The organism is Microbacterium aquilitoris, assembly GCF_031932285.1.
Taxonomy (GTDB): Bacteria; Actinomycetota; Actinomycetes; order Actinomycetales; family Microbacteriaceae; genus Microbacterium; species Microbacterium aquilitoris.
In genome coordinates this window covers 1,014,206-1,070,051 of record NZ_JAUZVT010000002.1, presented here as the reverse complement: position 1 = coordinate 1,070,051, position 55,846 = coordinate 1,014,206, and the positions used below count along the sequence as shown (strand labels likewise).

The following is a 55,846-nucleotide window of genomic DNA, read 5'->3' as shown; positions in this document are numbered from 1 at the left end:
ACACCAGTCGTCGGCCGCAAAGTACAAGCAGGACATCGCCGAGATGGAGATCACGGACGAGCAGCTCCTGTCGATCGCGTTCGTGATGTACCGGTACCGGGAGCAGGTCGCTCAGCACGGGGCGGATGCTCCGGTCGATGCCGGAATGATCGCCGACGCCCTCGACGCGGCGGGTCTTGGCTGGGCTGTCTTCTACAACGAGGACGGCGACGTCGAGGGCATCCACTACGAGCGCGCGTGGCTCGCGATGCTCCCCCCGGTGCAGCGCGCGATCGAACGTCTCGGCGTTATAGAGGAGCGGCTCGCCGCGCTCGAGGGCCTGACGGCCTGACACCCACCTACGGAGCCCCCGGTAACCCCGGGGGCTTCGTCATTCCCGAAGGAGAGCCGCATGGCTAAGTCAGGCACGCCCGCGCAGGTCAAGGCGAAGTTCAAGACGTGGGGTGACTTCAACTGGTACGGCATGTGCGCGGGCCTCACCCACACCGTCTGCCGGCACTTCGGTTTCGTGACGAAGGCGGACACCGCCTACCCGTCCGCGAAAGCCGCGTACCAGGCCGCGAAAGCAGCGGGCACGATCCGGTCGACCGACCCGAAGAAGGCCCCCCGCGGCGCGATCCACTACTGGGCGTACTGGGGCAAGAACTCCCGCGGCGAGATGGGCGATTGGGGCCACGTCGGCGTCGACATGACAGGCGGCGGCCGCGACATCCTCAACGCCACGTCGAAGCCCAACGACCGGTACGGCCGGAACGCGGGCACCTCCACCTTCGCGGAGATCGACGGCCGGGTCGGCACCTACCTGGGGTGGGGGATGACGTACGGGCGCGAGTACACCGCCAACATCCTCGACCCGAACCCGGTCAAGCCCAGCACCCCCAAACCCACCCCCAGCAACTCCAAGCCGGCGACTCCCGCCATCACTCCGGAAGAGGAAGACATGACCGTTTACGTGCAGGCGAAGGGCGACAAGGTCGTCTACGAGGTGAAGGACGGCCGCCGCCGTCGGGTCGACTCGGGGGAGTGGGAGGTCATCAAGAGCGCATTCGCCGCTGCTGGCCGGAAGCTCCCGTACTCGAAGGGAAAGCAGAACCTGAAGCAGGTGCAGAGCATCCCCGAACTGGGGAAGTGATGCGGCGGCGAATTCTGCGGCGCACGATCTGGGATGCTGACGCGATCAGCCCGGACGAGTGGAAGTTCCGCAACCTCATGCGGATCGCCCTCCCGGTGTACGACGCGATCGTCATCGGTGCTGGTGCGTGGGCGATGCTGTGGGGTTCACCGATCCTGCACCGCTTGTTCCCCGATCAGGTGATCGTCGTGCTGGGCGCGTTGCTGTCGGCCGCGGGTATCGCCTGCGCGATCGGGGTGATTTTCCCCGCGCTGTGGCGTCTCGAGGTGATGTCGAAGGTCGCGCTCGTCGCGCTCCTGGGCACGTACGCCGTTGTGGTGTTGCTGTTCCGTTCGAGCCCGGACCCGTCGTCCGCGTTCGTCGTGTTCATCTTGCTTCTCGCGTTGCCCCTCCCGTTGTTCAGGCTGAGCCTGCTCGGGGAGGACATCAAAGAGCGACGCGAGGAGGAAGCCTGAATGGACCCGCAGCACATCGTCACCATCGTCGTCGCGATCATCGGTCTCCTCGGGATCGTGGTCACGTTCATCGGCACCCGAGGTAAGACGAAGACCGACGCGAAGACCGCGCTCGACGCTCGCATCGACGCCCGAGTCGCGGAGCAGCTCGAGGGCGCCTGGACGAAGATCGGCTCCCTCGAGGGGCGGGTCAACGAGCTGGTCGAGAAGGACCGCCTCAAGTCGTCCGCGTTCGCCCGCATCCTCCGCGCCATCGCCCGCCAGTGGCCTTCCGACCACGGCCCCGACCTTGACCCTTCCGACATCGCCCTGATTGAGGACACCATCCCGCCGACGTGGTTGCGCCGGCAGAAGGAGACATAATGAGCTTCGCTTTCACGCTGGACCCGCTCGTGGTCGTCCAGTTCGTTATCTCGTTCGTCCTGCCCGTCCTCGTCGGCCTGGTGACCACTCGTGTCACGTCGGGCCGGTGGAAGGCTGTGCTCCTCGCCGCCCTCACCCTGGTGACGTCGTTGCTCGTCGAGCTCGCCCGCACCATCGGTTCCGGTGAGGTTTACGACCTCGGGGTTGCACTGTTCTCCGCGCTCCCCGCGTTCGTCGTTGCCGTCGCCGGCCACTTCGGCCTGTGGAAGCCCACCGGTGTCGCTGAGACGGCGCAGACGGTCCTGATCACCGCTGAGGAGGGCTGATGGTCGACTACTTTGATCAGCCGATCGCGGTTGACCCGACCGGGAACGACGGCACCGGGACGCTCGTACCGAACGCGGAGTTCGAGGTGTTCGCGGGGACGGACTTGTCCTTCACCACGCCCCTCGCCGTGTATGAGGCGGTGTCGGGTGCGGAGATCAACCCGCTCGTCTCGTCGAGCGTGGGGCAGCTCCCGCAGTTCCGTGTGGAGGGTGACCCCGAGTTCGTGATCCTGAAGTCGGGGCAGTTCGAGGTGCGGTTGCGGTCGGTGTTCGGCGCGGCGAAGCAGGCCGTCGCGGACGCAGGGCTCAGCCCCGAAGTGATCGCTGAGGTGTTCCAGGCGAAAGACGACGTCGAAGAACTGGCTGCGGACGTCACCACTGCTGTGGGGACGGCGACCGATGCGGCAACCGCTGCAGGCGATTTCGCCACCGCAGCAAGCGCAGCCGCCTCCGAAGCGCAGACGTCGAAGGAAGCGGTGCAGGCCGTCGTCGCCACGAACGACGGCATCATGGCGCCCATCCTCGCCGACCCCGAGACGGCATCCGGTGCTGCACTGAAGGCCACCATTGCGGAGGTCGCTCCCGCTCGCATCTTGGGGAGCACGGATGTCGTGGCGCCCCTGCCCTTCGTCAACGTCCGCGACTTCGGTGCCAAGGGTGATCGGGTCACCGATGACACCGCAGCCATTCAGGCGGCGCTCAACGCGGCACCCGGCGGTACCGTCGTGTTCCCCCCCGGAATCTATTCGATCTCCGCACCACTGGCCCCCATGCCACGCACAACCTTGCGAGGCGAAGGGGCAGACGCCCTCTACCCGAACTTCACAACCGACTGGCAGACCCCTGAGCCATCTTGGGGTTTCCGCGCATCAACCATCCAGTACGTCTCTGGTGCCCACGGAGCCATCTTCGGCTCGGGCACCTTCAGCTCAGGTGGTGGGTGCAAGTACGAAGGGATCGTGATCCGGTGCGGCGGAGTGCGCACTGCCGCCGATGTTGTGTTCGGCGTCTCGGTGTCGCACATCCGGTTCGAGCGCAACATCGTCCAGAACATGTCGGCTGTCCGATCCGATAACGGCGCAGCATGGGGTGCCTGGCTCATGCAGGGGAACCAGTTCACCGGGAACACGACCGTGCTCCAGGGTTCGCTTCTCGACTTCCGCATGATCAACAACACGTTCACCAGCACCACCGGGAACGCGATCTCGATGACCAACGGTGCCGGGCTGAACATCATCGCCGGCAACCGGTTCGAGTGGGGTGAAGCAGCGGGTATCAAGATGATTTCGGGATCCCGGTTCAACGTCATCGCGAACAACATCTTCGACTCGCACGCCACCTTCGGGCTCGAACTCGCCGACCTAAACGACCCGAACACGTTCACCGCGAACCTGTTCTGGCGCAACGGCCGATCCATGACCGGCGACTACCTGGACGCCCACGTCGGGCTGAAAGCGACCAGCGGTCAAACGTTCGAGGGCAACATCTTCCGAGCTGGCGGTCCAGACGGCGGAGGGTCCTGGTCCGGTCCGCGGTATTCGCTATCATTCGAGTCGCTCTCAGCGCACAAGAACACGTTCCGAGGCAACAGCTTCCGCCAGGGAAGCAAGTCCTCGAGCGTCGTCATCGATCGGTACTCGACCTCCATCGCCTGCATGGACGTCGACTCGGTCGACATCCCTGCTGGCGAAGCCCCGGGCACCGCGACTGACGATCTCATGACCGCGCTCACCCGTTTGAGCAAGGTCGTTGCTTCGCCGAGTGTCGCCTGGATCCACGAGGACCGCACGATCGTTGGATACGGCAACGCCGCCCGCCTCATCATCTCTGGTGCGCGTGGAGTGGCTCGGGCGCTCACCAACTCCTCGGGAGCGCTGGGAGTCGGTGCGGGACTCGCTGACATCGTCTACGGCGGTCTTGCGTACACGATGATCGGTTCGGACGTTTACGCGTCCGCACAGCCGAGTGCGGCGCGCTCGCATGGAACATGGCCAGTAGGGAAGCGCATCCACAACTCTGCCCCGACTGCGGGTGGGTCGTTGGGATGGATCCTCATCACAGCGGGCTCGCCAGACACGTGGAAAACGTTCGGGTCAATCGCGAGCTAGCGCGCCAGACCCCGCGCCGCTCGACTAACACTGGCGACCATCGAACCCGGAATCTCCCCGCAACCATAGGGGGGAGCGTGGCCGTGGCAGGTTACAAACGATGACCAGCTATCGCACGCATGTCTGGCAAAGGATGACCCGATGACACGCGAAGAAGCTATCGCGCGCGAAGCTGACCGCGAAGCGCTAGTGCTGCCCGATCGGGCTACGCAGGTCGAGGACGTGGACGGATACGCCGTGACTCTTTACCTCTGGCGCGACGGAATCGTCACCTGGACAGACCGGCACCCGTCCGCGTGACTTACCTATCGCACGCATATCGTTCAGCCCCCGGTTGGTATCCTCGCGGATGCTCGCCGGGGGTTGAATGTCGTCGCCGCATGCCTCTGAGGGCCCCTAGTCGGGCGACTTGGCTGTCGAGACCGTGTATGCAGAACGCCCCCGTTCGGTCTCTAGACAAGACGGGGGCGCTGTGCCGGATGGGGCCTACTTTTCCGACTCGTTGATATGAAGTCTTCCGCGCGACCCGTCTCCGAGGAGTGCATCCTTGTCACTTCCCAGGTTGCTCGGCTTCCCGGTGCGGATAGTGTCGCGAATCTTGTCGCGACGATCCTCGTCTTCGTTATTTCCCATGTCACCCCCCAACCTTCATCTGCAGTAGGACATTCACCACGGCGACGAAGGCAGTGAACGCGGTCCCGGCAATGAACCAGCCGAGAGCAACGCCCACTGAGTGGCCGACGTTCCGCAGATTATCCTCGTTGTCTTCTATCTCGAGGGTTAGTTCGACGAGGATCTCCTCGCGGGCTCGGCGAGGGCTGAGTCCCGCCAGCCCATCGACCATCTCTGCGGCACCTTTCTTCACATGCGCCCGGAGTGTCATAGATTTCACCGCGTAGACAGTCGCGAAGAGGTACCCCACGACGCCGACGATGTATCCGCCGTTGGTACCGATCGCTGAGACGAGCGTGACAGCGAGACCGGATGCGCCGAGGACCCCAGCGGCTCGCCCGCGAACGCTCGCTATGCGAGCCGACTGTTCCTCACGCCGGCGCCTGAACTCCGAGAGCGTGACATCGACAGTTCCCGGACGCATTCTCCCCATGCGGTTGAGCGTAGCGAGTCATGACGTAGGGGGCTCGTCAACTGCCCCCACCCACACCCAGCAGCGGTGCTCCCGCCCGTCGACCGTGAAGGTGATGCCGACGGCTGATGATGTCCAGCGTACGGCCATCGCGTCCACTCGGAAGGGTCTCTCACCGAACCGAACCCACGCTTTCACCTTGCGATGTGGCTTCGGGTCGACGGTCAGCGGGACCTCGTCGAGTCGGAGCTCTTCGGGGGTGAGCGACTGCAGGGGAGCGTCTCGAGCAGTGACCTGAAGCGCCCGCTCGTTCATGCGCGCGTCGACCGCGATGGCGCATCGCCTGTTCGTACCCAATGCCGGATGATCCCTTCTCCGGCCGAGAGCATCCCATGGTACGCCGACACCGCAGCGTGGATAGGATCGACGCCATGCCAAGTTCGGGGGGCCGTCGGCGCAGGGCGAAGCGTCAGCGTTCGGCGCGCATGGCCGCCGCGGCGGCTGATGTCCAGCTCTACGAAGCTCCAGCGGATGTGACCGAGCAGAAGTTCGACGTCGCGATGCCGTGCGGATGCCACATCATCCAGCGTCAGCTCCTCGCTCAACACAAGATGGTGTTCTTCGCGATCGTCTGGGCCCAGAAGGTTGCCCTCGGGAATCTGCGCGAGCAGTACTCCGTTGATACCGGACATGGATGGTTCCACGAGCACGTCACCGGGCACCAGAAGTCGAACGACCGTCGAGACCTCAGGGCCTTGTACTCTCAGGTAGACGTGCAAGAATCATTCGATCCTGGCTACGACCGGGTTCAAGATCGTCATGACCAGGGATGCCGAGGGGGCTCATGATGGACAGTCGCAGTCTCGCCACCCGCAGGGTGATGAAGACCGTAGCTCGTCGCGCCCTGCAAGACCCGCTCCCTGTACAGGCGGCAGACGGTTCCTTCCCGATCTACGTCGCCCTGGAGGACGACAACCTCATCGATGTCGGTAGGCACGTGCGCGAGTACCACAACGGTCGGGCCAACGTTTTCGTGACGTTTGCGGACCACATGGTTATGGTTGATTTCCGCGTGGATCCCACGAAGCCCGGTGAGGACGCACAGCCAGCCCACGCTCACACCTCGATGGCGATGTACGTGGCCTACCTGCGGCTTCACCCCGGCACTCCAGCTTCAGTGACAGTCGACCTCGCTGCCAGTGGATCCGCAGTTCGCGAGCTCTCCTACGCCTTTTGAGCGGTTCAGGTTGAGCCCGCTCCCGGTTGACCCGTTCGACGGTGGCAAGCAGCCAAACTGCCGCGCGTGCGGCACGGTCATGCGCGACGCCGATGGCGGCTACCAGTGTGGCGGGTGCGGGTGGTTCCAGGACGTGCCGTGGATCGAACGCCCGGCCGCTAGTGACGACGCGCCGAGCATCCGCGGGGGCTGAGGGTCAGTCGACCCACTCGCCTCCGAGTGCACCCTGCATGTCCTCGGCTTCGGGTGAGTTGATGACCCAGTTCTCGCCCACGAGGATGGTCGGCTCGCTGATCGACCCCTCGCTGAGGAACGACACCAGCTCTTCCTTCTCGTCCATGTCGGCGAACAGCATGAGGACGGTCTGATCCGAGCATTCGCCCGACGCCGTCGCGTCGGTGACAACGTCGGTCTGCTTCCAGTTGCAAACGCCGCCGGCGTCGATGAACGCGTCCTTCAGCTCGTCGATGGTGGAGATCCGTCCGAGTTGTGTCTGCTCGGGTTCGGGCGTTTGAGCGGTGCATCCCGTGGCTGAGCCGATGAGCAGCGCAACCATGACTGCCGTCGTGGCGATCTTCTTCATGCGACGAGCCCCCGGTGTTCGTGACGTGCGTGTGCGTGGTCAGTATGGCAGTCGCCAGCGATGTCGGAAGTCGATGCGATCATCTTCCGGATGTCTATCCCGACCACGCATCAGCTCCTCGACTTCAAGACACGCACACACTTACGCTCAATTCGAGTCCCCAGTTGCTCTTGGTCTACTGTTTGGACTTATGTTTTCGGGGGAACGACGTGAGGGCTCCATGCTGCGAGCCATCCTTGACGGGGGTGATGCAACGTGGGCGTCAGTTGCACGTGCCACTTCGTCGGACCCGTCGATCCCGCTCGTAACGGCTCTCCTCGTACTCGCGATCGTCTTGCTTCGCTCTCGTTCCTTCCGGGAGCCTTGCAACCAAGCTCTCGCGTGCGACGCTAGTGGAATGAAGACGTCTGACGATTTAGACGCCGGCGCGCAGCCTCATTGCCCGACTTGCGCAACCGTCATGCGAGACATAGGCGGCGGCTACGGCTGCGCTGGTTGTGGGGAGATCCCACCAGTAGACCGGCCGGTCAGGGGAGACCACTTGCCGTCGATTCACGGCTAGGAAGAGCGATGAGTGGAAAGAGGGCGAAGGCTGAACGGCGGATGAAGGCGGGTGCTCAGGCTGACTGGTCGTCGCTTGACCGTCGAATGTTCGCTGATGACGTCAACTGGATTTACTCGACTATCGAGAGCGCGAACTCGGCTGGGGATGTGACAGGATCGGCCCTCAGCCTGGCGTGTATGCCGTACATGGCGCGCGTTACTTACGAAGGTTCTGACCTCCTGCGCAGGCAACGGCCGGAAGCTGCACGTTCGCTCGGCAAAAAGTATGCAGAGCAAGTCGCATCGCTCCGTCACTCGATGAAGCTTCTCGACGATACGCACAAGTCATTCGAGTCGATCGTTGCTGAGCTCGACTCGATTCGTGCGGACCATCAACACTATTTCTCGAACTCGCTGCTCAGCGAAATCACCGTCAATGGTCTTCTCGTCACTTCCTCTCGCACGGTCAGTTACCAGACCTCCTGGAGCATGGCCGAGGCCACTTCCGTCACTTCCGACGAGCCGCCGTCGTATCGACTGGCTCTCGAGATGGGGCAAACGGCAGCTGCTATAGCGAACCAATTCGGTTATGTGCCGCGCGCGACGCATCTCGACGGGCTCGCGGACCTGGTGGCCCGGTTCGACAACGCCGAAACAGATGAGTTTCACCGGCGTCACTATGGGGAGCTCAGCACCTCCGAAGGTGAGGTTTTGCTGCTCGCGGAATCGGCTATCAACTCGGCGTGGCTAATCCTGGAGCCTGCCAAAGCTGATCACCGTAATGCTGTGTTCCGGGCGCGGATGATCGCGCTCTGCCACGCGGTGAACGCCATTCAACAGGTGTTGGCGATCAGCCGAAGCCGAGCTCGTCGAGCGGAAGCATTGGCGACGGTGCTCGCATCCGGAGCCGTGAACCGTGTCACCGGCTATCGCACCCTTCGTAACCGGAGCATGCACTACGGCATCCCCGCCTCCCTCGCTGGTCTCTCAGCCCACTCCCTTGGTTACGGTCTAGTCGAAGCCACGACTGGTCGTGGCTTCGAAGAAGTAGAGCGTGACCTCGAGACCGCCCTCTCGGACCTCTCGGAAGCATTCGGGCCAGCTCATTGAGAAGCCTTCAGGTGTGAACGCCGGCGAAGAAGCTGTAGCGGCGTCCGATATGGCGCGGAGGCTTGGTGTGTCCGACGCCGTCGTAATGCGCCTTGCGCGAGAAGGCGGAATACCTGCCTTCCGGGTCGGGAGCCGATGGCGGATGTTCTCCAGCGAAGTGATTGCGCATCTCAGAGACCAGGCGCCTACGGGCCGGGCCGAGGATGTCGCGCCGATCTCGCGACGCACCACGACGCGAGCGCATGGCCCAGACAGTCCGGGCGTGCAGAACATGGACGCCGTCGACGAGTTCCTGCAGAGGATTGACCCTCACGACCGTTTCACGCGCGAGGAGACGATCGAACGGCTAACGGTGCCGGTTTCATGTGACGAAGAAACCCCTCGGCCTGACCAGGTCCGAGGGGCATCTTCGTGCGGTACGGCTCAGTCTTTCGGGTTCACGTCCTTCTTGCAGAGGATCTTCGCGTTGGCCCACACGGCGGTGACTGCGTCGGAGTTTGGCGAGATGACCGAGAGTCGCAAGCGCATGGCGTCGGTGACGTTCAGGCTGATGGCGGTGGGCTTCCCCAGCTTGAGCGGGACGGATCCCTTCGATGGTGTGGTGCTATCGACGGTGATGTAGCTGGTTCCGGAACTGTCGGAAGGCGATGAGTCGTCTGTGCCCGCGAGGGCGGAGAACTGCTTGCACTGGAACGAGAGATTGAACTCCGACCACGATGTGCGGTCATTCTTCGAGCTCCCGGCAATAGCCTCGGGGTAATAGACGCCTGCCATCGCGGCTGCCTGAGCGTACGGCTCGTACCAGCCGTAGCTTGCTTTCGAGTCGACCGTCTTCTGCCCGGCTAGCGGGAACCACTGCCAGACGACTGTGCTGCGGCTGCTTGTCGACCGGCTGAGATCCTTGCCGGCCGTCGTGCCGGGGTAGACGATGCGGTAGGTCGTCGTCCCGAGGCCCACAGCCTTCACCTTCGCGGCGAAGGTCTGCTTCGACGTGACGGTCGGCGTTGCGCTCAGCGTCCGCCAAGTCGCCCCCGCCTTCACCTGAACGATCAGCTTCTTGCCTTTCAGGTTTGAGGACGCTCGTCCCGAAAGGACGATGACCTTCCCCGCGGTGACCGTCCCGCCACTGGCGGCAGCGATCTTGCCGAGCACCACCGTGGTTCGTTCGGCGGCCGAGGCGGAGCTCGGGGCCGCCAGAAGACCGAAGCCGACCGCAGCGGCAATGACCGCGACCCCCACTCGCGATCGCGTGGACGCTGATTTGCGCATTAGTTCTCCCCAGAACATGCGGGGCCCCCATGGCCCCGCGCGTTCGAAGCATAGGGGCGTCACAAGCTGGTGAGCCAGCATCAATTTTCAAGTGCGGACTGCAGAGCTGACCGACGCAGACGCTTCCAGTCAGATAAGTGACCGAGGCGATCGGCTATCGAGTGAAGAAGGTGATCGAGGGGTTCGATCGCGCCGAGCCCAGCGAGTGACCCGCACAATCCGGCAAATGAAGAAACCCTTCGGGCTGATCAGGTCCAAGGGGTTTCGATCGTCGTACGTCTACAACGGAAGCTAGCGGCTCACTATCGCCTGAGCTGGGGTCCAGCCATATGCCTGTTGGCCGGGTCCGGGCGCTACGCGGAGCCACGATGGCGAATCGTAAGCGGAGCCCGAACCTGGAGCCTGACCGATGGGTTGTCGGTGCGTTAGCGTCCACTCATGTCGAACCGAGAGCCGGAGATCATCGATCTCTTGAAGCAGATCCGCGACCTGCTCGCTCAAGGAAGCAAAGGCTCCAGGCCCGCGCGCGTGGGTAGCTCATCCGCGTCCCTGGATCCTGTCTGGCTATCACCCGAAGACGTCGTCTCCCGCGTCCCTGGCATGACGCTCGACAAGCTCGAGGATCTCCGAAAGCGCCGAGCGCCGCCGACGTACTACAAGCCCACTTTGCGGACCGTTGTCTACCTTGTAACGGAGGTGGATGCCTGGGTTGCCGCCTCCCGCGTGACTACTATCGGGGACGTGCGCTAAGTACCCCAGCCGGTCACCCAATAGGGTCGCTAATTACCGGCTCACCGGGTATTCCTCCTGAAGTAGCCTGTCGTCTGTGTCAACAGATGAGTCAGAAATCGTCGGGCTCCTTTCCCAGATCCGGGACCTACTCGCGCGCCTCGACGCGCGGGCGAAAGTCGATCGTGTAGGTAGCCCTTCCACAGAAGGTATAGCAGCGTCCGTACGCGCAGAGCTGGCCCGCGGGGGCCACGCAAAGGTTGAGCTGATCGAGGTACTTGGGATAAGTGCCCCGACGCTCTACGGCAAGGTCAATGGCAAGTACGCCTTCAGTCTCGACGAGCTTGCGGCGGCCGCGGCGTTCCTGAATACGACGTCCCTTGAGCTGATGGAGGCTGCAGTTCGCTACGACGCGAAGAGGGGAGCGGCTGAAGGAGTGCTCGATCCCAGAGCGGCGTGGCATATTGATCCGTGGGAACAACCGGCGCGGGCACGCCGCCGGCATTAGGAAGTAGGCGGGCGTCCGCGACGGGTGGAGGGCCGTCCAGCGGACATCCTGGCGCGCATCTCGCGGTCTACCCGCACAACATCAGCCTCACGGACCCGGCCAAGAAGCTCCACCAGATGACCGCCGCTGATCCACGAGCGAATCGTTCTCCGGGACTTGCCAACACGCACGGCCGCATCGCCGACAGTGATCCACCCGCTCATGCTGTTGCCGCCCTTCGCTCGGCCATGACCACAACGTCATCGCGCCAGTACCGTCCGAGCTGGCTCCGCACCATCGATCGTTCTGCCCACCGCATCACCGTCGCCGGGGTCGCTCGCGCCAAGCGAGCCGCCTCGGGTCGTGTCAACCAGCGCGGATCATGAGGGCGCACTTCGACCTCCTCGCCCAGAGTAAACAGGTCGAGCCACAGTCCATCGTCGTCGACCGAATCAGCGGTCCACTCGCAACTCGAGCACCGGTACCGCATGAGATCGGCCTGAGTGCTCTCGAGCACTTCCACCACCTTCAGGTCGCATTTCGGGCACGGCACATCTGCCCACCGTCGATGGACATGCGACGGCCATCGGCGTGCCGCATCAGCGAGCGACCAGTAAGTGTCCGACCGCCCCAGGACAGCGTCGCCGAGCGCGACCGCCTGAGCCTTGTCATTCGCCACCTTGGGCAATGCCAAGAGAAGCGCGTCGCACGCACCCCCGACCTCTGACGTCACCCATGCGACCCCAGCGCCTGCTGGCATTCCAAAGCGAGGGAGCTCGGACGCGGGGTTTTGCACCCGGAAACCCCAACTAAGCAGGGTCGCGACCACATCATTCATCGCGTCCACCAGATCAGCCGAAATCGGAGCAACCGTCAGCTCAGGTGAGGCCATCACGCGAATAGGGCTCAACCTGCGAGCACGCGCCGGGTCAGCGACCAGAAGAAGATGCGCAACCAGATCAGGCGCCTCCTCCAATAGACGCCGGATAGACCGGAAGCAACCCTCACAGATCAAAGCCCCAGCTCGCGCGCGCCGCGGCTTACACCCGACGCACTCCTTCTCTCCTCCGCTCAGCAGGTTGGAGCAAGCCGCATAGTGCACATCTCGCACCGTGCAACCTCGTACACAAGACCGACCATCATCAGAAGCCATGCCCTGGACCTCCATCTCAGCCCCTCCAAAATCCAACGCGTCCGAACTCATGCCGTTCTTCTCGGCTCTCCAGGAATCGCGGTTGGCCAAGAAGTCACGTTGTTCGTAACCGTTGCCATAACTGCCTGTCCCGTCCCGTCCCGTCCCGTCCCGATGTCACGCGTGACATCTGCGTGACTGTCACGCGTGACATCATCTGGGGGGAGGGGGATCGTGGGGCACTTCCCGGGAAGACACAGGCTGTGATCCCCACCCTTGTGTGCCCGCTCCCGGCGTTTCCGTACCTTGGCCTGCTCGGCCGATTTACGCACGTGCGGCGGGGGCACGTGCTCCTCGATGTCCACGAGTCGGTACGCGCTGCCCTCTACGACCAACAGGCCGGCTTGCTCGAGAGCCGAATTCGCGTTCGCGGGTGTCGGATGGTCCGACGCCCGTCGGGCGTCCACATGTCGAATGAGACCGTCATACCGGCTGTTCCGACACGCGAACTGGATGAGGCAGAGATAGTGCCACCTGGTGGCGAAGTCGAGTTCCTCCAGCCTGGGCTGATCCGTCCACGAGTCGTCGAGTCGCGTCCACGTCATGTCTTCCTCCTCTCAAGTGCATAGCCCGCCCAATCGGACGAGAGACGGTCGAACGGGATCATTCCTCGTCATCGGCCTCGGGCTCATCGAAGCTCACAGCTTCGGGGGTGAACGCTGTCTCGATGTAGGTCGTGATGCTGTCGATCAACTCGGCGGCGCTCCCTCCCTCGATCTCCGCGTAGTGGCAGAACTTCAGCACTTCGATGAGGTCGCGGTCGGCGTCCTGCAACTCGCCCCACTGCGCCCGATACGACTTCACGAGTGATGCTGCACGCTCATAGCGGCTCGCCATCATTGGTCTCCCTTGTTTGAATCCTTTTTGCGGCCTTCCTGCTCGCGTCCCTCTGGCCGGATTCGAACCGACGTCATCCACGCTTAGAAGGCGGGCGCTCATCCACTGAGCTACAGAGGGGAAAGGCGTTGCAGACGCAACGCCTCGGCGCTACGTGGTACCACCTCCCTCCCGGAGCGAGGCGAACCAGGCGCGGGCGTGGATGCTGATCTGGTCGACGATCGATTGGAGATCGGCGAGTTCGAATTCGATCTCTGTTCCGAGGTCGCCGCGGGCGATCGCCTGGACAACCCACTCGCCGAGGTCGAAGGCCAGGGTCCATTCATTGCGCTGCCGCTGGAAGTCGACGGTTGCGACGATCTCTCGATTAAGGACCATGTGGTTGGTGGTCATGCTGTGACCTCCTGGAGGAACGCGCGGTACATCGCGTGGATGGTCGCGAACGCTTCCGAGAGGAGCAGCAGGTCTTCGGTCTCGGTCGGGTCGAATGTCCACTCCTCGAAGTCCGGGAGCCACACGAGGCGGGGCTCTCCTTCGTTGAGCGCGAAGCAGACGCTGATTTCTGAGATCTGGACTTCCTTGCGGTGGTACTCGCGGTCGTTGTCGGTTTCGTCCTTTGAGTGGTCGACCTCGCACCAGTGCCACGGGCACTGAACGTTCGGCTCGGTGGCGATGTAGGCGCGGACGTCCTCGCCCTTCCACCGGTAGTCGTCGGTGTGCGGGATCTTCGCGAGGACGTCGGAGATCGTGAGGTGCGGGTACCGCTCGCTGATGCTGTTGATGTCGAGCATTTCGGGGGTGGAGTGTATGGTTCTCATAGTTCGTTGCCTTTCAGGTGACTTCAGGGCCGTCCCGTTGCCGCGGGGCGGCCCTTTTTTGTGAGCCAGACGAGGATCGCTTCGGTGTCGCGGTCCTCGTCTCGCTTGGTGATGCTGGTCTGCAGGTAGCGAATAATCGCGATGCTGTCCGTGTCTTGCCGGTGTCGCAGCGCTGCCGGTCGGTGTGAACCGAGCTGTACGCTCGGCCGCTGCATCTCGAGCCTCGACACGCGTTTGCGGAGGTCGTGGAGCATGTCAAGAGGGCTGGCCATCAGGACGCCTCCGCGAACGCGTCATCGATGAACTTTTCGACGTCAGATTCGCGGAACACGATCCGGCCGGCGATCTTCGCGTGCTTCGGGGCGGTGCCCTGCTGGAGCATCCAACGGATCTGATTTGGGGAGCGGCGCAGGCGATGTGCGACCTCCGAGATGAAAAGCAGCTTTTCAGACATGAGACTCCTTGTGTCGCTATGGCGCAAAATGCCGGTAGCTTGCGCCTCTTTGGATCACTCTTGCATATGTCTATGTGTGGCGCAAGAAGTCAGATAGTGTGTCTTTATGGCGCAAGACGTTGAATCAATCGGGAGGCGGCTTTCGCTCTACAGGAAAGAAGAGGGCTGGAGCGCCCAGAGGCTGGCAGACGAGAGCGGGCTGACGAGATCCGTCATCACCAACATCGAAAACGGTCGCCGAAGCGACATGACGGTCGACGAGCTACTCGCGGTCAGTGCGGCGCTCCGGATTCCGCCTGCGGCGCTCCTCTTCCCGATCGAACATCCGCTCTCGGCGCACGAGATTCACGAACCCGAGGGCCAGCCCGGAGCGCACCCCCGTGTGATCGAGTCCGTTGACTGGCTGAGCGGGTCTGACGCTGACTACGGGGACGACGACGAACTTGCTGAGTTCATGCGAGAGCTGGAGGCGCTCGACGCGGTCGTGCTTTACCCGATCGGAGCAACAGTCTTCGCCACTTACGGGAAGGCGGGACGAAAGGCCCGGGCACTCATCCGTGGTGGACGGCTGCTCGCGCGACTCCAGGACAGAGCCGATCGTCTCGCGCGGGACATCAGGATATTCGGCAAGCTCAGCCCAGACGCCGATACCGAGGAGTTCAACGAACTCCTCAATCAGGGTGCCCTGATGGGCTCCCCGCCGGCAGACGCCTTCCTCGATGGGCTTGACGAGGATGATCGACCCATCGCGAGCCGGCTGATGCGCGCACACCAGGCGGCAGAGAGCAACCTGCGAGACGCGCAGGCGTCATTCCGGCTGTTGGGTGGCGATCCAAGACCGTCAGGGGTCTTCATGGGCGCGGTATCACCCCGATGGGTGATGAACGTCGTCCAGGGCGGGCCGCATGAGAGCCTGGCTGAACTCGAGGCGCGAGGTCATATCGCCGAAGGCGTGGTGTCGAGCCCCCTCCGTGTCTACTGGGAAGACCAGGTCGAGCGGATCCGCAGCGAATGGGGGGCGCACGGCAATGGCCTCGATCAAGCAGCGCCCTGACGGCGCCTGGCGCGCTCGCTACCGCGATGACGCGGGCAAGGAGCACGCGCGCCACTTCTCCACAAAGCGGGACGGTCAGCGGTGGGTCGACGAGCAGACGGCCGCGCTGGTCACCGGAACGCACACGGAGCCGGCGCGAGCTCGGATGACCCTGAGGGCGTGGGCTGACATCTGGCTGCAGGGTTACGAGCGGAATCGTGCATCGACGGTCCGGCAGGCAAGGGTGCATCTCCGGGTGATCGTCGCTGATCTCGGACACCGTCCCCTGAAGGCTGTGCGACCCTCTGAAGTGAACACGTGGGTCGCGTCACTCACGGCCCGGGGGTACGCGCCCAGCACCACCTACGCGCTCCACAGGCGCCTGTCGCAGCTCTTCACGGACGCTGTACATGACGGGCTGATTCCGCGATCGCCGTGCTCAAGGCGCACGTCTCCGCCGGCGCCCAAGCAGCGACCCTACGTCGCGACGACGAAGCAGGTGTGGCAGTTGCACGACGCCCTGCCGGCGCACTTCCGGTCTGTCGTGCTCCTCGGCGCGTTCGTTGGCCTACGAGTCGCCGAGATTGCTGCTCTGCGGGTCGAGGACGTCGACTTCATGCGGGGGATCGTCACGCCCGCGATCCAGTACCCCGCCGAGGAGCTGAAGACCGAAGCGTCGAAGAACCCGATCCCGATCCCCGCCGAGCTCGCCGTCATGCTGAATGCGAACCCGGTGCAGTGGGGGAGCGACACCATCGTCGTCGGCGCGTTCGGCCGTTCCGTGTCGCCGTACACGATCGAGCAGGCGTTCTCGGTGGCACGCGAGACCGTGGACGGGTTGCCTGCCGGATTCCGCATCCACGACCTGCGGCACTACTTCGCAAGCCTGCTCATCGCCGCTGGCCTCGACATCAAGACCGTGCAGGCCCGCCTGCGGCACGCGTCGGCGAAGACGACGCTCGACACCTACGGTCACATGTGGCCCGATCGCGACGAGTCCTCGCGGGCCGCTGTCTCAGCTGCGCTGGTCAGAACGGAAGCGCCCGGACGGCTCGACGCACCGCGAGCCGGTCAGTCTCGCTGAGCTCGATCTCATCCTCTATGCCGACGAGCTGCCACGGAGTCGCGGTGCCGTCGTGAGTGACGCCGTGCTTGATTGTGACGGTCAGGGTGCCGAGACCCTCGACGTCCACCGTGCGCCGGTCGAATACCTGGGATGCCATGCCGCCAGAGTACGAGAGAGCCCGTCCCAGCGATGTGCTGAGACGGGCTCTTTCGGAGATCCTGCGGACTCCCTGCGGACTAGGCCCGGGAATCCCGCGCCATCTGGCTACACTCCGAAGTACAGCTCGTACTCGAAGGGGTGCGGGCGTGCCGCGATCGGCTTGATCTCGTTCTCGATCTTGTACTCGATCCACGTCTCGATGAGCTCGGGCGTGAACACATTGCCGCGGGTGAGGAACTCGTGGTCGGCCCGCAGAGCCTCGAGCGAGTCGAGGAGCGAGTTCGGGACCTGCGGGATGTTCTTCGCTTCCTCGGGCGGCAGCTCGTACAGGTCCTTGTCGACCGGCTCGTGCGGCTCGATGCGGTTGATGATGCCGTCCAGGCCGGCCATCATCTGCGCCGCGAAGGCGAGGTACGGGTTACCGGAGGCATCCGGAGCGCGGAACTCGATGCGCTTGGCCTTCGGGTTCGAGCCGGTGATCGGGATGCGGATCGCAGCCGAACGGTTGCCCGCCGAGTAGACCAGGTTGACGGGCGCCTCGTAGCCCTTGACCAGTCGCTTGTACGAGTTGATCGTCGGGTTCGTGAAGGCGAGGACCGCGGGGGCGTGCGCGAGCAGGCCGCCGATGTACCAGCGAGCGGTGTCCGAAAGCCCGCCGTAGCCCTTCTCGTCGTAGAACAGCGGCTTGCCGTCGAGCCACAGCGACTGGTGCGTGTGCATGCCGGAGCCGTTGTCGCCGAAGAGGGGCTTGGGCATGAAGGTCGCGACCTTGCCCCACTCCTCGCAGGTGTTCTTGACGATGTACTTGAACTTCAGGATGTCGTCCGCCGAGTGCACCATGGTGTCGAAGCGGTAGTTGATCTCCTGCTGGCCACCCGTGCCCACCTCGTGGTGCGAGCGCTCGAGCACGAAGCCGGACTCGATCAGCTTGAGGGTGATGTCGTCGCGGAGGTCGGCCGTCTTATCGACCGGGCTGACTGGGAAGTACCCACCCTTGTACGGCGTCTTGTTGGCGAGGTTTCCGCCTTCTTCGACACGACCGGTGTTCCACGCGCCTTCCTCGGAGTCGACGGAGTAGAAGCTCGAGTTCTGCTTCACCTCGTAGCGAACGTCATCGAAGATGTAGAACTCCGCCTCGGGCGCGAAGAACGCGGTGTCGGCGATGCCGGTGGAGGCGAGGTACTTCTCCGCCTTCTTGGCGACCTGGCGCGGGTCCTTGTGGTAGATCTCGCCGGTGCGCGGGTTGTAGATGTCGAAGATCATGACGAGCGTCTTCGCCTCGCGGAACTGGTCCAGGTAGGCCGTCGTGACATCCGGGATCAGCTGCATGTCGGACTCGTGGATGTTCGCGAAGCCGCGGATCGAGGAGCCGTCGAAGAGCTGGCCGACCGTGAAGAACTCCTCGTCAACGGTCGAGGCCGGGATGTTGAAGTGCTGCTGGACACCAGGCAGATCCGTGAAACGGATGTCGAGGAACTTGACGTCCTCGTCCTTGATGAAAGCAAGCACCTCGGAAGAATCTTTGAACATGGAGTCTCCAAGATCGGGTGCGATGTCGACGCCCGTCGGATCAGGCGCTCCTCGAACCTATCGGGAAGCAGTTGCTCGGCAGTGTCCCCGATGTTTCGAGGATGTTACGTGGGCGCGATTAGTCTGAAGCGGTGACCTCGTCCTCGCCCGATCATCCCGGAGAACGGTTGGGCCGTCCCGCCACCGGCCGCGGCAGTATCGGTCGCCCCGGTCGTCGTATCGGCGCGCTCTTCATCGACTACGCGGCAGCGACCATCCTGGCGACTGCGTTCTTCGGATACGACCAGTTCGCTCTGCCCGAGAAGGCCGGGTGGACACTGTTCGCGCCGATGATCGTCTTCGCCGTTCTGCAGGTCGTCTTCATCCCCACGATCGGGGGAAGCCCGGGGCATCGCATCCTGGGGATGCGCGTCGAACTGGCCCGCGGTGGATGGCCGGGACTGTGGCGCCCGATCATCCGCACGGTCTTGCTCGTCGTCGTCCTGCCGGCGGTCATCTGGGACGCCGATCAGCGCGGACTCCATGACAAAGCCGTCGGCACCGTCCTTGTCAGAGGGTGAACCGGGTCAGCGGGGCCGCTGCGCCCGGGCGCGCGCCGGATCGATCCCCTTGGGGATCGGAAGCGAGGTCACCGACTGCGAGACCGATTCGATGCGCTTGACGACGGCGGCGAGTGTCGCACGGTCGACGTTCTTGGGCAGCGACTTGATCGTCTTGGCGAGTTTGGAGATGTGGATGTCGCCCTCGCCGTCGCCGACGTAGAGGACCTCGACGTGGATCCCGGATGCCACCCGCGAGACCTTCTTGCGCTCGTCGTTGATGAGCCGCGTCAGGCGTCCACGGGCTCCCTCGCCGATGATGACCACACCGCCGCGCCCGACGGCGCGGTAGACGGCATCCTGCGTTCGGGGGTTCACGCCCACCGGCATCTCCGAGGTCACCCAGCTGCGGCCGAGGCCCGTCGACAGAACATGTCCCACGGCTCCCGGCATCCCGTCGAGCTTGCGGTACATGACGCGCGTCGACAGGCGGGTCAAGAGGACCATCGCGAGCAGGACACCCATCAGAAGGCCGCTCACGCCCCAGAGGATGACGCTCCAGATCTCCACCGGCGGCACGAGGAAACCGATCCCGATGCCCACTCCGATCCCGATGAGGACCGCGCCGATGAGCGCCCACGGCAGCCAGCGGAACTCGCTCTGCGTGAACGTGTAGAGCGAGCGGATCTGCGAGAAGAATCCGGGGCGTTTCTCAGGTGCGGTACTGCGGGATGCCATGTGCTCAGCCTACCTTCGCGCCCCGCAGACTTCTTCACACTGTCGAGCGGATGCCGGCTGTCCACCGGCCGCCAGGCTGGGCCGTCGGCACCCTGACCGGCTTCCCAGGCTGGAGGGATGGACCCCGTCACTCTCGAGACGCCCGCAGCCCTCCGCGATCTCACACTCGCGGAGTCACCGTTCGCCGGCGTCCTCCGAGCCGGAGAACCTCTCACCGTCTGGGTGGACGCGGTCGACGTCGCGGCCTCACCGGCGTGGGCGGCGCTGAACACGGAGCACATCCTCGCTCCCATCGACGCCGCCGCGACGACGGACGGCCCGCGCGTCCTCCTGGCTCACTGTCCCGTGCAGCTCGACGATGTGGTGCGGGATGCCGCACTGTCACCGGGAGCGCTCGTCACCGTCGCCGTCAGTGCTCTTCGCGGTGCGGCAGAGGCGGACCGGCTGGGTGCGAGTTGCGGCCGGTGGTGGGTGACGACGGAGGGGCGGCCCGTCCTCGCGCTCACGGGGACACTGGACTGGCGGCGCGACACGCTCGCACTTCTCAAAGGTCTGGACCCCGCGAACCCGCCGCTCCGTGCGGCGCTGGATCGCGCGGTGGAGGCGATCGACGATCCACGCCGGCTGCGCCGCGAATCGGAAGAGGTCGAGGACCTGCTGTTCGCGGCGGCCGATCCTGAGCCGCTTCCGACCTCGCTCCGCGACGCCGATACGGCGCCGCCCACGCGGCTGCGGACCACCGGCGAGCACGCCGCCGGGCCCGGGGTGACGAGTGCAGTGCGCGACCTCGTCACCCGACTCGTCGACGGCGGTGTCGCCGATCGCGTCGGTCGCGCCATCGCCCGCACTCGTGCCGTGTTCACGCGGACCTCTGCCGTCCGGGGTCGGAGGAGGACACGCCCGGCGGGCAGGCGGAAAGTGGTTCTCGTCGCGGCGTCAGCGGCGACCGCTGTGATCCTGGCGGGAGCCCTGTGGCCGACCGACGAGAAGGACCGACCGGCGGCCGCTGTGGGGTCCGTTTCGACTGCCCCGCCGAGGTCCGCCTCTGCATCCCCGACAGCGGCGTCTTCGGCTCCGGCTGACCCACCTGCACACGAAGACACGGGGCCTGCGGAGCTCGTCGCGGCCGCGCGCCGGCTGGTCGACGCGGTGAGCGCGTGTTCGGACGCGCCGTGCCGCGAGCGGTGGGGGGAGGAGTCGGTCGACCCCGGGAACATCCCTGCAGCCGCCGGCGGCTACGGAGTGGCCGTCGTGGATGAGTACGGCGGGGCTGCCGCGGTGAAGATCGTCGGAGACGAGCTGACGCAGGTCCTGGTCATGGTGCGGGTGGAAGAGAAATGGCTGGTCCGCGAGGTGTACGACCTCGCGGACCAGCCATGACGGGTTTCGCCCGAACGGCGTCAGACGCCGAGCTGACCCTCGAACTGCGCAGCCTCGAGGCGGGCCTTCATCGCACTGAGGAAGCGAGCCGCGTCCGCACCGTCGACGACGCGGTGGTCGTACGACAGGGCGAGGTAGACGTAGGAACGGACGCTGATCGCGTCCTTTCCGTCGACCGTCACCACTCCTGGGCGCTTGACGACCACACCGGTGCCGAGGATCGCCGACTGCGGCAGGAACACGACGGGCGTGTCGAACAGCGCGCCGCGCGAACCCGTGTTGGTCAGCGTGAACGTGCCGCCCGCGAGCTCGTCCGGCTTCAGCTTGTTGTTGCGCGTGCGGCCAGCGAGATCGGCGATCTCGTGCGCGATCTGAGCGATGTTCTTATCGCCCGCGTCGCGCAGGACCGGCGTGAGCAGGCCGCGCTCGGTGTCGACCGCGATCGAGAGGTTCTCGCTCGCCGGGTAGACGATCTGGTCGCCGTCGACGGTGGAGTTGATGACGGGGTACGTCTTCAGCGCCTCGGCGGCGGCCAGAGCGAAGAACGGCAGGAACGACAGCTTGTCGCCGGTCTTCTCGAGGAACGACGCCTTGACAGAGTCGCGGTAATTCGCGAGCTTCGTGACATCCACCTCGACGACCGTCGTCAGCTGAGCGGTCTGCTGCATCGACTCGACGGCGCGGCTGGCGAGGACCTTGCGCAGACGCGACATGGGCTGCGTCGTGCCGCGCAGCGGCGACACCTCGACGGCGGCGGGGGCCGGTGCTGCGGCAGCCGGAGCTGCGTCAGTCTTCGGGGCCTCGGCAGCCTTCAGGACGTCCTCCTTGCGGATTCGTCCACCAACACCGCTGCCCGTGATCGTCGACAGATCGACACCGTGCTGCTGAGCGAGCTTGCGCACGAGAGGCGTGACGTAGGTCACGCCGTCCTCGGCAGGTGCGGCCTGAGGCGCTTCAGCCTGAGGTGCCTCAGCCTTGGGGGCCTCGGCCTCGGCCGCGGGTGCGTCAGCCTTCGGCGCCTCAGCCGCGGGAGTGTCCTGCGTCGACTCCTGGGCCTGGGGTGCTTCGGGGGCCTTCTCCTCGGCGGGCGCCGCGGGGGCCGGCTCGGCCGGTGCAGCGGCGGCGCCGGAGCCGACGCGGGCGAGCACAGCGCCGACCTCGACCGTCTCGTCCTCCTGGACGAGGATCTCGGTGAGCGTGCCGGCGATCGGGGACGGAATCTCCGTGTCGACCTTGTCGGTGGAGATCTCGAGAAGCGGCTCGTCGACGGCGACGTCATCGCCGACCTGCTTCAGCCAGCGGGTGACGGTGCCCTCGGTGACGCTCTCGCCCAGCTCGGGAAGGACGACGTCCTTCGCGTCGCCGGAGGACGCGGGCGCGGATGCCGGCGCGGACTGAGCCGGTGCCTCTTCCTTCGCGGGCTCCTCGGCGGCGGGTTCCTCGGCGGCGGGTTCCTCGGCAGCGGGCTCTTCGGCAGCGGGCTCCTCGGGAGCCGACTCAGCGGGGGCCGACGAGCCGTCGCCGATCTTCGCGAGGACGGCTCCGATTTCGACCGTCTCGTCCTCGTCCACGAGGATCTCCTCGATCACGCCGCTGACGGGCGAGGGGATTTCGGTGTCGACCTTGTCGGTCGAGATCTCGAGGAGACCTTCGTCGGCCTGGACCGAATCACCGACCTTCTTGAGCCAGCGGGTGACCGTTCCCTCAGTGACGCTCTCACCGAGCGCGGGGAGGACCACGGATGTGCTCATGACTGTGTCTCCTTCAAGAAAAAGCGATGTGCTGTCTAGCTTAGTGTCGCGAGTGCGACGGGGTCAGATGGTATGGAGGGGCTTGCCCGCGAGAGCGAGGAAGGCCTCGCCGAGGGCTTCGCTCTGAGTGGGGTGCGCGTGGATGAAGGGCGCAATGTCCTCGGGGTGCGCTTCCCATCCGATCGCGAGCTGTCCCTCGGTGATGAGCTCGCCCACGCGGTCGCCCACGAGGTGGACGCCCACGACGGGTCCGTCCGTGATCCGGACGACCTTGGCGAACCCCGCTGTTCCGAGGATCTCGCTCTTCGCGTTGCCGGCGAGGTTGAACTCGAACGCCGTGATCCGGTCGCCGTGCGCAGCCCGCGCCTGCTCCTCGGTCAGCCCGACCGAGGCGACCTCGGGGTGCGAGTACGAGACACGCGGGATCGTCGATTCCGGCACCGGAACGGGCGAAAGCCCCGCGATCCGCTCGGCGACGAAGATGCCCTGCTGGAAGCTGCGATGCGCGAGCTGCAGGCCGGGGACGATGTCGCCGACGGCCCAGACGTGCGGAACCGTCGTCCGGAGGTCGGCGTCGACGGTCACGAAGCCGCGATCGAGCGCGACGCCGGCTTCCGCCAGGCCGAGTCCGTCTGTGACCGGCCCACGGCCGACGGCGACCAGAACGTAATCGGCATCGACGACGCGACCGTCCGAGAGGGTCACAGCGACGCCGTCCTCTCGTGCGGTCACGCCCTCGCACCGGGTTGACAGGGCGGTCTGGATGCCGCGCTTGCGGTACGCGCGCTCGAGCGCCTTGCTCGACACGGCTTCCTCCGCGGGCAGCAGGCGATCCAGTGCTTCGACGATCAGAACCTCGGTGCCCAGCGAACGCCATGCACTCGCGAACTCGACGCCGATCACGCCGCCGCCGAGGATGACGACGGAGGCCGGCACCTCGTCGAGGGTGAGGGCGGTCTCGCTCGTGAGGATGCGGACGCCGGGTTCGATTCCCGGGAGGGAGCGCGTCTGCGAACCGGTGGCGAGGATGACGTCGGTGCCGGCGTATTCGTCGTCGCCGACGAGGATGGTCCGTTCTGCGCCCAGTCGTCCGGCGCCGGCGACGACGGTGATCCCGCGCGTTGAGAGCAGGCTCTGCAGGCCGCGGTACTTCTTCGCGACGATGCCCTCCCGGTACGCAGTCATGCGTGCGGGGTCGAAGCCCGTCAGCGTGGCGTCGACGCCGACGGTCGCGGCCTCGCGGACGTGATCGGCGATCTCGGCGGTGTGCAGCAGAGCCTTGGTGGGGACGCAGCCACGGTGCAGGCACGTCCCGCCGACCTTGTCCTTCTCGATCAGCGCGACGGTCTTGCCGAGCTCGCTCGCCCGGATCGCCGCCGCGTACCCGCCGCTGCCACCGCCGAGGACGACGAGGTCGAATTCGTGACGGGTCATCGCGACTCCGTCTCGAGGAATGCGAGGAGCGATCGCACGGTCGCGGCTGTCGGACCCTTGTCCGTCGGGCCGAACGGCGATGCCTTGTTCTCGCCGCTGCCGGCGATGTCGAGGTGCACCCACGGGATGCGGGGGGCATCGGCATCCTCCGACGTCCGTCCGACGAATCGGCGCAGGAACAGGCCGGCGAACATCGTCCCGCCGGCCGGATCGCCCACCTTCGCGTTGCGCATGTCGGCGATGGGGGAGTCGAGCTCGTCCTCCATATGGTCGGGGAGCGGCAACTGCCACGCGGCTTCTCCGACGGATGCCGCCGCCTCGAGGTAGCGGGCGACGGTGGCGTCATCGCCCATGACGCCCGTGTGGCGGTTGCCGAGGGCGACGATGACGGCTCCCGTCAGGGTCGCGACGTCGACGATCACGTCGGGCTGCGTGCGGCTCGCCGCGACGAGACCATCCGCCATGACGAGGCGGCCCTCGGCATCCGTGTTCAGGACCTCGACGGTCGTGCCGTCGAGCATCCGGAGCACGTCGCCCGGGCGGGTCGCGCGTCCGGAGGGCATGTTGTCGGCGATGCAGAGCCAGGCGGTGACCCCGACGGAGAGTTCGCGCTGGGCGGCGGCGCGGACGACGGCGAGGGCCGTCGCGGCACCGGCCATGTCGAACTTCATCCCGACCATGGATGCCGGCGGCTTCAGCGACAGGCCGCCGGTGTCGAACGTGATGCCCTTGCCGACGATGGCGACGTGGCGGTCGGCGCCCGCGGGGGAGTAGCTGAGACGGACGAGGCGCGGCGGGCGGTCCGAACCCTGGCCGACACCGAGGATGCCGCCGAACCCCTGCGCGGCGAGCTCCGTCTCGTCGAGGACCTCGACGTCGACGGGCAGCCCCGCGACGGCCTCGATCGCGCGCTCGGCGAGATCGGCCGGGCTGAGCCATTCGGCGGGGATGTTGACGAGATCCTTGACGAGGGCGACGGCCGAACCCGCCACTTCGACGGCGCGCAGTTCGGCGGCATCGACGTCCGCTGTCAGGTGAAGGCTCACGTGGGCTGCCCGGGTCTTGGCGGGCTCACCCGACTTGTACCCCTCGAACCGGTAGCCGCCCAGGACGGCGCCCTCGGCAGCCGCCCGCCAGTGCTCCTCTGCATGAGGAAGGGCGACGGCCACGTTCGCGAAGCCCGTGGTGGTGCGGATCGCAGCACCGACGGCATCCCGGATCGCGTCGCTCGACGGCGCTGCGCCGGTTCCGACGACGAACAGGGGGAGATCGGTGGATGCCGGGGCGAAGACCCGCACGGTGGTTCCCGCCACGCCCGTGTACCCGACGCCGCGGAGGACGTCCTCCACGCCGGGCCACTCGGACAGGACCGCCGCCGCCTCCTCGAGCGGCGGAAGGGCCAGGACGATCGCGTCGGCGCCGCCGTCGCGTGCGGGAGAGGTGGACACGGTCAGCTCGGGGTGCGGCATGGTCTCCATCCTATGGAGAGAGGCGTTCGCTCAGAGCGGGACGGCTCGCGCGCCGACCCCTTCGAGCCTGCTTCTACAGTGGAAGCATGCCCCTGTCTGGTCCCCTCTACGAGCGCATCACGACCGCGCCCCCTGTTCCGGCGGGCCTGCCCCTGGTCGTCGCGCTGACCGGCTTCACGGATGCCGGGTCCGCGGTCACGCGCGTCGTCGACCATCTGCACACCGAGCACGACCCGCAGCCGGTCGTGACGTTCAACCCCGACGTGCTCTTCGACTACCGGGCTCGGCGCCCGCTGATCACCTTCGACGGCGATCACCTCACGGACTACCGCCCGCCGCGCCTAGACCTCGCGCTCGTTCACGACGCGCTCGGTCAGCCGTTCGTCCTCCTGTCGGGCTACGAGCCCGACTTCGCGTGGGAGGCGTTCGTCGACACCGTCGTCGGGTTGGCCGAGGGGCTGCAGGTGCGATCTGTGACGTGGGTCCACGCGATCCCCATGCCCGTCCCGCACACGCGACCCCTCGGAACGACGGTCAGCGGCAACAGGTCCGACCTCACCGAGGCCCACTCCGTCTGGAAGCCGCGCACGCAGGTGCCCTCGACGGCGGGCCATCTCCTCGAGTACCGCCTGTCGGATGCGGGTGTCTCGGTGTCGGGTTTCGCCCTCCTCATCCCGCACTACCTCGCGGAGACCGACTTCCCCGCGGCGGCGATCGCCGCACTCGACAGCGTGTCGATCGCGACGGGACTCGTCTTCGACAGCGACACCCTGCGCGACGAGAACCGCGAGTACCTCGAGAAAGTCGACGATCAGGTCTCGGCGAGCGACGAGCTGACGACGATGCTCCACAACCTCGAGGCGCGCTATGACGCCTACATGGCGGGCTCCACGCAGGCTCAGCCGATCATCCACACGGGAGACCTCCCGTCGGCCGACGAACTCGCCGCCGAACTGGAGCGGTTCCTCGCGAATCGCCCGTCGGGTGACGACGATCGGCGGCCGGGCCTCGGCTGACAGGCTCGCCTCGCCCGTATTCATCCCTCTGTTGGGGGAATGCGCATACGGTTTTCGGTGTTGACACCGGTACGTCCTTCATGCATCCGACACGTATGAGAGAATGGACGAAATGACCCGTTGTCCGGTCCGAAGGAACGTCGTTGTGCGTGTCCGCGGGACTTGACAAGGGTCTTACTAGTGTCCGAAACCCGGCGGAATGCCGTCGGTGAAAGGCGAGACGTGACTTCGAGCACGAGGACCACCCGTACACGAGCGGCAGAAGCGGTCGACGAAGCTGACGTCGTCGAGCCTGCCGAGACCGAGGCGCCCGCCAAGAAGGCTCCGGCCAAGAAGGCTCCGGCGAAGAAAGCTCCCGCGAAGAAGCCCGCTGCGACGAAGGCGTCCCCGGCGAAGTCCCGTGCCAAGAAGTCCGCAGATGAGGACGATGAGGACGCTGAGGCGGACGAGGTCGAGCTCGACGCCGAGGCCACGGACGACGCTTCCGACGACGACGCAAAGAAGGATCCCGACAAGGCGGACGGCGACGACGAGGACGAGCCCGCCAAGCCGGCGTTCACCGAGCCCCTTCCGACGGGCGCGATCGTCATCTCGTCGTCGGACGACGACGAGGTTCCGGTCTACTCGACGCAGATCACCGGCGCGACGGCCGACCCGGTCAAGGACTACCTGAAGCAGATCGGTAAGGTCCCGCTCCTCAACGCGGCCGAAGAGGTCGAGCTGGCGATGCGTATCGAGGCGGGTCTGTTCGCCGAAGAGAAGCTGTCGCACATGACGGCGGCGGAGAAGTCGTCGCAGCTGGGCCTCGACCTGCAGTGGGTCGCCCGTGACGGACAGCGCGCGAAGAGCCACCTGCTCGGCGCCAACCTCCGTCTCGTGGTCTCGCTGGCCAAGCGCTACACGGGCCGCGGCATGCAGTTCCTGGACCTCATCCAGGAGGGCAACCTCGGCCTCATCCGCGCCGTCGAGAAGTTCGACTACACCAAGGGCTTCAAGTTCTCGACCTACGCCACGTGGTGGATCCGTCAGGCCATCACGCGTGCGATGGCCGACCAGGCGCGCACCATCCGCATCCCGGTCCACATGGTCGAGGTCATCAACAAGCTCGCCCGCGTGCAGCGTCAGATGCTCCAAGATCTGGGCCGTGAGCCCACGCCGGAAGAGCTCAGCCGCGAGCTCGACATGACGCCCGAGAAGGTCATCGAGGTCCAGAAGTACGGCCGCGAGCCCATTTCGCTCCACACCCCCCTGGGTGAGGACGGCGACAGCGAGTTCGGCGACCTCATCGAGGACACCGAGGCGGTCGTTCCTGCGGACGCCGTCGGCTTCACGATGCTGCAGCGTCAGCTCGAGTCGCTCCTCGATTCGCTGAGCGAGCGCGAGGCGGGCGTGATCCGCATGCGCTTCGGTCTCGGCGACGGTCAGCCCAAGACGCTCGACCAGATCGGCGACACGTTCGGCGTGACCCGCGAGCGGATCCGCCAGATCGAGTCCAAGACGATGGCGAAGCTGCGGCACCCGTCGCGGTCGCAGTCGCTCCGGGACTACCTCGAATGAGCGACGCCGCGAACGAGGGCAAGGAGCTCACGCGAGCGGTCGACGGCGCGACCTACGCCCGGATCCCCATCCGGACGCACGTCGTCATGCCGGGCGAGGACATCGACGAGATCGTCGCGACCTACGCCGCTCCGGAGCTCCAGCCCGGTGACCTGCTCTTCGTGACCGAGAAGATCGTGGCGATCACGCAGGGGCGCTCGTACCTCGTCGAGGACATCACGCCCAGGCCGCTCGCGCGGTTCCTGTCGCGCTACGTCGTGAAGACGAAGTACGGCATCGGCCTCGGCATGCCCGAGACGATGGAGATGGCACTCCGTGAATGCGGAACGCCCCGCATCGTCTTCGCGGCGGGCGTCGCGGCCGTGACCAAGCTGTTCGGACGCCGCGGCGACTTCTACCGGATCGCCGGCGACAAGGCACGCTCCATCGACGGGCCCACGCCGCACACGATCCCGCCGTACAACAAGGCGGTCGTGCTCGGACCGAAGGAACCGGCGACGGTCGCCCGGCGTCTGAAGGCGCAGCTCGGCGGGGGGAACGACGTCGCCGTCGTCGACATCAACGACATCGGGGGCAACATCCTCGGGTCGACGCTCGACAAGGCGGGGGAGCAGCGGCTCGTCCGCATCCTTTCGGACAACCCGCTCGGACAGGGACACCAGTCCACCCCGCTCGGCATCATCCGTCCGTCGAAGGCCTGACCGTGGGTGCCGTGAACAGGCTCTACCGTCGCGCTCGGTTCTTCGTGCGACGCGTGGTCAATTTCGATACGGACCGGGTCCTGCAGTTCGCACGGCAGTCGGCGCGGCTGTCGAAGGCGCCGCTGTGGTGGGTCGTCGCTGACATGGCATGGTGCTCGGTGCGCTACGAGACCACCTTCGAGAACTACTCGGAGTGGGACTTCCGCATCCTGAAGGGGCGCGAGCGCAAGACCTACATGACCGACCCCAAGTCGTTCCACCTGTCGCGCCGACTCAACGACGACGCGCAGCGCGCGATCTTCGACGACAAGCTGCAGTTCGCGACGCGGTTCGGACCCGAGCTCGGCCGTGAGTGGATCGATCTCGACCAGACGGATGCCGCGGCCTTCGCCGATTTCCTGAGCCGGCATCCGCGCATCATCGCCAAGAACCCCGGCGGCGTGGGAGGCAACGGCATCACGCTGGTCGACTCCGTCGACATCGACGACCCGGCCGCCTTCCGGGATCGGCTGCTCGCAGATCGTCAGACCCTCGTCGAACAGGTGCTCGTGCAGCATCCCGACATGGGGAAGCTCTACCCCGGCAGCGTCAACTCCCTGCGGATGGTGTCGTACCTCGATCCCGACGGCGAGGTACACGTGCTCGCGGGTGTGCTGAAGATCGGCAACGGCGGCGTCATCGACAACTTCAGCAACGGCGGCATGTACACGATGCTCGACGAGCGCGGCCGTGCACTGCACGCGGCGAGCGATGAAGAGGGTCGTCCCTTCGCCGAGCACCCTGCGACCGGAACGCCCATCACGGGATTCCAGGTCCCGCTCTACGACGAGGTCCTCGAGCTCGTGGACCGCCTGGCGCGGCGCGTGCCCGCGTTCCCGTACATCGGGTGGGACATCGCGATCACCCCGGAGGGACCCGTCGTCATCGAGGGCAACCACAACTCCGGTGTGTTCCAGTCGAAGCCTTCGGTCTCCGGCATCCGTCGCGGCCTCCTCCCGCGGTATCGCGCCGCGATGCGTTTCTGACCGACCCGAACCGAAGGGACCGCCATGCGCCGCATCCGCGTTCGCCTGCAGTACCTGATCCGACGCGCGCGCAAGCTCCGGCCGGGCAACCTCGTCGAGTTCGCGCGGACCGTGCAGCAGGTCTCCAAGGCCCCGCTGCCCGTCATCATCGCCGACATGCTGTGGTGCTCGGTGCGCTACGACATGGCCTTCCGCGACTACGCCGTGTGGGACATCCGTCTGCTGAACGCGCGGGAGCGGAAGACGTGGATGACGCACCCCAAGTCGTTCCGCATCACGAAGATGTACAACACGTCCGAGGGGCGGTCGAAGCTCGAGGACAAGCGCCGGTTCGCCCGCGAGTACGCCGACCTGCTCGGTCGCGAGACGATCGATCTGCGTGATGTCGACGATGCCGCGCTGACGGCTTTCCTCGCGCGCCACCCGCGCGTCCTCGCGAAGCCGAACGAGGGACACGGCGGCGGCGGCATCGACCTGCACGAGGTGGGTCCGGACGTCGACGTCGCCGCGTTCCGCGCCGAGGTCACCGCGAAGGGGCAGACGGTCCTCGACGAGTTCATCATCCAGCACCCCGAGATGTCGGCGCTCTATCCGGATGCCGTCAACACCGTCCGGCTCATCACGTTCCTCGACGGCGAGGACCGGGTGCACCTGCTGGCCGCCGTCCTGCGCATCGGCAACGGGGACGTCATCGACAACTTCGCGTCGGGCGGGATGTTCACGATGCTCGACGACGAGGGCGTCGCGCTCTACCCGGGCGTCGACAAGAACAGCAACGTGTATCGGGAGCACCCTGCTACGGGGACCCCGATCGTCGGGTTCCGGGTGCCGCAGTACGATCGCGTGCTCGACCTGGTCGCCTCGCTCGCCCGGCGGACCCCGGAAGCGCCCTACGTCGGCTGGGACATCGCGATCACGGCGAACGGTCCCGTCGTGATCGAGGGCAACCACAACTCGAGTGTCTTCCAGCCCAAGCCCTCGGCCTCCGGCGTCCGCACGGGACTGCTGCCCGTGTATCAGGCGGCCGTCGGCTTCTGAATCGGTTCCGCATACGCGAAGGCCCCCTGCCTCAGCAGGGGGCCTTCGTGGTACTCGGGATGCCGCGGCTCAGACCGATTCGGTCAGGCGTGCGGTCTCGTCGTGCCACGAGGTGGCGACGGCGCGGAGCTTCTCTTCGTACTTGCGTCCGTGGTGGGCGCAGAAGAGGAGCTCGCTGCCGTTGACCTCGGCGGCGATGTAGGCCTGGGCGCCGCAGGAATCGCAGCGATCCATCGCCGTGAGGCGGTGCTCGAGGACGGCTCCAGGCTCGGTGGTGGTCGACGTGCTCATGTCAGGTGCCTCCTCGTACTGCTCATGACGGGTGAACTGTCATGTCATACAACCACGGGGATGTGGCACGTATGCCGCCATTGCATGACATTTCGCTGTGCGCGTACGGTATGCGCGCGCTGTGCATGACGAGCTCGCGTCGGCGTGTGTGTCGGTCGGCTCGGTGTCAGCCGCGGCGAATACGATGGGAGATCGTGACAGCCGAGTATTCCGCCCATCATCTCCAGGTCCTGGAAGGGCTCGAAGCGGTCCGCAAGCGGCCCGGCATGTACATCGGCTCGACCGACTCCCGCGGTCTCATGCACTGCCTCTGGGAGATCATCGACAACTCCGTCGACGAGGCCCTCGGCGGGCACGGCGACCGGATCGAGATCCTTCTCTACTCGGACGGCAGCGTCGAGGTGCGCGACCGCGCCCGCGGCATCCCCGTCGACATCGAGCCCCGGACGGGTCTTTCGGGTGTCGAGGTGGTCTTCACGAAGCTGCACGCCGGCGGCAAGTTCGGCGGTGGCTCGTACGCCGCCTCGGGCGGTCTGCACGGTGTCGGAGCGTCGGTCGTCAACGCCCTGTCGGAGCGCCTGGACGTCGAGGTCGACCGCGGCGGCAAGACGTACGCGATGTCGTTCCACCGCGGCGAGCCCGGATCGTTCGACGGAGACGGTCCCTCGTCCACCTTCCGTCCCTTCGAGAAGTCCAGCGAACTCCGCGTCGTCGGCAAGGCGCCCCGCGGCGTCACCGGCAGTCGCATCCGGTACTGGGCGGACCGGCAGATCTTCACGAAGGACGCTGCCTTCGACCTCGGAGAGCTCGAGCAGCGTGCGCGGCAGACGGCGTTCCTTGTCCCGGGGCTCGAGATCGTCATCGTCGATCGGCGGACCGGCGAGGAGATCGAGACGAGCTTCCGCTACGACGGCGGCATCTCCGAGTTCGCGGAGTTCCTGGCGCCGGACGCGCCGATCACCGACACCTGGCGTCTGTCGGGCACCGGCACGTTCACCGAGACGGTGCCGGTCCTGCAGGCGTCGGGGGCCATGGTCCCGACCGAGGTGGAACGCGAGTGCGAGGTCGACATCGCGCTGCGCTGGGGCACCGGATACGAGACCGTCGCCCGCTCGTTCGTCAACATCATCGCGACCCCCAAGGGCGGCACGCACCAGCAGGGCTTCGAACAGGGGCTCATGAAGACCCTTCGCGGCCAGATCGAGTCGAACGCGCGCAAGCTCAAGGTCGGCGCGAACGAGAAGATCGAGAAGGACGACATCCTCGCGGGGCTTTCGACCGTCCTCACGGTGCGTCTGCCCGAGCCGCAGTTCGAGGGGCAGACCAAGGAGATCCTCGGCACGCCCGCGGTCCGCAACATCGTTGCATCCGTCGTCTCGAAGGAGCTGGCTGCGAAGTTCGCATCGTCGAAGCGGGACGACAAGGCGCAGACGGCGCTCCTGCTCGAGAAGGTCGTCTCGGAGATGAAGGCGCGCATCTCTGCGCGCACGCACAAAGAGACCCAGCGACGCAAGAATGCGCTCGAGTCGTCGTCTCTGCCGACGAAGCTCGCGGACTGCCGCACGAACGACGTGGCCGAGTCCGAACTGTTCATCGTCGAGGGCGACTCCGCGCTCGGCACCGCGAAGCTCGCCCGCAACAGCGAGTACCAGGCCCTGCTGCCGATCCGAGGCAAGATCCTCAACGTCCAGAAGGCCTCGGTCAGCGACATGCTGTCGAACGCCGAGTGCGCCGCGATCATCCAGGTGATCGGCGCGGGGTCCGGACGGTCCTTCGACTTCGAAGCCGCCCGCTACGGCAAGATCATCTTGATGAGCGACGCCGACGTCGACGGGGCGCACATCCGCACGCTGCTGTTGACCCTGTTCTTCCGCTACATGCGTCCGCTGATCGAGGAGGGCCGCGTGTACGCCGCCGTCCCGCCGCTGCACCGCGTCGTCGTCATGAACCCCGGCACCAAGCCGAACGAGACGATCTACACGTACAGCGAGCAGGAGCTGCACACCCTCCTGGCGAAGCTGACGAAGTCGGGCAAGCGGTGGCAGGAACCGGTCCAGCGCTACAAGGGTCTCGGTGAGATGGATGCCGATCAGCTCGCCACGACGACGATGGACCGGGCCGGGCGCACACTGCGACGCGTGCGCGTGCAGGACGCCGAGGTCGCTTCGACGGTGTTCGAGCTGCTGATGGGGTCCGAGGTCGCTCCGCGCCGCGACTTCATCGTGACCTCGAGCGAACGGCTCGATCGCGAGCGCATCGACGCCTGACCCCTGCGGCGCTAGCGTGACGGGTATGGAAGCCCACCGCGTCGTCGCGCCCGTCATCGCCCCGGGGGAGAAGCCCAAGGGTCCCGCCTCGTACTTCCCGAGCATCGAGAAGACCTACGGTCAACCGGTGCAGCACTGGCTCGACGTCGCCGCCGACAGCCTGGACACCCGGACGCACATGGAGACCGTGGCTGTCCTCAAGGACGAGCACGGGCTCGGGCACGGACACGCGAACGCGATCGTCGCCTACGTGAAGGCGAAGCTCGCAGGCTGAACCCTGCTCAGGTCACCGTCGTGCCGATGGCGCCGACCGCGGCGTCGAGCGCCTGGCCGGAGGCATCCCGCTTCGCGCCCGTCTCGGGCAGCGATCGGACCGCGCCGTCGATGCCGACGGCGCGCGGTTGGTCGCCGACCCACGCGACGAGCAACGCGTCCTCCCACCGGAGGAAACGCTGCGCGCGGACGCCGCCGGTCGCCCGACCCTTGGCGGGGAACTCGGAGAACAGCGAGACCTTCGCCGACCCCGGATCGGTCCCCGGCAAGGCGGCACTCGCTCCCGCGACCGTCGCCACGACGGTCTCGTCCGTTGCGGTCACGGCGGTGAAGGCGATGACGCGGGCGCCGTCCGAGAGCCGGATGCCGGCCATCCCGCCGGCCGACCGACCCTGAGGGCGGACCGCCGAGGCCTCGAACCGCAGGAGCTGCGCGTCGCTCGAGACGAAGACGAGCTCACTCGCGTCGTCGGCGAGGGCAGCACCGACGACGGTGTCGCCCGGCTTGAGCGAGATGATCTCGACGTCCGGCTTTCCCGGCGGCAGCTCGGTCGCCGAGACGCGCTTGACGACGCCCTGCGCCGTGCCGAGCGCGATCGGGGCGGCATCCGTCAGCGGGACGATCGCGACGACGTGCTCGGCCGGGGCGAGTCCCAGATACTGGTCCGCGCGGGTTCCCGCGGCGAGCTGCACCGAGTTCGCCGGCACGGACGGCAGGTCGACGGGCGTGAAGCGGACCAGTCGACCCCGGGTCGTGACCGCGCCGAGGTCGCCGCGCGTCGTGCCGTTCACCCAGGAGCGGATCGCGTCGTGCTTCGACCGGCGAGCGGGCGGGACCACGCCCCCGCCGGGCGCGTCGGCCACGAGCTCTGCGCGCACCATGCGTCCGGTCGCCGAGAGATAGACGCGGCACGGGGCGTCGGCGATCTGAAGGTCCGCCGGCGCTGCGGCGCGGCCGCGGGGAGCGACGGGACCACCGTTCATGAGGAGCGTCCGGCGGGGCGTGCCGAAGGCGTCGGATGCGGCATCCAATTCGGTCGCGACCTGGCGCCGCAAGAGCACCTCGCTGCCGAGGAGCTCCTCGAGGGCGGCGATGTCGGCCTTCAGCGTGTTCTGCTCGGCCTCGAGTTCGACGCGCGAGAACTTCGTGAGTCGGCGCAGCCGCAGCTCGAGGATGTATTCGGCCTGCAGCTGAGACAGGTCGAACACGTCGATGAGGCGCGTACGGGCCTGCTCGCTGTCATCCGAGGTGCGGATGACCTGGATGACCTCGTCGATGTCGAGGATCGCGATGAGGAGGCCCTCGACGAGGTGCAGGCGCTCCTGCTTGCGCGCGAGCCGGTAACGGCTGCGGCGGGTGACGACCTGGATGCGGTGATCCAGGTACACGCGCAACAGCTCTTTGAGGCCGAGCGTCTGCGGCTGTCCGCCGACGAGGGCGACGTTGTTGATGCCGAAGGAGTCCTCGAGCGGCGTGAGCCGGTAGAGCTGTTCGAGGACCGCGTTCGGGTCGAAGCCGGTCTTGATCCCGATGACGAGCCGCAGGCCGTTGTTGCGGTCGGTGAGGTCGGTGAGGTCCGAGATGCCGGTGAGCTTCTTCGACGAGACGGCGTCGCGGATCTTCTCCATGACGCGCTCCGGCCCCACCATGTAGGGGAGCTCTGTGACAACGATGCCGGTGCGGCGCGGGCCGAGCGATTCGATCGACGTCTTCGCGCGGGTGCGGAACGTGCCGCGGCCGGTCTGGTAGGCCTCCTTGATGCCGTCGAGGCCCACGATGACGCCGCCGCCGGGGAGATCCGGTCCCGGCACGAACTCCATGAGCTCCTCGAGGGTCGCCCCGGGGTTCTCGAGCAGGTGGATGGCGGCCGACACGACCTCGATGAGGTTGTGCGGCGCCATGTTCGTCGCCATGCCGACGGCGATACCGGTCGCACCGTTGACGAGCAGGTTCGGGAATGCGGCGGAGAGCACCTCCGGCTGCTGGAACTGGCCGTCGTAGTTCGGGATGAAGTCCACGACGTCCTCGTCGAGGTTCTCCGTGAGAGCCAGAGCGGATGCCGCGAGTCGGGCTTCGGTGTATCGAGCGGCAGCCGGCCCGTCGTCGAGCGAACCGAAGTTGCCGTGCCCGTCCACCAGGGGCACGCGAAGGGCGAAGTCCTGCGCGAGGCGGACGAGCGCGTCGTAGATCGCGGAGTCGCCGTGCGGGTGGAGCTTGCCCATCACGTCACCGACGACACGCGCACTCTTCACGTGGCCGCGGTCCGGGCGCAGGCCCATCTCGGACATCTGGAAGAGGATGCGGCGCTGCACCGGCTTCAGGCCGTCGCGGGCATCCGGAAGGGCGCGCGAGTAGATGACCGAGTAGGCGTACTCCAGGAACGAGCCCTGCATCTCGTCAGCGAGGTCGACGTCCTCGATGCGTTCAACAGCGGGCGGGGGAGGGGGAGTGCGCGATGCCATGGCCTCGATCGGTCTTCGGGAGATGCTGCGAGGGGCCAGAAACGGCGGCGGAGCACCGTGTGGAAGACTGACCCGGGTGTCTCTCAGCCTACCCGTGGACCCGCCGTCAGCCCGGAGCCTCACCGGTGTCGTGCCGCAGATCCTGGCCTCTCTCGAGGGGCGGGGCGAGTGGTTCCCGCCCGCCCGGTCGGCGATCGTGCTGCTGGTCGACGGTCTCGGCCGTGCGAACCTGACCGCCCGCGCCGGATACGCGCGCTTCCTCACCGGGCGGATGACCAAGAAGGATGCCGCCCGCACCGTCTTCCCCTCGACCACGGCGGTCGCGCTCGCGAGCCTGCTCACGGGGGAGGCGCCCGGCACGCATGGATTGGTCGGCTACCGCGCGCGCATCCCCGGCACGGATCTCGCGCCCAACCAGCTCAAGGGCTGGGAGACGGACGGACTCGACCCGTTGACCTGGCAGCGCTCGGTCCCGCTGCTCCAGCGCGAGGCAGAGGCGGGGCGGCCGTGCTTCGTCGTCTCGCAGCCGCGCTACGCCGGGACCGGGTTCACCGCCGCCCTGCAGCGGGGGGCCGAGTTCGTGGGTGCGGCCTCGATCGCCGAGCGTGTGGAACGTGCCGCGGACCTGGCGCTCCGGCATCCCGGAGCCCTCGTCTACGCGTACGTCCCGGAATTGGACACCATCGCCCACGCCCGCGGATGGGAGAGCGACGAGTGGGCCGCGGCTCTCGAGCGAGTGGACGGTGCGGCCCGCGATCTGGATGCCGCCATCGGCTCCCACGCCGCGGCGGTCCTGACCGCCGATCACGGCATCGTCGACGTCCCCCGCCATCGCCAGGCCCTCCTGCGTGACGGCGACCCGCTCGTCGAGAACGTGACCATCGTCGCGGGCGAGCCGCGCATGCTCCACCTCTATACGGAGGACGGACGCGCGGACGAGGTCCTGGAGCGGTGGCGGGATGCCGAGTCCCCCCGCGCCTGGGTGATGTCACGCGCCGAGGCGGTCGCCGCCGGACTGTTCGGCGCCTCGCCCGATCCCGAGGTCCTGCCGCGGATCGGCGATGTCCTCGTCGCCGCCCGGTCCGCCGTCGCGTACTACGACGACCGGGAGGCCGACAAGAAGCCGCAGAACATGATCGGGCAGCACGGCTCGCTCACCGATCAGGAGCGGGTCGTCCCGCTCGTGCGGCTCGGGGCCTTCGGCTGAGGTCAGCCGTCCTCGGTGCGTGCGCCGAAGACGATCTCGTCCCACGAGGGCATCGACGTACGACCCCGCCGACGCGTCTGCTCGGTGGCCGGTTCCGCCGCGACTTCGGGCTGGGAACTCTCCGGCTCGGCGGGCGCCGGCTCGTCGTCGGGCTCGGGTGCGTCGAAGAGGGCGACGGGGGTGGAGGTGCGCTCCTCCCCGTGCTCACCCGGCATCGGCTCGCGCTGGCCGCGGCGGCGGCGCAGCGCTTCGAGGAGGTCTGCCGTCTCCGCAGACGTCACGGGTGCGTCGGGCGCACGCTTGATGGCGGCCTGCTGCACCGCGGCGGACGAGGAGGGACGCGGCTCGGGCGATTCGAGGTCGGCGTCGGGTTCGGAGAGCGCACGGGGACCGAACGCACCACTGTCGAAGCGGGAGGCATCCTTCTGCGGCGCGGAGTCCAGAGCACGCAGGCGGGGGATGAGGCCTTCGGGCAGCGAGCCCTGGCGCGACAGCTGGGTCGCGTCGGAGTTCTGCGGCGCGAGGGACGATCGGCGCGGATCGAACGACCAGCGGGCGTCGTGCTCGACTTCCCCGACGGTGAACTCGAGCTTCACGGTCCAGCCGTTCTGGTCCTTCCAGCTCGTCCAGCGCTCGCCCGTGGCGCCGGCTTCGGTGAGCTTCGCGCGGACGGCATTGCCGAAGGTCGGCTGCGCCCCGGGGTCGAGCTCGCCCCCGATCAGCACGGTCACGGCCAGCGCCTGACCCACGATGTGCTCGCGTTCGGCCAAGACCGGTCCTTCGAAGCGCTGAACGTCTTCGACGCGCACACCGAGCAGCTGAGCCACATCCTCGGCCGTCATGCCGGCACGGATGTGAGCCTGGATGTCGCGGGGGTTCGGGCGGGTGGTGCGGGGCTCGGCGTCCCGCTGCAGGCGGCGCAGGTGGGTGCGCAGCGCCTCGTCGACGGCGAGCGAGAAGCGGTCGCCGGCGTCGGTCGCGAGCATGAGGCGACCGTCCTCGGTGCCGATCACTTTGAGCTGTTCCATGCGGACGTCCTCCAGATCCAGCGTGTGCGTTCATGCTGTCACGGAGCAGGCCCGGCGGCGGGAATATCCGGGGCGCGCCGCGAGTTTGCGGTGTGGCACCCCCGAAAGGCAGCTACGGCCCGGCGGCTCATTTGCGATTCACCGTGAGGTGATGCAAACTATGGCCGCCCGAACGGGCCGCACACCACAGCACCACCCCGAAAGTTGAGACGTTCTCGAATGGCCACGGATTACGACGCCCCCCGCAAGACCGAAGACGACAGCGAGTCGATCGAGGCTCTCAAGGAACGCGTCCCGGACAAGATGTCCGGCTCGGTCGACGTCGAGGACTCTGACAACCCGAGCGGGTTCGAGCTCCCCGGCGCAGACCTCTCCGACGTCGACCTCGACGTCGTCGTCCTCCCTCCTCAGGAGGATGAATTCACCTGCGTCGAGTGCTTCCTCGTGAAGCACCGGACCCAGATCGACCACCAGACCTCGATCGGTGCCATCTGCACCGAGTGCGCCGCGTAAGCAGCGCCGACCTTCCTCGGCGTCAGCCGCGGAGACCTAGCGACCCCGCTGCGCGCGGGTGATGATCGCCGCCACCCGATCGGGTGTGCGCGACGAGAACACCCAGCGTGCCGCGGGGTCGTCGTCGTCTGAGACGGGAACGCGGACGACGCCGTCGATACCGCCGCGCAGGACATGCCAATCGTCCCCGCGCAGGCCGCCGCCTCGCGCCGTGCGGGCGTCGTCCCCGGTGAGGAACTCGGCTTCGCCCAGATCGGACACCGCGATGTGGGCGCGCCCCACGTACAGGACCCCGTCACGGACGGCGATCACGGGCGCGGCGAGGATGAGCGCCGAGACGAGGACGACTCCGACGGCCAGTCCGATGACGAGGGCGAGCGTCGTGTCGATCGGCGAGAACACCACGGCTGCCATCGGGGCGCACACCGCTGCGCTCACCAGGAGCCACAGGGACGGGCTCAACCGCTCGCGGTAGGAAGCGGGGACGGTGCGGTCGGTGTTGTGCATTAGCCTCGGGGGGTGATGGATACCGTGGACGTTCCCATTATCTCGGCTCATGTGCCCGTCTACGCGCACCCCGGGGATGCAGGCGCCGACCTCGTCTCGACCGAGCAGGTGCGGCTGGCTCCCGGCCAGCGCGCCCTCATCGGCACCGGAGTGCGCATCGCGCTTCCCGACGGCTACGTCGCCTTCGTCGTCCCCCGCAGCGGTCTGGCCGCCAAACACGGCATCACCGTCGTCAACTCCCCGGGCACGGTCGACGCCGGATACCGGGGTGAGATCAAGGTGACGCTGCTGAACACGGATGCCGCCGAGGCGTTCGACATCGCACCCGGCGATCGGATCGCCCAACTCATCGTGATGCCCGTCTCGCGGGCGACTTTCCTCCCCGTCGACGCGCTCCCCGACAGTGTGCGCGGTGACGGGGGATTCGGATCCACCGGCTACACGACAGGAACAACCGCATGAGCGACGAGCTCGCCCCCAAGTCGGCACCGAGCGATCGTGCCGCCAACGGCCCCTTCGACGAGGCGGAAGCCAATCCCGTCCGCCCCTACATCGATCTCGGCGGCGTCAAGGTCCTGCCCCGGGAGGGGCTGAACCTCCGGCTCGAGGTCGAGGAGCAGACGAAGCGCATCGTCGCAGTGGGCTTGGACTACGCCGGCTCCACCCTCCAGGTGCAGCCGTTCGCCGCACCGCGCTCCAGCGGCCTGTGGGAGGAGACGCGCGAGCAGATCCGTCAGCAGGTCCGTCAGCAGGGAGGACGCGTCGAGGAGCGCGAAGGTCCTCTGGGACCCGAGCTGCTCGCCGAGGTCCCCGTCGCCGGCGCGGACGGCGCGGCCGGTAAGCGGCTCGCACGGTTCGTGGGCGTCGACGGCCCCCGGTGGTTCCTGCGCGGTGTGATCGGCGGAGCCGCCGCCGGTGATATCACGGCTGCCGAGCAGATCGAAGACCTCTTCCGATCGATCGTCGTGGTGCGCGGGACGACGCCGATGCCTCCGCGGGACCTCATCCCTCTCAAGATGCCCGCGACGCCCGGCAGCGCGTGAGCATGGCCCAGGACCGACCCGGCGAGCCGTCGGCCGATCGACCGGACCTCGTCCCGCCGTCAGCGGGCGAACCGACGGCATCCGACCTCATCGGGCAGGCCCTCGGAGGCGCCGCGAAACGTGCGGGACTCGATCCGACCGACGACGCCACGACCGGACACGTCGTGTGGCGGGCGATGGGCGGATGGCGGGGGATCGGCGAGTCCGTCCTCCCGGGGCTCGTGTTCGTCGTCCTCTACACGGTCACCGGTCAGGACCTCGTGCTCTCGCTCGTGGCATCGGTGGGGTTGGCGGCCGTCTTCACGATCATCCGCCTGGTTCAGCGGTCTCCCGTTGCGGCGGCCTTCGGCGGCCTGGTCGCGACGGGCGCCGCCGCAGCGCTCGCGCTGTTCACGGGTCGGGGCGTCGACAATTTCGTCCCCGGGCTGATCACGAACGCGGCGTACGGGACAGGGCTCCTCGTCTCGGCGCTGATCGGGTGGTCGCTCATCGGCGTCGCTGCGGGGTTCCTCATGAACGAGGGCACCGCGTGGCGGGCAGACCGACGCAAGCGCCGGGTGTTCTTCTGGCTGACGATCGCGTGGGCCGCGCTGTTCTTCGCGCGTCTCGCGGTGCAGCTGCCGCTGTACCTCACGGATCAGACGGCGGCACTCGGCACTCTGAAGCTCATCATGGGCCTGCCGCTGTTCGCGCCGATGGTCGCCGTGACCTGGCTCGCCGTCCGTGCGCTCTATCCGCCGCGCGCCGCGTCGACCGAGGAAGCCGCAGCAGAACGCCCCTGACCGGTCCGACGGCTGGTTGACTGGCCGTATGGACGCCGTCCCGATGTTCCCGCTCGGAAGTGTGCTGTTCCCGCACGCGCCGCTCGTCCTTCGGATCTTCGAACCGCGCTACCTGACGATGCTCGGGAGACTGCTCGAGCACGAGGACCCGGAGTTCGGCGTGGTCCTGATCGAGCGCGGACGAGAAGCCGGCGGGGGAGAGGAACGCTCCGCCCTCGGCACGATGGCCAGGATCGTCCAGGTCGAAGCGGGAAGCGCCGACCTCTTCGTGATCGCCGTCGGCGGAGATCGCATCACGGTCGATCGCTGGGGTCTCGACGACCCGCATCCGATCGCCGACGTGACGCCCCTGCAGCCGCTGCCCTGGGACGAGGAGCTGGCACCGTTGCGGCGCGAAGCGGAGCGGGTGGTCCGCCGTGTCGCCACGCTCGCTTCGGTGCTCGGGGAAGCGCGGTGGGATCCCGATACGGAGGTGTCGGACGACCCCGTCGAGTCGAGCTGGCAGCTCGCCGCGATCGCACCTCTCGGCGAGTACGACCAGTTCCGTCTGCTCGGCGCCACGAGCCTGCGCGATCTCCTCACGTTGCTCGTCCGGCTGTGTCTCGACGAGGAGCCGGTGCTCATCGCGCGCGCTGCGGACGAGGTCAATCCGGACGAGGAGAGCGGCGCCTGAGGCAGCGGCATCCACCCGCGTAGAGTATCTTGATATCAAGATAAATTTCGCCCGCCTGAGTAAGGCGGACCTCACTAGTCACCGGGACCAGGCAGGGCGAAGATGGGAGGGCCGGCTCACGCCGCGCCCGCCGACGAAGGAGAGCACACGTGTCCACAGTTGACAGCTTCGGTGCCAAGAGCACACTCACAGTCGGCGACACCGACTACGAGATCTTCCGCATCGACACCGTTCCCGGTTTCGAGAAGCTTCCGTACAGCCTCAAGATCCTCCTCGAGAACCTGCTTCGCACCGAGGACGGCGCGAACGTCACCAAGGAGCAGATCGAGGCCCTCGGTAACTGGAACCCCGATGCCGAGCCCAACACCGAGATCCAGTTCACGCCGGCGCGCGTGGTCATGCAGGACTTCACCGGTGTTCCCTGCATCGTCGACCTCGCCACCATGCGCGAGGCCGTCACCGCCCTCGGCGGCGATCCGAGCAAGATCAACCCGCTGTCGCCGGCCGAGATGGTCATCGATCACTCGGTCATCGCCGACCTCTTCGGATCCGAGAACGCCCTCGAGCGCAACGTCGAGATCGAGTACGAGCGCAACGGTGAGCGCTACCAGTTCCTGCGCTGGGGTCAGACCGCCTTCGACGACTTCAAGGTCGTCCCCCCGGGGACCGGCATCGTCCACCAGGTGAACATCGAGCACCTCGCCAAGGTCATCTACGACCGTCCGGTCGACGGCGTCCTGCGCGCCTACCCCGACACCTGCGTCGGCACCGACTCGCACACCACGATGGTCAACGGCCTGGGCGTGCTCGGCTGGGGCGTCGGCGGCATCGAGGCCGAGGCCGCCATGCTCGGCCAGCCGGTCTCCATGCTCATCCCGCGCGTCGTCGGCTTCAAGCTCACCGGTGAGATCCCCGCCGGCGTGACCGCGACGGACGTCGTCCTCACGATCACCGACATGCTCCGCAAGCACGGCGTGGTCGGCAAGTTCGTCGAGTTCTACGGCGAGGGCGTCGCCCAGGTGCCGCTGGCCAACCGCGCGACCATCGGCAACATGAGCCCCGAGTTCGGTTCGACCGCCGCGATGTTCCCGGTCGACGACGTGACCCTCGACTACCTGCGCCTCACGGGACGCGACGAGCAGACCGTCGCCCTCGTCGAGGCGTACGCCAAGGCTCAGTCGCTGTGGCACGACGCCTCCCGCGAGCTCAGCTTCAGCGAGTTCATGGAGCTCGACCTGTCGACGGTCGTCCCCTCCATCGCCGGCCCGAAGCGTCCGCAGGACCGCATCCTCCTCTCCGAGGCGAAGAACCAGTTCGAGAAGGACATCCTCAACTACGCGGATGCCGCGGCTGAGGACTCCGTCGAGATCGAAGGCACCTTCCCCGCGTCCGACCCGGGTTCCGCTCCCGGCGTCGAGCACGAGACCGTCTCGGCCGAGGGCGTCTCGCACCAGCACGAGCACGAGCACGTCCCCTCGATGATCTCGAGCGGTGCCCGCCACGCGGCATCCAAGCCGGTCAAGGTCACGACGCCCGACGGGCAGTCCTACCTCCTCGACAACGGTGCGGTCACCCTCGCGGCCATCACCTCGTGCACCAACACGTCGAACCCGTCGGTCATGATCGCGGCGGGCCTCCTCGCCAAGAAGGCCGTCGACAAGGGCCTGAAGCGCAAGCCGTGGGTCAAGACGACGCTCGGACCCGGCTCGAAGGTCGTCACCGACTACTACGAGAAGTCCGGTCTCGACAAGGCGCTCGAGGGCCTCGACTTCTACACCGTCGGCTACGGCTGCACGATCTGCATCGGCAACTCGGGTCCGCTCATCGAGGAGGTGTCGGTGGCGATCAACGAGAACGACCTCGCCGTCACCGCCGTCCTCTCGGGCAACCGCAACTTCGAGGGCCGCATCAGCCCCGATGTGAAGATGAACTACCTGGCCTCGCCGCCGCTGGTCGTCGCCTACGCTCTCGCCGGGTCGATGAACTTCGACTTCGAGACCGATGCGCTCGGCAAGGACGCGGACGGCAACGACGTGTTCCTGAAGGACATCTGGCCCTCGCCCGACGAGGTCCAGGAGGTCATCGACCACTCCATCTCGCGCGAGCAGTTCATCAAGCAGTACTCGACCGTCTTCGACGGCGACGAGCGCTGGCAGAACCTGCCCACGCCCACCGGCCCCATCTTCGAATGGGACGAGGATTCGACGTACGTCCGCAAGGCACCGTACTTCGACGGCATGGAGAGCACGCCGGCACCCGTCACCGACATCTCCGGTGCGCGCGTCATGGCGACCCTGGGCGACTCGGTCACGACCGACCACATCAGCCCGGCCGGCAACATCAAGGCCGGCACCCCGGCGGCTCAGTACCTCACCGAGCACGGTGTGGCACAGAAGGACTTCAACTCCTACGGCTCGCGTCGCGGAAACCACGAGGTCATGATCCGCGGCACGTTCGCGAACATCCGCCTGAAGAACGAGATCGTCGCCGCGGTCAACGACGGCAAGGTTGTCGAGGGCGGTTTCACCCGCGACTTCACTCAGCCCGGCGGACCGCAGTCGTACATCTACGACGCGAGCCAGAACTACCAAGCGCAGGGCACCCCGCTCGTGGTCTTCGGCGGCAAGGAGTACGGCTCCGGTTCGTCGCGCGACTGGGCGGCCAAGGGCACGAGCCTGCTGGGCGTCAAGGCGGTCATCACCGAGAGCTTCGAGCGCATCCACCGCTCGAACCTCATCGGCATGGGCGTCGTCCCGCTGCAGTTCCCCGCCGGGGAGAGCTGGAGCTCGCTCGGCCTCGACGGCACCGAGATCGTCTCGATCACGGGCCTCGAGCAGCTGAACGAGGGCGTCACGCCCAAGACGGTGAAGGTCGTCGCCGAGCCGAGCGAGTTCTCGCCGGAGGGCAAGCAGACGGTCGAGTTCGACGCGGTCGTCCGCATCGACACCCCCGGTGAGGCTGACTACTACCGCAACGGCGGCATCCTGCAGTACGTGCTGCGTTCGCTGGTCTGACCCGCGTGTCAAGAGGACCCCGGCTCCGCGTGGAGTCGGGGTCCTCTCGCATGCGGGCACGTAGACTCCTGTCATGAGTCTTCTCGAGGGAATTTCCGGTCCGCGTGACCTCGATCGGTTCTCGAGCGAGGAGCTTCACATCCTCGCCGATGAGATCCGGACCTTCCTCGTCGAGAACGTCTCGCGCACCGGTGGCCACCTCGGCCCGAACCTCGGTGTCGTCGAGTTGACGATCGCACTGCACCGCGTCTTCGACTCCCCGAACGACCCGATCATCTTCGACACCGGACACCAGTCCTACGTCCACAAGCTGCTCACCGGTCGTCAGGACTTCTCGAAGCTGCGCTCGCGCGGCGGTCTCGCCGGTTACCCGCAGCGCTCCGAGAGCCCGCACGATGTCGTCGAGTCCTCGCACGCGTCGAGCTCGTTGAGCTGGGCGGACGGCGTCTCGCGTGCCCTGACCGTCACCGGGCGCAAGGATCGTCACGTCGTCGCCGTCGTGGGTGATGGCTCGCTCACGGGCGGCATGACGTGGGAGGCGCTCAACAACATCTCCGACGACAACGATCGCAACCTCGTCATCGTTGTCAACGACAACGGCCGCTCGTACGCGCCGACCATCGGGGGCATGGCCCGCTACCTCAACCGCGTTCGCACGGCCGACAGCTACAAGACCCTGCGTCAGAGCTCCGCCCATGTCTCCCGGCTGCTGGGACCCATCGGCCGAGCGGTCTACCGCGGCGTCCGCGGCGGCACGCACGGCTTCCTGTCGCGCTTCACCAACAACGTGGCGCTCTACTCCAACCTCGACATCAAGTACCTCGGTCCCGTCGACGGGCACGACCTCGATGCCATGGAGGAGACGCTCCGTCTCGCGAAGCAGTACGGCGCTCCCGTCATCGTGCACGCCATCACCGACAAGGGGCGCGGGTTCGAGCCTGCGCGACGCGACGAAGCCGACCAGTTCCACGCCGTCGGGAAGATCGATCCCATCACGGGGGAGCCGATCGGGTCATCGGATGCCGTGGCCTGGACCGACGTCTTCTCCGAGGCGCTCGTGGCGGCCGGGGAGCGGCGCGACGACATCATCGCGATGACCGCCGCGATGCTGCGACCGACCGGCCTGCAGGAGTTCGCACAGAGGTTCCCGAAGCGCGTGTACGACGTCGGCATCGCCGAGCAGCACGCGGTCGCCTCGGCCGCAGGGCTCGCGTTCGGCGGTGTCCACCCGGTCGTGGCGATCTATGCGACGTTCATGAACCGGGCGTTCGACCAGATCATGATGGATGTCGCGCTGCACAAGGCCGGCGTCACCTTCGTCCTCGACCGGTCGGGCGTGACCGGGCCCGACGGTCCGAGCCACCATGGCATCTGGGACCTCGCCATGCTGCAGCTCGTGCCCGGCATCCGGATCGCCGCGCCCCGCGACGCGGAGCGGCTGGTCGAACTCTTCGACGAGGCGGTCACCGTCGAGGACGCGCCCACCGTGGTGCGTTTTCCGAAGGGGTCCGTGCCGGATGCCCTCGATGCGATCGAGCGTCTGGCGGACGGCACGGACGTGCTGTACCGCAGCGGCGCCGAGGACGTCCTCATCGTCGGCATCGGCCCGATGGCGCACATGGCCGTCGAGGTCGCCGAGCGGCTCCGCGCCCAGGGCATCGGCTCGACGGTCATCGACCCTCGCTGGGCTGTTCCCATCCGCCCTGCCGTCGTCGAGCTCGCGGCATCCCATCGCCTGGTGATCACGATCGAGGACGGCATCCGCGTCGGCGGTGTCGGGACGCGCGTGCGCCAAGTGCTGCGCGAGGCGGGCGTCTCGACGGCCGTCGACGAGCTCGGCCTTCCGGACGAGTTCATCGACCACGCGACCCGCGAGCAGATCCTCGCCGATGCAGGCCTGACGGCCTCGAAGATCGCGCAGGACGTCGTGTCGCAGGTGCTCGGCACGCGCGTACCCGTCGCCCGCCAGTCGAGCGACGACGCCGTGTGGAGCTCGCAGGAGGTCGAACTCCGCGGCCCGACCGACGCGGCTTCCGACTGACCGCGTGACAGCATGGAGGGATGCAGACACGGCAGCATTCCGGCGATGAGAACCTGAGTCGAGAGGATGCCGCGGCCCGGGCATCCGTCATCGATCTCGACACGATCGAGGTCGACCTGGACGTCCGGTCGGCGTCCGACGCCTCCCGCGATGACTTCACGACGCAGAGCACTCTGCGATTCCGCGCGTCGGCCGCCGAGACGTGGGTCGACTTCCTCGGCGTCGCCGTCGACGAGGTGGAGCTCAACGGTGCGCCGCAACCGGTCGAGTGGGACGGTGCGCGGATCCGCCTCTCGGGACTCGCCGAGGACAACACGGTCCGCATCCGCGCCCGTGGTCGGTACAGCCGGTCGGGTGAGGGTCTTCACCGCTTCACGGATCCCGTGGACGGGGCCGTGTATCTGTACACGCAGTACGAGCCTGCCGACAGCCGCCGCGTCTACCCGTGCTTCGAGCAGCCCGACCTGAAGGCGCGGTGGACCTTCCACATCACGGCGTCGGGTGACGGCGTCGTCCTGTCGGGCGGCGCCGAGACCTCTCGCCTCGACGTCGACGGCGGGGTCCGCGTGTCCTTCGCCGAGACGCCCCTGCTGTCGAGCTACGTCACCGCGGTCGCCGTCGGGCCGTACCACCGCGTCGACGGGGCCTGGACGGGGGAGCGGCAGAGCGTGGACCTCGGCGTCCTCTGCCGCGCCTCGCTCGCGGAGCACCTCGACGCGGACGAGATCCTCGACATCACCCGCCGAGGACTCGACTTCTTCACAGCGGCCTTCGACCAGGACTACCCGTGGGGTAAGTACGACCAGATCTTCGTCCCCGAGTACAACCTGGGGGCGATGGAGAACCCGGGGCTCGTCACCTTCACCGAGGCGTACGTCTTCCGCGGCGCGGCGACGGCCGCGCAACGCGAAGCGCGCTCCAACACGATCCTCCACGAGATGGCGCACATGTGGTTCGGCGACCTCGTCACGATGCGGTGGTGGGACGATCTGTGGCTCAAGGAGTCGTTCGCCGACTTCATGGGGACGCACGCGAACGTCGCGACAGGGCTGCACCCGGATGCCTGGGTCACGTTCGCGAGCAGGCGGAAGGGATGGGCGTACGTCCAGGACCAGCTCCCCACGACGCATCCGATCGTCGCCGACATCCCCGATCTCGAGGCGGCCAAGCTGAACTTCGACGGCATCACCTACGCAAAGGGTGCGTCGGTTCTGAAGCAGCTCGTCGGGTTCGTCGGCGAGGAGGCCTTCTTCCGCGGCGCGCAGCGGTACTTCGCCGCCCACGCCTACGGCAACACGACGCTCGAGGATCTCCTCGTCGCGCTGGAGGAGGCGTCGGGGCGCGACCTGCGATCGTGGAGCACGGCGTGGCTCGAGACGACCGGCCTGCCGACCCTCACCGTCGAACGCGGCCCTCTGGCCGTCGTGCAGGACGTCGCACGACCGCACGCGGTCCGCGTCGGTCTGTGGGATGACGAGGCGGGACGTCTCGTCGCGCGCGGCGATGTCGCCGTCGACCTGTTCGGTGAGCGCACCCTCGTCGATGCGCCCGTCCTCCCTGACACCGCCCTCGTGATCGCCAACGTCGACGACCGCTCCTATGCGAAGGTGCGGCTCGACGACCGGTCGCTCGCAGCCGTCACGGCGGGCCTGTCATCGATGCCCGACGCGGTCGCGCGCGGTGTCGTCTGGGCGGCGCTGTGGAACGCGGTGCGCGACGGGGAACTCGCGGCATCCGTCTATCTCGCGATCGCGGCGGATCACGCTCCCCGCGAATCGCACCCGGCGCTCCTGAGCGACGTCCTCGCCCACGCCGCCTTCGCGATCCGTCATTACGTGTCGGACGTCGAGCGGGCATCGGCCGCGTGGTTGGAGGGAGCATGGCGCGCCATGGCGGCGGCGGACGCCGGGTCCGACGCGCAGCTCATCTGGGCACGAGCAGTGGGTGTGGCCGCCGAACTGTCCGGGGACCGCGCGGCCGAGATGTCGGCGATCCTGGCAGGAGAGGCACCGGCACCGGCGGGTCTCCCGCTCGACCCCGACCTCCGGTGGGGATGGCTCTTCGGTCTCGCGGCGTCCGGCCACGCGGACGCCGCGCGCATCGACGCCGAAGCGGAGCGGGATGCGACCGCCTCGGGCCGCACGGCGCGTCTGGCGGCGCTCGCGGCGCGGCCGGAGGCATCCGTCCGTCGCGACGCGTGGCGGGCGGCCTGGGAGGACGAGACGCTGACCAACGACCACCTCGATGCCACCATCCGTGGCGCGCGGGCGGGGGAGAGTCGTGACCTCGTCGCGGAGTTCGACGCCCCGTACTTCGAGCGGATCCTGCCGGCGTGGCGCTCGCGCAGCATCGAGATCGCCGCGCGCCTCGTGCGGGGGTTGTTCCCCGCCACGGAAGACACCGCGTCGGTCGACGCCTGGCTTGAGGCGAACACCGATGCACCCGGTTCGCTCAGGCGCATCGTGATCGAGCAGCGTGATCACCTCGCGCGCGATCTCCGGGTCCGTGCGGCCCAGGCGCAGCTCACTCGGCACTGACGGACGCGTACGGCCCCCGGGACACCCCGGGGGCCGTACGCGTTCCTGGGTCCGTCAGGCGATGCCGCGGATCGGCGGGTGGTGGAACGTGTCGCCGAACACCCGGTCGCTCGCGCCCTCTCGGTCGAGGTACGGCGTCGCACCGCCGTCGATGAAGGGCCATCCTGCCCCGAGGATCAGGCACAGGTCGATGTCCTCGACCTCGGGCACGACGCCCTCGTCCAGCATGAGCTTGATCTCCTGCGCGAGGCCGTCCTGCACACGGCGGAGGATCTCTTCGGCGGATGCCGGTGTCGATCCCGTCGCCTTCTTCGCGACCTTCTCGGCGGCCTTCGTGAATCCGGTCACGCGGCCGCCCTTGTCCTTCTCGACGACCTGGTCCAACGCGGCGAGCTCGTGGAAGTTCTCGTTCGCATAGAACCGGTCGGGAAAAGCGCGGACCATCGTGTCCTGCACGTGGGCGGCGACCTTCCAGCCGACGAGGTCGATGAGCTGGAACGGTCCCATCGGCAGGCCGAGCGGCGCGAACGCCTTCTCGACGTCCGCGACGGGCGTGCCCTCGTAGACGGCGCGCGCGGCCTCGCCCATGACCTTGGCGAGCAGACGGTTCACGACGAATCCGGGCGCGTCGGCTGTGAGGACCGCGTTCTTGCCCAGCCCCCGGGCGACGACGAACGCCGTCGCGAGGGCGGCATCCGACGTCAGCGGAGTCTTCACGACCTCGATGAGCGGCATGACCGCGACCGGGTTGAAGAAGTGGAAGCCGACCAGGCGCTCGGGGTGAGCGAGCTTGGCGCCGATCTCCTCGACCGAGAGCGACGACGTGTTGGTCGCGAGGATCGCATCCTCCGCGACGACTGCCTCGATCTCGGCGAACACCGACTGCTTGACACCGACCTCTTCGAAGACCGCCTCGATGACGAAGTCGCAGTCGGCATAGGCCGACTTGTCGGTCGTCCCGGTCACGAGGGCGCGCAGCTTATTGGCGGTGTCGCCGTCGAGCCGGCCCTTCGCCTCGAGCTTGCCGATCTCGTCGTGGATGTAGGCGACGCCCTTGTCGACGCGCGCCTGATCGAGGTCCGTGATCAGCACGGGCACCTGGAGCTTGCGCACGAACAGAAGGGCGAACTGGCTGGCCATGAGCCCCGCGCCGATGACGCCGACCTTCGTGACCTTCTTCGCGAGCGTCTTGTCGGGCGCGCCGACGGGACGCTTCGCCCGCTTCTGCACCAGATCGAACGCATACATGGATGCCGCGAACTGGTCGCCCGTCACGAGCGAGGCGAGCGCGTCGTCCTCACGCGCGAACCCTTCGGCCTTCGTGCCGCTCTTGGCCTTGTCGAGCAGGTCGAGCGCGACGTAGGGGGAGCGCGGGACCGTGCCGATCTTCGATTCGAGCATGCCGCGGGCCATCTTGATCGCGATGGGCCACTTGGTGAGCCGCTCGATCTTGCCGGGGGCGTTCTTGCGCTCGACCTTGATCGTGCCGCCGAGGACGCCGTCGGCCCACCGCAGCGACGACTCGAGGTAGCTCGACGCCGGGAAGATCGCGTCCATGATCCCGAGGTCGAAGGCCTGCTGCGGCTTCAGGACGCGGTTCTGCTTCAGCGGGTTGGAGACGACGACCTCGAGCGCGTTCTCGATGCCGATCAGGTTCGGCAGGAGGTACGCGCCGCCCCAGCCGGGGATGATTCCGAGGAAGACCTCTGGCAGCGCGATCGCGGCGGCGGAGGCATCCACCGTCCGGTACGTCGAGTTCAGCGCGATCTCGAGCCCGCCGCCCAGGGCGAGCCCGTTCACGAAGGCGAACGACGGCACGCCGAGATCCGACAGCTTGCCGAGGACGTGGTGACCGAGCTGGGCGATCAGTCGCGCGTTCTCGACGGAGCCGACATTGCTGACCTCGCTGAGGTCGGCGCCGGCGGCGAGGATGTACTGCTTGCCCGTGATGCCGACGGCCTGGATCTCGCCGGCGCGCGCCCGAGCGGCGAGCGTGTCGAGGGTGGCGCCCAGGGCGGTCAACGTCGCGGGCCCCAGCGTGTTGGGACGGGTGTGATCGCGGCCGTTGTCCAGCGTGATCAGGGCGAGCACCTTGCCGCTGGCGAGGGTCACGTCGCGCACGGGCGAGTTCGTCACGACCTCGGTGTCGGAGAGGGCGAGCAGGGGCGAGAAGTCGATCTGGTCGTAGGTGGTCATCGTCGGCGGCCTCACTTCTTCTTCTTGCCGTTGTAGTGCGGGTTCTCCCAGATGACGGAGCCGCCCTGGCCGAGTCCCACGCACATGGCCGTGAGACCGTAACGCACGTCGGGGCGCTCGGCGAAGTGGGCCGCCAGCTGGATCATGAGGCGGACGCCGGATGCCGCGAGCGGGTGCCCGAGCGCGATGGCCCCGCCCCACGGGTTGACCCGCGGGTCGTCGTCGGCGATGCCGAAGTGGTCGAGGAGCGAGATGACCTGGACGGCGAACGCCTCGTTCAGTTCGAACAGGCCGATGTCGTCGATCGTCAGGCCCGCCTTCTTCAGAGCCTTCTCCGTGGAGGGGATGGGTCCGATGCCCATGATCTCGGGCTGGACGCCCGCGAACGCGAACGAGACGAGCCGCATCTTGGGGGCGAGCCCCAGCTCCTTGACGGCACCGCCGCCGGCGAGCAGCGACATCGTCGCCCCGTCGGTGAGCGGCGACGAGGTGCCGGCCGTGACCCGTCCGTGCGGACGGAACGGCGTCTTCAGTGCGGCGAGGTCGGCCATCGTCGTCTGCGGACGGCGCCCCTCGTCCTCGGTCGCGAGTCCCCACGCGCCTGCGGCATCCTTCACCGCGACGGAGACCAGATCGGGCTGGAACTTGCCGGCTTCGTAGGCGGCCTGCGCCTTGTGCTGGCTGAGCATTCCGAAGCGGTCGGAGCGCTCCTTGGTGAGCTGCGGGTAGCGGTCGAAGATGCGCTCGGCCGTGACGCCCATGTTCAGCGCGCCGGGGTCGACCATCTTCTCTGCGACGAAGCGCGGGTTCGGGTCGGCGTTGCCGCCGATCGGGTAGTGCCCCATGTGCTCGACGCCGCCGGCGAGGGCGACGTCGTACATCCCGACACCGATGGATGCCGCCATGGTGGTCACGCTCGTCATGGCGCCGGCGCACATGCGGTCGATGGCGAAGCCGGGGACCGTCTGGGGGAGGCCTGCGAGGATCGCGACCGATCGGCCGAGCGTCAGCCCCTGCTCGCCGGTCTGGCTGGTGGCGGCGATCGCGACATCGTCGACGCGCTCGGCGGGAACGTGGGGGTTCCGCTCCATCAGACCGATCGTCGCCTTGACGGCGAGGTCATCGGCGCGGGTGTTCCAATACATGCCCTTCTCGCCGGCACGCCCGAACGGGGTGCGCATTCCGTCGACGAAATAGACGTCCGAAAGCTCGGCCACATTGCCTCCAAAGATTGGGTTCCCACCCAGCCTAGAGAGGCGCTCCGACCGTGAAAATCGGTTGGTTCGAACCTACGAAGCGGGTTCGGACGGTTCGTCGGGGCTCTGCACGGAATCCACAAAGGCGGCGGCGATCACCTGTGCGGTCTGTTCAATCTGCCAGGTCCGGGCGCCGAGGGTGAGGAGGGCCTCACCTACTGATTCCGCGGTGATCTCCGCGGGAGGATTCCACGCGACCCGACGCAGGAGATCGGGCGTCAAGAGGTTCTCGGTCGGCATGTGCAGCTCTTCGGCGCGCGCCTCGACGACAGGTTTGGCGGCCTTCAGACGTGCGTCCGCGGCGGGGTTGCGGTCCGCCCACGCGCGCGGCGGGGGCATCCCGTCACCCGGGCCGCGCTCGGAGGGGAGGGCGGGGTCGGCCCGTCCGGCCTCGATGGCCGCCCACCAGCGATCCAGCTGGTTGCGGCTCGCGCGACCCGTGAACTCCTTGACCCGTGCGAGGTCCTGTTTGGTCGCAGGGTCGGCGATGACGGCGGCGACGAGGGAGCGGTCGGGAACCAAACGGCCCGGAGACACATCCTCCTCCCGCGCATACTCCTCGCGCGCCGTCCAGAGGGCGCGGGCCACGGCCAAGGCGCGACGACCGCGGACGGTGTGCAGTCCGCTGAGGCGACGCCACGGCTCCTCGCGTGCGGGCTTGGGTGCGCGCGTGCGGACGGCCTCGAACTCCTCCTCGGCGAATCGGGTCTTCTCCTGCTCGTCGAGCTCAGCTGCGAGGGCATCGCGCACGTCGATGAGGTGCAGGACGTCGAGGGCCGCGTACTCCAGCCATCCCTGGGGTAGAGGGCGCGTCGACCAATCCGCAGCGGAGTGCGCCTTGGCGAGGGTGATCCCGAGCGTCTGCTCCACCACGGCGCCGAGGCCGACGCGTTCATGGCCGAGAAGCCGGGCGGCGAGCTCCGTGTCGAAGATCCGGGGCGGCTCGAGACCTGCCTCGCGGAGGGACGGCAGATCCTGGCTCGCGGCGTGGAGCACCCACTCTTCGTCGCCGATCGCTGCCTGCAGCGCCGACATGTCGCCGATCGCGGGCGGATCGAAGAGATAGACCTCGCTCCCGCGACGGTAGACCTGGATGAGATAGGCGCGCTGCGAGTACCGGAACCCGGACGCCCGCTCCACGTCGACCGCGACCGGACCGTGCCCGGCCGCCAGGCGCGACGCTGCGGCCGCCGCCGTCTCCTGATCGGCGATGACCTCGTATTCAGCCACGTGTACTCCGCTGCCCGCCGAACACGGCGATGTTCTCCGAGCCCGGGGGAAGGCCTGCCAACATGCAGACCAACTCACCCCAGGCATCCATATGACTGGCGACGTCCCCCTCGGGGGACCACGAAGCGCGGAGCTCGATCTGCGCGCCGTCGCCCTCCGCGGCCAGCGTTCCGAATCCCTTCGAGAGGGTCTTCGTCGCTGTGCCGGATGCCGCGTGGAACGTCGCTCCACGTGCGGCGAGGGCGTCGACCAGCCAAGACCAGGCTACGTCGGCCAGAAGGGGGTCGGTGCCGATCTCGGGTTCGAGCGGTGCCTGCGCGAAGCAGACGATCCGCCACGGTCCGCCCCAGGCATCCGGTTCTGACGCGTCGTGGAGGATCACGATGCGTCCCGTGCCGTACGGGGATTCGCCGTCGTCGTCGGGACGCACGTCGCCGGCGAACGCGATGGCATCGGGAGCCAGCGAGGAGGGGGCGGCGATCTCGCGCACCACGAAGTCGTCGCGGAAGCCCAACGCGCGGAGCTCGTCGCTGACGGCGGGGAAATCCGGCGTCGCGGACGGAGGTTCGGTCACGGCGACAGACTAGAGTGAGGGCACCATGATGGCTTCCAGGCGCGCCGCTCCCGACGTCGCCCGGCAAGGAACCGTCATCGCCCTCCGAGGCACGGTGGTCGCACTCGCGACCGCGTTCGTGAGTGCGACGGGGCTTCTGGCGCTCCTCGCTGGAGGCGTCGCCCGGAGAGTGGTGACCCCGTCGGCACGCGTCCCCGACACGACGATCATCGACGTCGACACCGCGGCGCAAACGATCACCCTCTCGCGCTCGGACGACACGGTCCTCCCGGGCCGCTACGGCCTCTTCACAACCGGGACGCAGAGCTACATCAAGCTCGGCACGGTGCTCTCCGCACGCGGCGAGACGGTGACGCGCAAGCTGCTGACCCAGATCGACGAGTCCGACAGTCTGGCATCGGCCGCCGGCTTCAGCGGGTGGTACTTCTCCGACCCGGCCGAGCTCCACCTCCCCTTTGAGCGCGCGGACGTCGGAACAGCGCTCGGCGTCTGTCCTGCGTGGGTGTTCCCGGGCGCTGCGTCCGAGGATGCCGCCCCAACCGAAGACGTGTGGGCGGTCCACATCCACGGTCGAGGCACGACGCGCGCCGAGACGCTGCGTGGCGTGCCGCTGTTCCATGCGGCGGGGATCACATCGATCCTGGCCTCCTACCGGAACGACCCCGACGCTCCCCGGAGCAGAGGGGGCACGTCGGCCCTCGGGGCGACGGAGTGGCGCGACGTCGATCGCGCGATCGGCTACGCCCGTCGGGCCGGAGCCCGACGCATCGTGTTGGTCGGGTGGTCCAT

Annotated in this window: 56 protein-coding genes, 1 tRNA gene and 1 pseudogene (2 of these 58 cut by a window edge); 34 read left to right on the top strand and 24 right to left on the bottom strand. The window is 67.3% G+C overall.

What is annotated here, in order from left to right; genetic code table 11:
- The 7 genes from Q9S78_RS12035 to Q9S78_RS12005 all read left to right on the top strand — a co-directional run.
- A protein-coding gene (locus tag Q9S78_RS12035; RefSeq protein ID WP_311870397.1) for a tail fiber domain-containing protein crosses the window boundary here: on the top strand, positions 1-331 show its 3' portion. 1,574 nt of this gene lie to the left of the window's left edge; 331 of the gene's 1,905 nt are visible here — the last part of the coding sequence; its start codon lies off the left edge, out of view; it ends in the stop codon at positions 329-331.
- Positions 332-391: 60 nt separating this feature from the next.
- A complete protein-coding gene (locus Q9S78_RS12030) occupies positions 392-1,132 on the top strand; it encodes a hypothetical protein (protein WP_311870395.1) in 741 nt (246 codons plus the stop codon).
- Positions 1,132-1,587, top strand: a complete 456-nt coding sequence (locus Q9S78_RS12025; RefSeq protein ID WP_311870393.1) for a hypothetical protein — start codon at positions 1,132-1,134, stop codon at positions 1,585-1,587. The genes Q9S78_RS12030 and Q9S78_RS12025 overlap by 1 nt, the downstream gene beginning before the upstream one ends.
- Positions 1,588-1,950, top strand: coding sequence for a hypothetical protein (locus Q9S78_RS12020; RefSeq protein ID WP_311870390.1), 363 nt, complete (start codon positions 1,588-1,590; stop codon positions 1,948-1,950).
- Positions 1,950-2,276, top strand: a complete 327-nt coding sequence (locus Q9S78_RS12015) for a hypothetical protein (RefSeq protein ID WP_311870388.1) — start codon at positions 1,950-1,952, stop codon at positions 2,274-2,276. Before Q9S78_RS12020 ends, Q9S78_RS12015 begins: the two co-directional genes overlap by 1 nt.
- A complete protein-coding gene (locus tag Q9S78_RS12010) occupies positions 2,276-4,384 on the top strand; it encodes a glycosyl hydrolase family 28-related protein (protein ID WP_311870387.1) in 2,109 nt (702 codons plus the stop codon). The genes Q9S78_RS12015 and Q9S78_RS12010 overlap by 1 nt, the downstream gene beginning before the upstream one ends.
- 141 nt (positions 4,385-4,525) lie before the next feature.
- Positions 4,526-4,684 (top strand): hypothetical protein, encoded by a 159-nt coding sequence (locus Q9S78_RS12005; protein ID WP_311870385.1) that lies wholly within the window; start codon positions 4,526-4,528, stop codon positions 4,682-4,684.
- 334 nt (positions 4,685-5,018) lie between these two features.
- On the opposite strand, the gene Q9S78_RS12000 is transcribed toward Q9S78_RS12005, so the two are convergent.
- Positions 5,019-5,489: a hypothetical protein gene (locus tag Q9S78_RS12000; protein WP_311870383.1), complete on the bottom strand. Its 471-nt coding sequence runs from the start codon at positions 5,487-5,489 to the stop codon at positions 5,019-5,021.
- Positions 5,490-5,953: 464 nt separating this feature from the next.
- Between Q9S78_RS12000 and Q9S78_RS11995 the strand changes: the two genes are divergently transcribed.
- Both Q9S78_RS11995 and Q9S78_RS11990 read left to right on the top strand, forming a co-directional pair.
- Positions 5,954-6,316: a hypothetical protein gene (locus Q9S78_RS11995; RefSeq protein WP_311870381.1), complete on the top strand. Its 363-nt coding sequence runs from the start codon at positions 5,954-5,956 to the stop codon at positions 6,314-6,316.
- A complete protein-coding gene (locus tag Q9S78_RS11990; RefSeq protein WP_311870379.1) occupies positions 6,313-6,705 on the top strand; it encodes a hypothetical protein in 393 nt (130 codons plus the stop codon). The genes Q9S78_RS11995 and Q9S78_RS11990 overlap by 4 nt, the downstream gene beginning before the upstream one ends.
- Positions 6,706-6,901: 196 nt before the next feature.
- On the opposite strand, the gene Q9S78_RS11985 is transcribed toward Q9S78_RS11990, so the two are convergent.
- A complete protein-coding gene (locus tag Q9S78_RS11985) occupies positions 6,902-7,288 on the bottom strand; it encodes a hypothetical protein (RefSeq protein WP_311870377.1) in 387 nt (128 codons plus the stop codon).
- Between the two features lie 570 nt (positions 7,289-7,858).
- Here Q9S78_RS11985 and Q9S78_RS11980 point away from each other — a divergent pair.
- Together Q9S78_RS11980 and Q9S78_RS14320 are read left to right on the top strand one after the other, a co-directional pair.
- Positions 7,859-8,941, top strand: coding sequence for a hypothetical protein (locus Q9S78_RS11980; RefSeq protein WP_311870375.1), 1,083 nt, complete (start codon positions 7,859-7,861; stop codon positions 8,939-8,941).
- 49 nt (positions 8,942-8,990) lie between these two features.
- Positions 8,991-9,110 (top strand): annotated as a pseudogene (locus tag Q9S78_RS14320) (helix-turn-helix domain-containing protein); the annotation flags it as partial.
- Between the two features lie 254 nt (positions 9,111-9,364).
- Here Q9S78_RS14320 and Q9S78_RS11975 read toward each other — a convergent pair.
- Positions 9,365-10,228, bottom strand: a complete 864-nt coding sequence (locus Q9S78_RS11975; RefSeq protein WP_311870373.1) for an NPCBM/NEW2 domain-containing protein — start codon at positions 10,226-10,228, stop codon at positions 9,365-9,367.
- Positions 10,229-10,648: 420 nt separating this feature from the next.
- Between Q9S78_RS11975 and Q9S78_RS11970 the strand changes: the two genes are divergently transcribed.
- Positions 10,649-10,960, top strand: a complete 312-nt coding sequence (locus tag Q9S78_RS11970; protein WP_311870371.1) for a hypothetical protein — start codon at positions 10,649-10,651, stop codon at positions 10,958-10,960.
- A gap of 76 nt (positions 10,961-11,036) precedes the next feature.
- Complete coding sequence (locus Q9S78_RS11965) at positions 11,037-11,447, top strand: hypothetical protein (protein WP_311870370.1); 411 nt, start codon at positions 11,037-11,039, stop codon at positions 11,445-11,447.
- A gap of 199 nt (positions 11,448-11,646) precedes the next feature.
- On the opposite strand, the gene Q9S78_RS11960 is transcribed toward Q9S78_RS11965, so the two are convergent.
- The 7 genes from Q9S78_RS11960 to Q9S78_RS11930 form a co-directional block, all read right to left on the bottom strand.
- The gene (locus tag Q9S78_RS11960) at positions 11,647-12,120 is read right to left on the bottom strand and encodes a hypothetical protein (RefSeq protein WP_311870368.1); all 474 of its coding nucleotides are present in this window, start codon (positions 12,118-12,120) and stop codon (positions 11,647-11,649) included.
- Between the two features lie 1,101 nt (positions 12,121-13,221).
- Positions 13,222-13,422: a hypothetical protein gene (locus Q9S78_RS11955; protein ID WP_311870366.1), complete on the bottom strand. Its 201-nt coding sequence runs from the start codon at positions 13,420-13,422 to the stop codon at positions 13,222-13,224.
- A gap of 80 nt (positions 13,423-13,502) precedes the next feature.
- Positions 13,503-13,575, bottom strand: a tRNA-Arg gene (locus tag Q9S78_RS11950).
- Between the two features lie 30 nt (positions 13,576-13,605).
- A complete protein-coding gene (locus Q9S78_RS11945; protein ID WP_311870365.1) occupies positions 13,606-13,848 on the bottom strand; it encodes a hypothetical protein in 243 nt (80 codons plus the stop codon).
- Positions 13,845-14,273 (bottom strand): hypothetical protein, encoded by a 429-nt coding sequence (locus Q9S78_RS11940; RefSeq protein WP_311870363.1) that lies wholly within the window; start codon positions 14,271-14,273, stop codon positions 13,845-13,847. The genes Q9S78_RS11945 and Q9S78_RS11940 overlap by 4 nt, the downstream gene beginning before the upstream one ends.
- A gap of 23 nt (positions 14,274-14,296) precedes the next feature.
- The gene (locus tag Q9S78_RS11935; RefSeq protein WP_311870362.1) at positions 14,297-14,545 is read right to left on the bottom strand and encodes a hypothetical protein; all 249 of its coding nucleotides are present in this window, start codon (positions 14,543-14,545) and stop codon (positions 14,297-14,299) included.
- Positions 14,545-14,727 (bottom strand): helix-turn-helix transcriptional regulator, encoded by a 183-nt coding sequence (locus Q9S78_RS11930; RefSeq protein ID WP_311870361.1) that lies wholly within the window; start codon positions 14,725-14,727, stop codon positions 14,545-14,547. The genes Q9S78_RS11935 and Q9S78_RS11930 overlap by 1 nt, the downstream gene beginning before the upstream one ends.
- Positions 14,728-14,833: 106 nt before the next feature.
- Between Q9S78_RS11930 and Q9S78_RS11925 the strand changes: the two genes are divergently transcribed.
- Together Q9S78_RS11925 and Q9S78_RS11920 are read left to right on the top strand one after the other, a co-directional pair.
- Positions 14,834-15,781: a helix-turn-helix domain-containing protein gene (locus tag Q9S78_RS11925; RefSeq protein ID WP_311870359.1), complete on the top strand. Its 948-nt coding sequence runs from the start codon at positions 14,834-14,836 to the stop codon at positions 15,779-15,781.
- A gap of 478 nt (positions 15,782-16,259) precedes the next feature.
- Entirely contained in the window at positions 16,260-16,844 is a 585-nt protein-coding gene (locus Q9S78_RS11920; protein WP_311870357.1) for a tyrosine-type recombinase/integrase, read from the top strand.
- On the opposite strand, the gene Q9S78_RS11915 is transcribed toward Q9S78_RS11920, so the two are convergent.
- The gene (locus tag Q9S78_RS11915; protein WP_311870355.1) at positions 16,789-16,983 is read right to left on the bottom strand and encodes a hypothetical protein; all 195 of its coding nucleotides are present in this window, start codon (positions 16,981-16,983) and stop codon (positions 16,789-16,791) included. The two genes, Q9S78_RS11920 and Q9S78_RS11915, sit on opposite strands and share 56 nt — an antisense overlap.
- Positions 16,984-17,090: 107 nt before the next feature.
- Positions 17,091-18,515 (bottom strand): type I glutamate--ammonia ligase, encoded by a 1,425-nt coding sequence (gene glnA / locus Q9S78_RS11910; protein WP_018186667.1) that lies wholly within the window; start codon positions 18,513-18,515, stop codon positions 17,091-17,093.
- 131 nt (positions 18,516-18,646) lie between these two features.
- Here glnA and Q9S78_RS11905 point away from each other — a divergent pair, with 131 nt between their 5' ends.
- A complete protein-coding gene (locus Q9S78_RS11905; RefSeq protein WP_116229164.1) occupies positions 18,647-19,075 on the top strand; it encodes an RDD family protein in 429 nt (142 codons plus the stop codon).
- A 6-nt stretch (positions 19,076-19,081) separates the two neighbouring features.
- Here the strand turns inward: Q9S78_RS11905 and Q9S78_RS11900 are convergent, their stop codons facing one another.
- Entirely contained in the window at positions 19,082-19,792 is a 711-nt protein-coding gene (locus Q9S78_RS11900; RefSeq protein WP_018186669.1) for a DUF4191 domain-containing protein, read from the bottom strand.
- Between the two features lie 117 nt (positions 19,793-19,909).
- Here Q9S78_RS11900 and Q9S78_RS11895 point away from each other — a divergent pair, with 117 nt between their 5' ends.
- Positions 19,910-21,172, top strand: coding sequence for a hypothetical protein (locus tag Q9S78_RS11895; RefSeq protein WP_311870353.1), 1,263 nt, complete (start codon positions 19,910-19,912; stop codon positions 21,170-21,172).
- A 20-nt stretch (positions 21,173-21,192) separates the two neighbouring features.
- On the opposite strand, the gene sucB is transcribed toward Q9S78_RS11895, so the two are convergent.
- The 3 genes from sucB to Q9S78_RS11880 all read right to left on the bottom strand — a co-directional run bounded on the left by sucB (position 21,193) and on the right by Q9S78_RS11880 (position 25,826).
- Positions 21,193-22,923 (bottom strand): 2-oxoglutarate dehydrogenase, E2 component, dihydrolipoamide succinyltransferase, encoded by a 1,731-nt coding sequence (gene sucB, locus Q9S78_RS11890; protein ID WP_311870352.1) that lies wholly within the window; start codon positions 22,921-22,923, stop codon positions 21,193-21,195.
- Positions 22,924-22,986: 63 nt separating this feature from the next.
- Positions 22,987-24,357: a dihydrolipoyl dehydrogenase gene (gene lpdA / locus Q9S78_RS11885; protein ID WP_311870350.1), complete on the bottom strand. Its 1,371-nt coding sequence runs from the start codon at positions 24,355-24,357 to the stop codon at positions 22,987-22,989.
- Positions 24,354-25,826, bottom strand: coding sequence for a leucyl aminopeptidase (locus tag Q9S78_RS11880; RefSeq protein ID WP_311870349.1), 1,473 nt, complete (start codon positions 25,824-25,826; stop codon positions 24,354-24,356). Before Q9S78_RS11880 ends, lpdA begins: the two co-directional genes overlap by 4 nt.
- A gap of 86 nt (positions 25,827-25,912) precedes the next feature.
- On the opposite strand from Q9S78_RS11880, the gene Q9S78_RS11875 reads away from it, so the two are divergent.
- The 5 genes from Q9S78_RS11875 to Q9S78_RS11855 all read left to right on the top strand — a co-directional run bounded on the left by Q9S78_RS11875 (position 25,913) and on the right by Q9S78_RS11855 (position 31,163).
- Positions 25,913-26,842 (top strand): proteasome assembly chaperone family protein, encoded by a 930-nt coding sequence (locus Q9S78_RS11875; protein WP_018186675.1) that lies wholly within the window; start codon positions 25,913-25,915, stop codon positions 26,840-26,842.
- A gap of 222 nt (positions 26,843-27,064) precedes the next feature.
- Entirely contained in the window at positions 27,065-28,399 is a 1,335-nt protein-coding gene (locus Q9S78_RS11870; RefSeq protein ID WP_116229159.1) for an RNA polymerase sigma factor, read from the top strand.
- Positions 28,396-29,100 carry a coenzyme F420-0:L-glutamate ligase gene (locus tag Q9S78_RS11865; RefSeq protein WP_018186677.1) on the top strand — a complete coding sequence of 235 codons (705 nt, stop codon included), beginning with the start codon at positions 28,396-28,398 and terminating at the stop codon, positions 29,098-29,100. Before Q9S78_RS11870 ends, Q9S78_RS11865 begins: the two co-directional genes overlap by 4 nt.
- Positions 29,101-29,111: 11 nt before the next feature.
- A complete protein-coding gene (locus tag Q9S78_RS11860) occupies positions 29,112-30,125 on the top strand; it encodes a sugar-transfer associated ATP-grasp domain-containing protein (RefSeq protein WP_311870347.1) in 1,014 nt (337 codons plus the stop codon).
- Between the two features lie 24 nt (positions 30,126-30,149).
- Positions 30,150-31,163: a sugar-transfer associated ATP-grasp domain-containing protein gene (locus Q9S78_RS11855; RefSeq protein ID WP_311870346.1), complete on the top strand. Its 1,014-nt coding sequence runs from the start codon at positions 30,150-30,152 to the stop codon at positions 31,161-31,163.
- Between the two features lie 69 nt (positions 31,164-31,232).
- Here the strand turns inward: Q9S78_RS11855 and Q9S78_RS11850 are convergent, their stop codons facing one another.
- Positions 31,233-31,454 carry a DUF7455 domain-containing protein gene (locus tag Q9S78_RS11850; RefSeq protein WP_018186680.1) on the bottom strand — a complete coding sequence of 74 codons (222 nt, stop codon included), beginning with the start codon at positions 31,452-31,454 and terminating at the stop codon, positions 31,233-31,235.
- 194 nt (positions 31,455-31,648) lie between these two features.
- Here Q9S78_RS11850 and Q9S78_RS11845 point away from each other — a divergent pair, with 194 nt between their 5' ends.
- On the top strand, positions 31,649-33,721 hold the full coding sequence (locus tag Q9S78_RS11845) for a DNA gyrase/topoisomerase IV subunit B (RefSeq protein WP_376716545.1): 2,073 nt from the start codon (positions 31,649-31,651) through the stop codon (positions 33,719-33,721).
- Between the two features lie 25 nt (positions 33,722-33,746).
- A complete protein-coding gene (locus Q9S78_RS11840; protein ID WP_020097345.1) occupies positions 33,747-33,995 on the top strand; it encodes a DUF4287 domain-containing protein in 249 nt (82 codons plus the stop codon).
- A gap of 7 nt (positions 33,996-34,002) precedes the next feature.
- Here the strand turns inward: Q9S78_RS11840 and Q9S78_RS11835 are convergent, their stop codons facing one another.
- Positions 34,003-36,456 (bottom strand): DNA gyrase/topoisomerase IV subunit A, encoded by a 2,454-nt coding sequence (locus Q9S78_RS11835; protein WP_311856632.1) that lies wholly within the window; start codon positions 36,454-36,456, stop codon positions 34,003-34,005.
- A 94-nt stretch (positions 36,457-36,550) separates the two neighbouring features.
- Between Q9S78_RS11835 and Q9S78_RS11830 the strand changes: the two genes are divergently transcribed.
- Positions 36,551-37,663, top strand: coding sequence for an alkaline phosphatase family protein (locus Q9S78_RS11830; protein ID WP_311870709.1), 1,113 nt, complete (start codon positions 36,551-36,553; stop codon positions 37,661-37,663).
- A gap of 2 nt (positions 37,664-37,665) precedes the next feature.
- Here the strand turns inward: Q9S78_RS11830 and sepH are convergent, their stop codons facing one another.
- Positions 37,666-38,691: a septation protein SepH gene (gene sepH, locus Q9S78_RS11825; RefSeq protein WP_311870344.1), complete on the bottom strand. Its 1,026-nt coding sequence runs from the start codon at positions 38,689-38,691 to the stop codon at positions 37,666-37,668.
- 219 nt (positions 38,692-38,910) lie between these two features.
- On the opposite strand from sepH, the gene Q9S78_RS11820 reads away from it, so the two are divergent.
- Positions 38,911-39,204: a DUF4193 domain-containing protein gene (locus Q9S78_RS11820; RefSeq protein WP_018186686.1), complete on the top strand. Its 294-nt coding sequence runs from the start codon at positions 38,911-38,913 to the stop codon at positions 39,202-39,204.
- 36 nt (positions 39,205-39,240) lie between these two features.
- Here the strand turns inward: Q9S78_RS11820 and Q9S78_RS11815 are convergent, their stop codons facing one another.
- Entirely contained in the window at positions 39,241-39,711 is a 471-nt protein-coding gene (locus Q9S78_RS11815; protein ID WP_018186687.1) for a DUF3093 domain-containing protein, read from the bottom strand.
- A gap of 12 nt (positions 39,712-39,723) precedes the next feature.
- Between Q9S78_RS11815 and dut the strand changes: the two genes are divergently transcribed.
- The 7 genes from dut to pepN all read left to right on the top strand — a co-directional run bounded on the left by dut (position 39,724) and on the right by pepN (position 49,801).
- The gene (gene dut / locus Q9S78_RS11810) at positions 39,724-40,173 is read left to right on the top strand and encodes a dUTP diphosphatase (protein WP_026302850.1); all 450 of its coding nucleotides are present in this window, start codon (positions 39,724-39,726) and stop codon (positions 40,171-40,173) included.
- Entirely contained in the window at positions 40,170-40,754 is a 585-nt protein-coding gene (locus Q9S78_RS11805) for a DUF3710 domain-containing protein (RefSeq protein WP_116229150.1), read from the top strand. The genes dut and Q9S78_RS11805 overlap by 4 nt, the downstream gene beginning before the upstream one ends.
- Positions 40,755-40,756: 2 nt before the next feature.
- Entirely contained in the window at positions 40,757-41,536 is a 780-nt protein-coding gene (locus Q9S78_RS11800) for a DUF3159 domain-containing protein (protein WP_116229149.1), read from the top strand.
- Between the two features lie 28 nt (positions 41,537-41,564).
- A complete protein-coding gene (locus Q9S78_RS11795; RefSeq protein ID WP_311870342.1) occupies positions 41,565-42,209 on the top strand; it encodes an LON peptidase substrate-binding domain-containing protein in 645 nt (214 codons plus the stop codon).
- A 149-nt stretch (positions 42,210-42,358) separates the two neighbouring features.
- Entirely contained in the window at positions 42,359-45,223 is a 2,865-nt protein-coding gene (locus Q9S78_RS11790; RefSeq protein ID WP_311870340.1) for an aconitate hydratase, read from the top strand.
- Between the two features lie 73 nt (positions 45,224-45,296).
- Positions 45,297-47,264 (top strand): 1-deoxy-D-xylulose-5-phosphate synthase, encoded by a 1,968-nt coding sequence (gene dxs, locus Q9S78_RS11785; protein ID WP_311870337.1) that lies wholly within the window; start codon positions 45,297-45,299, stop codon positions 47,262-47,264.
- Between the two features lie 20 nt (positions 47,265-47,284).
- Positions 47,285-49,801, top strand: a complete 2,517-nt coding sequence (pepN, locus tag Q9S78_RS11780; protein WP_311870335.1) for an aminopeptidase N — start codon at positions 47,285-47,287, stop codon at positions 49,799-49,801.
- A gap of 54 nt (positions 49,802-49,855) precedes the next feature.
- On the opposite strand, the gene Q9S78_RS11775 is transcribed toward pepN, so the two are convergent.
- From Q9S78_RS11775 to Q9S78_RS11760, 4 genes are all read right to left on the bottom strand, one after another.
- The gene (locus Q9S78_RS11775; RefSeq protein WP_311870333.1) at positions 49,856-51,997 is read right to left on the bottom strand and encodes a 3-hydroxyacyl-CoA dehydrogenase NAD-binding domain-containing protein; all 2,142 of its coding nucleotides are present in this window, start codon (positions 51,995-51,997) and stop codon (positions 49,856-49,858) included.
- A gap of 11 nt (positions 51,998-52,008) precedes the next feature.
- Entirely contained in the window at positions 52,009-53,214 is a 1,206-nt protein-coding gene (locus Q9S78_RS11770) for a thiolase family protein (protein WP_311870331.1), read from the bottom strand.
- A gap of 72 nt (positions 53,215-53,286) precedes the next feature.
- Positions 53,287-54,483 (bottom strand): ribonuclease D, encoded by a 1,197-nt coding sequence (locus Q9S78_RS11765; protein ID WP_311870330.1) that lies wholly within the window; start codon positions 54,481-54,483, stop codon positions 53,287-53,289.
- On the bottom strand, positions 54,476-55,057 hold the full coding sequence (locus Q9S78_RS11760; protein WP_018186698.1) for a DUF3000 domain-containing protein: 582 nt from the start codon (positions 55,055-55,057) through the stop codon (positions 54,476-54,478). The genes Q9S78_RS11765 and Q9S78_RS11760 overlap by 8 nt, the downstream gene beginning before the upstream one ends.
- A 25-nt stretch (positions 55,058-55,082) precedes the next feature.
- Between Q9S78_RS11760 and Q9S78_RS11755 the strand changes: the two genes are divergently transcribed.
- Positions 55,083-55,846, top strand: the 5' portion of a protein-coding gene (locus Q9S78_RS11755) for an alpha/beta hydrolase (RefSeq protein ID WP_311870327.1). The gene runs 475 nt beyond the window's last position; 764 of the gene's 1,239 nt are visible here — the first part of the coding sequence; the start codon lies at positions 55,083-55,085; its stop codon lies beyond the right edge, outside the window.

Excerpts from the sequence above, each read along its gene's own strand:
- Q9S78_RS12030 (WP_311870395.1), top strand. The coding sequence starts at position 392 with ATGGCTAAGTCAGGCACGCCCGCGCAGGTCAAGGCGAAGTTCAAGACG.
- Q9S78_RS12025 (WP_311870393.1), top strand. The coding sequence starts at position 1,132 with ATGCGGCGGCGAATTCTGCGGCGCACGATCTGGGATGCTGACGCGATC.
- Q9S78_RS12020 (WP_311870390.1), top strand. The coding sequence starts at position 1,588 with ATGGACCCGCAGCACATCGTCACCATCGTCGTCGCGATCATCGGTCTC.
- Q9S78_RS12015 (WP_311870388.1), top strand. The coding sequence starts at position 1,950 with ATGAGCTTCGCTTTCACGCTGGACCCGCTCGTGGTCGTCCAGTTCGTT.
- Q9S78_RS12010 (WP_311870387.1), top strand. The coding sequence starts at position 2,276 with ATGGTCGACTACTTTGATCAGCCGATCGCGGTTGACCCGACCGGGAAC.
- Q9S78_RS12005 (WP_311870385.1), top strand. The coding sequence starts at position 4,526 with ATGACACGCGAAGAAGCTATCGCGCGCGAAGCTGACCGCGAAGCGCTA.
- Q9S78_RS12000 (WP_311870383.1), bottom strand. The coding sequence starts at position 5,489 with ATGGGGAGAATGCGTCCGGGAACTGTCGATGTCACGCTCTCGGAGTTC.
- Q9S78_RS11995 (WP_311870381.1), top strand. The coding sequence starts at position 5,954 with ATGGCCGCCGCGGCGGCTGATGTCCAGCTCTACGAAGCTCCAGCGGAT.
- Q9S78_RS11990 (WP_311870379.1), top strand. The coding sequence starts at position 6,313 with ATGATGGACAGTCGCAGTCTCGCCACCCGCAGGGTGATGAAGACCGTA.
- Q9S78_RS11985 (WP_311870377.1), bottom strand. The coding sequence starts at position 7,288 with ATGAAGAAGATCGCCACGACGGCAGTCATGGTTGCGCTGCTCATCGGC.
- Q9S78_RS11980 (WP_311870375.1), top strand. The coding sequence starts at position 7,859 with ATGAGTGGAAAGAGGGCGAAGGCTGAACGGCGGATGAAGGCGGGTGCT.
- Q9S78_RS11975 (WP_311870373.1), bottom strand. The coding sequence starts at position 10,228 with ATGTTCTGGGGAGAACTAATGCGCAAATCAGCGTCCACGCGATCGCGA.
- Q9S78_RS11970 (WP_311870371.1), top strand. The coding sequence starts at position 10,649 with ATGTCGAACCGAGAGCCGGAGATCATCGATCTCTTGAAGCAGATCCGC.
- Q9S78_RS11945 (WP_311870365.1), bottom strand. The coding sequence starts at position 13,848 with ATGACCACCAACCACATGGTCCTTAATCGAGAGATCGTCGCAACCGTC.
- Q9S78_RS11940 (WP_311870363.1), bottom strand. The coding sequence starts at position 14,273 with ATGAGAACCATACACTCCACCCCCGAAATGCTCGACATCAACAGCATC.
- Q9S78_RS11935 (WP_311870362.1), bottom strand. The coding sequence starts at position 14,545 with ATGGCCAGCCCTCTTGACATGCTCCACGACCTCCGCAAACGCGTGTCG.
- Q9S78_RS11930 (WP_311870361.1), bottom strand. The coding sequence starts at position 14,727 with ATGTCTGAAAAGCTGCTTTTCATCTCGGAGGTCGCACATCGCCTGCGC.
- Q9S78_RS11925 (WP_311870359.1), top strand. The coding sequence starts at position 14,834 with ATGGCGCAAGACGTTGAATCAATCGGGAGGCGGCTTTCGCTCTACAGG.
- Q9S78_RS11915 (WP_311870355.1), bottom strand. The coding sequence starts at position 16,983 with ATGGCATCCCAGGTATTCGACCGGCGCACGGTGGACGTCGAGGGTCTC.
- glnA (WP_018186667.1), bottom strand. The coding sequence starts at position 18,515 with ATGTTCAAAGATTCTTCCGAGGTGCTTGCTTTCATCAAGGACGAGGAC.
- Q9S78_RS11900 (WP_018186669.1), bottom strand. The coding sequence starts at position 19,792 with ATGGCATCCCGCAGTACCGCACCTGAGAAACGCCCCGGATTCTTCTCG.
- Q9S78_RS11895 (WP_311870353.1), top strand. The coding sequence starts at position 19,910 with ATGGACCCCGTCACTCTCGAGACGCCCGCAGCCCTCCGCGATCTCACA.
- sucB (WP_311870352.1), bottom strand. The coding sequence starts at position 22,923 with ATGAGCACATCCGTGGTCCTCCCCGCGCTCGGTGAGAGCGTCACTGAG.
- lpdA (WP_311870350.1), bottom strand. The coding sequence starts at position 24,357 with ATGACCCGTCACGAATTCGACCTCGTCGTCCTCGGCGGTGGCAGCGGC.
- Q9S78_RS11880 (WP_311870349.1), bottom strand. The coding sequence starts at position 25,826 with ATGCCGCACCCCGAGCTGACCGTGTCCACCTCTCCCGCACGCGACGGC.
- Q9S78_RS11875 (WP_018186675.1), top strand. The coding sequence starts at position 25,913 with ATGCCCCTGTCTGGTCCCCTCTACGAGCGCATCACGACCGCGCCCCCT.
- Q9S78_RS11865 (WP_018186677.1), top strand. The coding sequence starts at position 28,396 with ATGAGCGACGCCGCGAACGAGGGCAAGGAGCTCACGCGAGCGGTCGAC.
- Q9S78_RS11855 (WP_311870346.1), top strand. The coding sequence starts at position 30,150 with ATGCGCCGCATCCGCGTTCGCCTGCAGTACCTGATCCGACGCGCGCGC.
- Q9S78_RS11850 (WP_018186680.1), bottom strand. The coding sequence starts at position 31,454 with ATGAGCACGTCGACCACCACCGAGCCTGGAGCCGTCCTCGAGCACCGC.
- Q9S78_RS11840 (WP_020097345.1), top strand. The coding sequence starts at position 33,747 with ATGGAAGCCCACCGCGTCGTCGCGCCCGTCATCGCCCCGGGGGAGAAG.
- Q9S78_RS11835 (WP_311856632.1), bottom strand. The coding sequence starts at position 36,456 with ATGGCATCGCGCACTCCCCCTCCCCCGCCCGCTGTTGAACGCATCGAG.
- sepH (WP_311870344.1), bottom strand. The coding sequence starts at position 38,691 with ATGGAACAGCTCAAAGTGATCGGCACCGAGGACGGTCGCCTCATGCTC.
- Q9S78_RS11820 (WP_018186686.1), top strand. The coding sequence starts at position 38,911 with ATGGCCACGGATTACGACGCCCCCCGCAAGACCGAAGACGACAGCGAG.
- Q9S78_RS11815 (WP_018186687.1), bottom strand. The coding sequence starts at position 39,711 with ATGCACAACACCGACCGCACCGTCCCCGCTTCCTACCGCGAGCGGTTG.
- Q9S78_RS11805 (WP_116229150.1), top strand. The coding sequence starts at position 40,170 with ATGAGCGACGAGCTCGCCCCCAAGTCGGCACCGAGCGATCGTGCCGCC.
- Q9S78_RS11800 (WP_116229149.1), top strand. The coding sequence starts at position 40,757 with ATGGCCCAGGACCGACCCGGCGAGCCGTCGGCCGATCGACCGGACCTC.
- Q9S78_RS11795 (WP_311870342.1), top strand. The coding sequence starts at position 41,565 with ATGGACGCCGTCCCGATGTTCCCGCTCGGAAGTGTGCTGTTCCCGCAC.
- dxs (WP_311870337.1), top strand. The coding sequence starts at position 45,297 with ATGAGTCTTCTCGAGGGAATTTCCGGTCCGCGTGACCTCGATCGGTTC.
- pepN (WP_311870335.1), top strand. The coding sequence starts at position 47,285 with ATGCAGACACGGCAGCATTCCGGCGATGAGAACCTGAGTCGAGAGGAT.
- Q9S78_RS11775 (WP_311870333.1), bottom strand. The coding sequence starts at position 51,997 with ATGACCACCTACGACCAGATCGACTTCTCGCCCCTGCTCGCCCTCTCC.